This is a genomic window from Maribacter spongiicola, assembly GCF_004364165.1.
In the GTDB taxonomy this organism is placed as follows: Bacteria; Bacteroidota; Bacteroidia; order Flavobacteriales; family Flavobacteriaceae; genus Maribacter; species Maribacter spongiicola.
Map to the genome: position 1 here is coordinate 346,029 of NZ_SOAY01000011.1, position 57,671 is coordinate 403,699.

At 34.4% G+C, this 57,671-nt stretch carries 47 protein-coding genes and 1 pseudogene (2 of these 48 cut by a window edge); 20 read left to right on the plus strand and 28 right to left on the minus strand.

All coding sequences use genetic code 11. The features are described from left to right. A protein-coding gene (locus CLV90_RS09680) for a cryptochrome/deoxyribodipyrimidine photo-lyase family protein (protein WP_133687284.1) crosses the window boundary here: on the plus strand, positions 1-1,208 show its 3' portion. The gene continues 265 nt to the left of window position 1, outside the view; the window shows 1,208 of its 1,473 coding nt (coding positions 266-1,473); its start codon lies beyond the left edge, outside the window; its stop codon occupies positions 1,206-1,208. Positions 1,209-1,691: 483 nt separating this feature from the next. Here CLV90_RS09680 and CLV90_RS09690 read toward each other — a convergent pair whose 3' ends face one another. The 13 genes from CLV90_RS09690 to CLV90_RS09750 form a co-directional block, all read right to left on the minus strand. Then, positions 1,692-2,213, minus strand: coding sequence for a glutathione peroxidase (locus CLV90_RS09690; protein ID WP_133687286.1), 522 nt, complete (start codon positions 2,211-2,213; stop codon positions 1,692-1,694). Between the two features lie 364 nt (positions 2,214-2,577). Next, a complete protein-coding gene (folE, locus tag CLV90_RS09695; RefSeq protein WP_133687287.1) occupies positions 2,578-3,276 on the minus strand; it encodes a GTP cyclohydrolase I FolE in 699 nt (232 codons plus the stop codon). Beyond that, positions 3,239-3,649 (minus strand): 6-pyruvoyl trahydropterin synthase family protein, encoded by a 411-nt coding sequence (locus CLV90_RS09700; RefSeq protein WP_133687288.1) that lies wholly within the window; start codon positions 3,647-3,649, stop codon positions 3,239-3,241. The genes folE and CLV90_RS09700 overlap by 38 nt, the downstream gene beginning before the upstream one ends. Positions 3,650-4,303: 654 nt before the next feature. Then, complete coding sequence (locus tag CLV90_RS09705) at positions 4,304-5,323, minus strand: adenosine deaminase (RefSeq protein WP_133687289.1); 1,020 nt, start codon at positions 5,321-5,323, stop codon at positions 4,304-4,306. A gap of 97 nt (positions 5,324-5,420) precedes the next feature. Then, positions 5,421-5,804 (minus strand): DUF3037 domain-containing protein, encoded by a 384-nt coding sequence (locus CLV90_RS09710; RefSeq protein WP_133687290.1) that lies wholly within the window; start codon positions 5,802-5,804, stop codon positions 5,421-5,423. Continuing rightward, positions 5,794-6,573: a HipA family kinase gene (locus tag CLV90_RS09715; RefSeq protein ID WP_133687291.1), complete on the minus strand. Its 780-nt coding sequence runs from the start codon at positions 6,571-6,573 to the stop codon at positions 5,794-5,796. The genes CLV90_RS09710 and CLV90_RS09715 overlap by 11 nt, the downstream gene beginning before the upstream one ends. 44 nt (positions 6,574-6,617) lie before the next feature. Then, positions 6,618-6,953: a hypothetical protein gene (locus CLV90_RS09720; protein ID WP_133687292.1), complete on the minus strand. Its 336-nt coding sequence runs from the start codon at positions 6,951-6,953 to the stop codon at positions 6,618-6,620. A gap of 21 nt (positions 6,954-6,974) precedes the next feature. Continuing rightward, on the minus strand, positions 6,975-7,655 hold the full coding sequence (locus CLV90_RS09725) for a hypothetical protein (RefSeq protein WP_133687293.1): 681 nt from the start codon (positions 7,653-7,655) through the stop codon (positions 6,975-6,977). 156 nt (positions 7,656-7,811) lie between these two features. Continuing rightward, on the minus strand, positions 7,812-8,678 hold the full coding sequence (locus CLV90_RS09730; RefSeq protein ID WP_133687294.1) for a DUF5694 domain-containing protein: 867 nt from the start codon (positions 8,676-8,678) through the stop codon (positions 7,812-7,814). 498 nt (positions 8,679-9,176) lie between these two features. Beyond that, positions 9,177-9,650, minus strand: coding sequence for a hypothetical protein (locus tag CLV90_RS09735; protein ID WP_133687295.1), 474 nt, complete (start codon positions 9,648-9,650; stop codon positions 9,177-9,179). Positions 9,651-9,656: 6 nt separating this feature from the next. Then, positions 9,657-11,945: an aminotransferase class III-fold pyridoxal phosphate-dependent enzyme gene (locus CLV90_RS09740; RefSeq protein WP_133687296.1), complete on the minus strand. Its 2,289-nt coding sequence runs from the start codon at positions 11,943-11,945 to the stop codon at positions 9,657-9,659. Positions 11,946-12,404: 459 nt separating this feature from the next. Beyond that, the gene (locus CLV90_RS09745) at positions 12,405-12,794 is read right to left on the minus strand and encodes a hypothetical protein (protein WP_133687297.1); all 390 of its coding nucleotides are present in this window, start codon (positions 12,792-12,794) and stop codon (positions 12,405-12,407) included. Positions 12,795-13,057: 263 nt separating this feature from the next. After that, complete coding sequence (locus tag CLV90_RS09750; RefSeq protein WP_133687298.1) at positions 13,058-13,846, minus strand: hypothetical protein; 789 nt, start codon at positions 13,844-13,846, stop codon at positions 13,058-13,060. Positions 13,847-14,213: 367 nt separating this feature from the next. On the opposite strand from CLV90_RS09750, the gene CLV90_RS09755 reads away from it, so the two are divergent. The 3 genes from CLV90_RS09755 to CLV90_RS09765 all read left to right on the plus strand — a co-directional run bounded on the left by CLV90_RS09755 (position 14,214) and on the right by CLV90_RS09765 (position 18,822). Beyond that, entirely contained in the window at positions 14,214-15,716 is a 1,503-nt protein-coding gene (locus tag CLV90_RS09755; protein WP_133687299.1) for an ankyrin repeat domain-containing protein, read from the plus strand. Between the two features lie 44 nt (positions 15,717-15,760). Then, a complete protein-coding gene (locus CLV90_RS09760) occupies positions 15,761-16,246 on the plus strand; it encodes a DUF2271 domain-containing protein (RefSeq protein WP_133687300.1) in 486 nt (161 codons plus the stop codon). Between the two features lie 380 nt (positions 16,247-16,626). Continuing rightward, a complete protein-coding gene (locus CLV90_RS09765) occupies positions 16,627-18,822 on the plus strand; it encodes a PepSY domain-containing protein (protein ID WP_133687301.1) in 2,196 nt (731 codons plus the stop codon). A 351-nt stretch (positions 18,823-19,173) separates the two neighbouring features. Here the strand turns inward: CLV90_RS09765 and CLV90_RS09770 are convergent, their stop codons facing one another. The 3 genes from CLV90_RS09770 to CLV90_RS09780 form a co-directional block, all read right to left on the minus strand. After that, positions 19,174-21,141, minus strand: a complete 1,968-nt coding sequence (locus CLV90_RS09770) for a heavy metal translocating P-type ATPase (RefSeq protein WP_133687302.1) — start codon at positions 21,139-21,141, stop codon at positions 19,174-19,176. Between the two features lie 44 nt (positions 21,142-21,185). Beyond that, complete coding sequence (locus CLV90_RS09775) at positions 21,186-21,602, minus strand: Fur family transcriptional regulator (protein ID WP_133687303.1); 417 nt, start codon at positions 21,600-21,602, stop codon at positions 21,186-21,188. A 394-nt stretch (positions 21,603-21,996) separates the two neighbouring features. After that, complete coding sequence (locus tag CLV90_RS09780) at positions 21,997-22,968, minus strand: succinylglutamate desuccinylase/aspartoacylase family protein (RefSeq protein ID WP_133687304.1); 972 nt, start codon at positions 22,966-22,968, stop codon at positions 21,997-21,999. Between the two features lie 240 nt (positions 22,969-23,208). On the opposite strand from CLV90_RS09780, the gene CLV90_RS09785 reads away from it, so the two are divergent. The 3 genes from CLV90_RS09785 to CLV90_RS09795 all read left to right on the plus strand — a co-directional run bounded on the left by CLV90_RS09785 (position 23,209) and on the right by CLV90_RS09795 (position 27,388). Beyond that, positions 23,209-25,335 carry a thioredoxin domain-containing protein gene (locus tag CLV90_RS09785; protein ID WP_133687305.1) on the plus strand — a complete coding sequence of 709 codons (2,127 nt, stop codon included), beginning with the start codon at positions 23,209-23,211 and terminating at the stop codon, positions 25,333-25,335. Between the two features lie 65 nt (positions 25,336-25,400). Further along, the gene (locus CLV90_RS09790) at positions 25,401-26,156 is read left to right on the plus strand and encodes a sulfite exporter TauE/SafE family protein (protein ID WP_133687306.1); all 756 of its coding nucleotides are present in this window, start codon (positions 25,401-25,403) and stop codon (positions 26,154-26,156) included. 38 nt (positions 26,157-26,194) lie between these two features. Continuing rightward, entirely contained in the window at positions 26,195-27,388 is a 1,194-nt protein-coding gene (locus tag CLV90_RS09795; RefSeq protein ID WP_133687307.1) for a DegT/DnrJ/EryC1/StrS family aminotransferase, read from the plus strand. A 4-nt stretch (positions 27,389-27,392) separates the two neighbouring features. Here CLV90_RS09795 and ribB read toward each other — a convergent pair whose 3' ends face one another. The 11 genes from ribB to CLV90_RS09850 all read right to left on the minus strand — a co-directional run bounded on the left by ribB (position 27,393) and on the right by CLV90_RS09850 (position 38,420). Next, positions 27,393-28,529: a 3,4-dihydroxy-2-butanone-4-phosphate synthase gene (ribB, locus tag CLV90_RS09800; protein ID WP_133687308.1), complete on the minus strand. Its 1,137-nt coding sequence runs from the start codon at positions 28,527-28,529 to the stop codon at positions 27,393-27,395. Between the two features lie 2 nt (positions 28,530-28,531). After that, on the minus strand, positions 28,532-30,040 hold the full coding sequence (locus CLV90_RS09805; protein WP_133687309.1) for an LptF/LptG family permease: 1,509 nt from the start codon (positions 30,038-30,040) through the stop codon (positions 28,532-28,534). Between the two features lie 5 nt (positions 30,041-30,045). Then, positions 30,046-30,690 (minus strand): LolA family protein, encoded by a 645-nt coding sequence (locus tag CLV90_RS09810; RefSeq protein WP_133687310.1) that lies wholly within the window; start codon positions 30,688-30,690, stop codon positions 30,046-30,048. 10 nt (positions 30,691-30,700) lie between these two features. Continuing rightward, on the minus strand, positions 30,701-33,082 hold the full coding sequence (locus CLV90_RS09815; protein WP_133687311.1) for an FtsK/SpoIIIE family DNA translocase: 2,382 nt from the start codon (positions 33,080-33,082) through the stop codon (positions 30,701-30,703). Between the two features lie 63 nt (positions 33,083-33,145). Continuing rightward, positions 33,146-33,511 (minus strand): diacylglycerol kinase family protein, encoded by a 366-nt coding sequence (locus CLV90_RS09820; RefSeq protein WP_133687312.1) that lies wholly within the window; start codon positions 33,509-33,511, stop codon positions 33,146-33,148. Positions 33,512-33,526: 15 nt separating this feature from the next. Next, positions 33,527-34,030, minus strand: a complete 504-nt coding sequence (tpx, locus tag CLV90_RS09825) for a thiol peroxidase (protein WP_133687313.1) — start codon at positions 34,028-34,030, stop codon at positions 33,527-33,529. A 122-nt stretch (positions 34,031-34,152) separates the two neighbouring features. Then, entirely contained in the window at positions 34,153-34,410 is a 258-nt protein-coding gene (locus CLV90_RS09830; RefSeq protein ID WP_133687314.1) for a DUF6952 family protein, read from the minus strand. Continuing rightward, on the minus strand, positions 34,391-34,705 hold the full coding sequence (locus CLV90_RS09835; RefSeq protein ID WP_073246691.1) for a thioredoxin family protein: 315 nt from the start codon (positions 34,703-34,705) through the stop codon (positions 34,391-34,393). Before CLV90_RS09835 ends, CLV90_RS09830 begins: the two co-directional genes overlap by 20 nt. A gap of 71 nt (positions 34,706-34,776) precedes the next feature. Continuing rightward, on the minus strand, positions 34,777-35,421 hold the full coding sequence (locus tag CLV90_RS09840; RefSeq protein WP_133687315.1) for a peroxiredoxin: 645 nt from the start codon (positions 35,419-35,421) through the stop codon (positions 34,777-34,779). A 224-nt stretch (positions 35,422-35,645) separates the two neighbouring features. Beyond that, positions 35,646-37,124 carry a Na+/H+ antiporter NhaC gene (nhaC, locus tag CLV90_RS09845; protein ID WP_133687316.1) on the minus strand — a complete coding sequence of 493 codons (1,479 nt, stop codon included), beginning with the start codon at positions 37,122-37,124 and terminating at the stop codon, positions 35,646-35,648. A 75-nt stretch (positions 37,125-37,199) separates the two neighbouring features. After that, on the minus strand, positions 37,200-38,420 hold the full coding sequence (locus tag CLV90_RS09850) for an aminotransferase class I/II-fold pyridoxal phosphate-dependent enzyme (RefSeq protein ID WP_133687317.1): 1,221 nt from the start codon (positions 38,418-38,420) through the stop codon (positions 37,200-37,202). Positions 38,421-38,570: 150 nt separating this feature from the next. On the opposite strand from CLV90_RS09850, the gene CLV90_RS09855 reads away from it, so the two are divergent. Further along, positions 38,571-39,029 (plus strand): Lrp/AsnC family transcriptional regulator, encoded by a 459-nt coding sequence (locus tag CLV90_RS09855; RefSeq protein WP_133687318.1) that lies wholly within the window; start codon positions 38,571-38,573, stop codon positions 39,027-39,029. A 48-nt stretch (positions 39,030-39,077) separates the two neighbouring features. Then, a complete protein-coding gene (lpdA, locus tag CLV90_RS09860) occupies positions 39,078-40,484 on the plus strand; it encodes a dihydrolipoyl dehydrogenase (RefSeq protein WP_133687319.1) in 1,407 nt (468 codons plus the stop codon). A gap of 72 nt (positions 40,485-40,556) precedes the next feature. Here the strand turns inward: lpdA and CLV90_RS09865 are convergent, their stop codons facing one another. Then, a complete protein-coding gene (locus tag CLV90_RS09865) occupies positions 40,557-41,741 on the minus strand; it encodes a heparan-alpha-glucosaminide N-acetyltransferase domain-containing protein (RefSeq protein WP_133687320.1) in 1,185 nt (394 codons plus the stop codon). Positions 41,742-41,869: 128 nt separating this feature from the next. Between CLV90_RS09865 and CLV90_RS09870 the strand changes: the two genes are divergently transcribed. The 11 genes and pseudogenes from CLV90_RS09870 to CLV90_RS09920 all read left to right on the plus strand — a co-directional run. After that, positions 41,870-42,406, plus strand: coding sequence for an NADPH-dependent FMN reductase (locus CLV90_RS09870; protein WP_133687321.1), 537 nt, complete (start codon positions 41,870-41,872; stop codon positions 42,404-42,406). A 76-nt stretch (positions 42,407-42,482) separates the two neighbouring features. Continuing rightward, entirely contained in the window at positions 42,483-43,796 is a 1,314-nt protein-coding gene (gene tilS / locus CLV90_RS09875; RefSeq protein ID WP_133687322.1) for a tRNA lysidine(34) synthetase TilS, read from the plus strand. After that, positions 43,789-45,753 carry a protein-disulfide reductase DsbD family protein gene (locus tag CLV90_RS09880; RefSeq protein ID WP_133687323.1) on the plus strand — a complete coding sequence of 655 codons (1,965 nt, stop codon included), beginning with the start codon at positions 43,789-43,791 and terminating at the stop codon, positions 45,751-45,753. Before tilS ends, CLV90_RS09880 begins: the two co-directional genes overlap by 8 nt. A gap of 108 nt (positions 45,754-45,861) precedes the next feature. Further along, positions 45,862-48,252 (plus strand): penicillin acylase family protein, encoded by a 2,391-nt coding sequence (locus tag CLV90_RS09885; protein WP_133687324.1) that lies wholly within the window; start codon positions 45,862-45,864, stop codon positions 48,250-48,252. Between the two features lie 152 nt (positions 48,253-48,404). Further along, positions 48,405-49,136 carry a hypothetical protein gene (locus CLV90_RS09890; protein ID WP_133687325.1) on the plus strand — a complete coding sequence of 244 codons (732 nt, stop codon included), beginning with the start codon at positions 48,405-48,407 and terminating at the stop codon, positions 49,134-49,136. A 4-nt stretch (positions 49,137-49,140) separates the two neighbouring features. Further along, complete coding sequence (locus CLV90_RS09895; protein WP_133687326.1) at positions 49,141-51,909, plus strand: TonB-dependent receptor; 2,769 nt, start codon at positions 49,141-49,143, stop codon at positions 51,907-51,909. 18 nt (positions 51,910-51,927) lie between these two features. Further along, a complete protein-coding gene (locus CLV90_RS09900) occupies positions 51,928-53,139 on the plus strand; it encodes a DUF4249 domain-containing protein (RefSeq protein WP_133687327.1) in 1,212 nt (403 codons plus the stop codon). Positions 53,140-53,181: 42 nt separating this feature from the next. Further along, complete coding sequence (locus CLV90_RS09905; protein ID WP_133687328.1) at positions 53,182-54,405, plus strand: DUF4249 domain-containing protein; 1,224 nt, start codon at positions 53,182-53,184, stop codon at positions 54,403-54,405. 11 nt (positions 54,406-54,416) lie between these two features. Further along, positions 54,417-56,171: a hypothetical protein gene (locus CLV90_RS09910; protein ID WP_133687329.1), complete on the plus strand. Its 1,755-nt coding sequence runs from the start codon at positions 54,417-54,419 to the stop codon at positions 56,169-56,171. A 57-nt stretch (positions 56,172-56,228) separates the two neighbouring features. Beyond that, a pseudogene (locus CLV90_RS09915) lies at positions 56,229-57,077 on the plus strand (YifB family Mg chelatase-like AAA ATPase); the annotation flags it as partial. Positions 57,078-57,114: 37 nt separating this feature from the next. Beyond that, positions 57,115-57,671: the beginning of a recombinase family protein gene (locus tag CLV90_RS09920; RefSeq protein ID WP_133687331.1), read on the plus strand. The gene runs 1,237 nt beyond the window's last position; 557 of the gene's 1,794 nt are visible here — the first part of the coding sequence; its start codon is at positions 57,115-57,117; its stop codon lies off the right edge, out of view.

A 57,671-nucleotide genomic window follows, 5' to 3' on the forward strand; every position in this document is an offset into this window, starting at 1 on the left:
TTAACGATCATTTTCAAGTTAATTCACTTTTTAGCTATTGTGAAAGTGGTATAAAATTGTCCTGGAAGCGAGATAAAAAAGTAAAGAAATTTTGTAAGACGCATGGTATTGATTGGCAAGAATTTCAGCGTGACGGTATTATAAGAGGTATTAAGAATAGAGAGGATTGGAGTAAGCAATGGCACTCGAAAATGCATCAGCCTATCATTAGAAATAAGTATTCGGTATCTGATTTAGAGCTATTAGAACATCCCTTTTTATTGCCACAAGAGTTTCAGAATAATTTAGAAAAAACCAACAGTAATTTTCAACCTGGCGGCGAACAGAATGCCTTACGATATTTAAAATCTTTTGCCGCCAAAAGGGGTAGTAATTATCAAAAACATATTTCAAAACCAACAGAAAGCAGAAAAGGGTGTAGTAGATTATCGCCATATTTAGCTTGGGGAAATATAAGTGTAAAACAGGTATTTCAATTTGTAGGTACCCACCCGAACGGAACAAAGAATAATCGAGCATTTTCAGCCATGTTAACTAGATTGTTTTGGCATTGCCACTTTATTCAAAAATTTGAGGTGGAATGTAGGTATGAAACAGCGTGTATCAATAGAGGGTATGAATTATTAGTACATGAAAAAAATGATGTATTTATTAAAGCCTGGAAGCTAGGTTTAACGGGTTATCCATTAGTTGATGCTTGTATGAGAGCTGTAGCGCAAACAGGATGGATAAATTTTAGAATGAGGGCAATGGTAGTTTCATTTTTAACACTCAATCTAGATCAAGATTGGAGAGATGGCACCTATCATTTGGCTAGGCAATTTTTAGACTATGAGCCTGGTATACATTATCCTCAATTTCAAATGCAGGCTGGTACAACTGGTATTAATACTGTGCGCTTATATAACCCAGTAAAGAACTCTCAAGAACATGATCCTAACGGTGTATTTATAAAAAAGTGGGTTCCAGAACTTGTGAACGTTCCAATTGTTCACATTCATGAACCTTGGAAAATGACAGTTTTAGAACAGTCTTTCTGTGAAGTTAGTATTGGTGAAGATTATCCATTACCAATTGTAGATTTACAAGAAAGTGCACGGGTTGCAAGAGAAAAAATTTGGGAGCATAAAAATCATCCTGCTGTTCAAAAAGAAAAATACCGTCTGCTGAAAACTCATGTAAATAATTCAAAGACCGATTTAAGGTGAAATGCTTAGTATTGAAAGACTTTTGCCGTACCTAAGTTTTAAAATTTTGATTATTATTTTTTACACTTTTTACCTTCTAAATAAATAGGCATTCTATAAAAAGTATAACTGTCCAAAGTGTAGTTCTTAACCAATTTTTTCGAACTAATGATAAGAGTACCTTATGGTCAAATTCATTATTGATAATACGGTTGTGTAGTGGTACAAATTGTAACATTGTAATCACCCAAACAAAGATTATTAAAATTAGTTTTAGCAACTGATAGGGTTCTATTTCTGTAATACAATGGTATATCGATAGTGCTAATTGACTAACCATCAACGGACCAACGATATAGGCAATTAACCGAGTATATTTTTTATGCCATAAGACTAGGTTCTTGTGATTGTAAAACGTAAAACTCGGATAAATGATTAATTGCACTATCCAAATGAGTACTACTAATCCAAAATCAATAAGTATCCCTAGTATATTAATTGACATTATAAATGCTTGATGATTTTTGAACTAAAAGGTTTTGTTATGGAATAAAAATAATCAATTAAGTTTCCTTCTTTGTTTATCAAGTATTTTTGAAAATTCCACCTTACAGTAGAACTGGTTTTGCCATTCATTTCTTTATTGGTCAACCATTGATATAAAGGATGCTGTTTGCTACCTTTTACATCTATTTTTTCTGTCAGTAAAAAATTCACGCCATAATTACGTTCACAAAAAGCTTTAATTTGAGAACTATCACCAGACTCCTGTCCTCCAAATTGATTACAGGGAACGCCTATAACCGTTAAGTTTTTATAAGTGTCACTTAGTTTTTGTAAATCTTTATATTGAATGGTGAAGCCACATTCTGAAGCCACATTTACAAATAGAATATAGTTACCAATAAATTTAGAAAGGTCAATGGACTCGCCTTCAAGTGAATTTATTTTTATCTCATAAATAGAAGTTTTTGTGCTTATAGATTTTTTGATGGGAGTCGTTTTTGCTTTTTCTATTTTTTTCATTGACTTAATTTTAAAAGAAATTATCGGATACTAAGTGCCGGATTTGCTGTGCTGAACATAGCTAGTATTCATGAATTTAAAAATAGCAGTGTTCACTATTTTTAAATTTCCAAATTAATATTGATAATCTTCACTTAAACATTAATTAGTTTGTTTAATGACAAAAATCACCAACAAATGACTTACTAAACCTTCTATACTCTTTGACTCTTTTTTTTAAAGTTTATAACTAAATACCATTCTTATAAGAATGGTATTTAGTTATAAAACTATAATAGTTCAACTGTTCAGTTAATGCTAATTATTTAAGTAAACGATTTTTCTCTACACTTGCCACTATTGTTTTAAGTTCGAGTAAGCTTTTTTAATTTAAATAATTTTGTAATTCTGCAATCTTACTTGTTGTATTAAATACACCACCGTAAAAAGAAGTTACTGTCGCAGAGGTATCATCTTTAATTCCACGAGACGAAACACACAAATGCTTCGCATCTATTATAACGGCTACATCTTCAGTTTCTAAAATTTGTCTAAGCTCAGCAGCGATTTGATTTGTTAATCTTTCTTGTACTTGAGGTCTTTTAGCAAAATACTGAACAATTCTATTAAGCTTTGAAAGTCCGATTACCTTACCAGAAGAAATATATGCGATATGAGCTTTACCTATAATTGGTACAAAGTGGTGCTCACAATTCGAATAAAATGTAATATTTTTTTCTACTAGCATTTGATTGTACTGATATTTATTATCAAATAATGCTACTTTAGGTTTATTAGCAGGATTTAAACCAGAAAAGATTTCATCTATATACATTTTTGCAACACGATTAGGTGTTCCTTTCAATGAATCATCTTCAAGATCTAGTCCCATAACATCCATTATCTGTGAGAATAAATCTGCTATTTTATCTTTTTTTACTTCGTCAGATATCTTAAATGCATCTGGTTTCATAGGTGTTTCAAGACCTGTGTAAATATGATCATCACCGATTTCTTCTTCCGAAAATCCATTTAATTTGTTTTCTTTAATAAGGGTATTCAACATAATTTCTTGGTGTTTCATATAGTTTAATCTTTAATTCTAAATTTGGTTCAATCTCAATTTTTAAAATATCGTAGATGACTATTGCTATATTTTCAACAGTCGGGTTAAGGGTTTTAAATTCTTCAGTGTCTAGATTTAGATTTTTATGGTCAAATCGTTTTAATATTTTTTCTTCAATCAAATCAGATAAAATTTTGGTGTCTATTACGTAACCAGTATCCGCATTGCAATAACCAATTACTTTTACTTCTAGTTCGTAGTTGTGCCCGTGAAAATTTGGATTATTACATTTTCCAAAGATTTCTTTGTTTTTCTCATCGCTCCAATTTGCATTGTGCAATCTGTGTGCGGCATTAAAATGTTCACATCTTACTATGGCTAGTTTATTCATGATTTAAAGAAAGTTTTTTTTAAAATTTCATTATTCAAAGGTATTTAATTTTGTTTAAGTAATAGTGTTAAATATTAAACAAAATTTTTAATTATGGAAAATGAAAGGTAATGGAATGCTCGAAGCCAATGATTTTATTAACCTCTTTGATGATTGAATTCTTGGTTTTTACTAATGAATTGAAAACAAAAAACAGTAAAAAAAGCTTTGAATTTTTGATTTAACTATCTGAATTGTAGACTTTAATATGAGCGGTCTGAATCCCCTCTTGGTAGTATTTAAAGGAGTTAAGATTTAGCTTGTGGGTAGTCTATAGATACTAGTTTAAGAACGTTATTTTAAAATGAAGAGAAGCTTATATTTAAAATTTCGGGTAAAATTGTGCAAGGTGCAGACTATACTCTTTTACAATTTAATGACGACAAGTTATTTACATAAATTATTGTAACTGATAATGACATTAGATTTGTTCAGAAGTACGAATGTAAGGTGTTTTAGATATTTGAGCGCTTACATAGCGACTATGAATATCAAAACATCGGAATATGACTCGCCATGTAAAACGTATTATTACTATGGCATAGCGTACATATTATTGTAGAAAGCTAGGCTTGGTAATGGTGCTGTTTTTGAAGTATTTGTTTCCCTCGTATATTAAAGCGATTTAAAGTAATCTTTTACTTCTTTTATATGTTTTTCTTTAGATGCGGCACTCAACCAACTTGCTTCAAAACCATTGATTGCTAGTTGCTCAATTTGCACTAAACTTAAATTTAGCGCTTTCGCAGTTTGGTAGTAGTTCTCGTTCATATACCCACCAAAATAGGCAGGATCGTCTGAGTGTATAGTAGCCACAATTCCTTTATCAAGCATTTTAGCAACGGGATGCTCTTCCATCTTCTGAATTACTTTTAAGGCAACATTACTGGTAGGGCAGAGGGTTAGGGCGATTTTATCATCAACCAATCTTTTTATCAAAGCTTCGTCGGTTAAACAGCGGTTACCGTGATCAATACGTTCTACGTTTAAAATATCTAGAGCTTCCCAGATGTAATCTGCCGGACCTTCTTCACCTGCATGGGCAACTAGTTTATAACCTTGTGCTGCAGATGCTTTAAATACTTTTGCAAACTTACTTGGCGGATTTCCTATTTCTGAGGAATCTAAACCAACGCCATCGATGATGTCTTTAAACGGTAGCGATTCTTCTAAGGTTTTAAAAGCATCTTCTTCACTTAGATGGCGTAAATAGCTCATGATAAGTTTGTAAGATATATTTAATTCTTTTTTTCCTTTTTCTAGAGCGCGATGAATTCCACTTATCACAACATCAAAAGCAACACCTCTTTCGGTATGTGTTTGCGGATCAAAAAACCCTTCTACATGCTTTACATTTTCGCTGTGCACCTTGGTTAGATATGCCCAAGTCAAATCAAAGAAATCTTGCTCATGCAACAGTACTTGTGCACCTGCATAATAGATGTCTAAAAACTCTTGAAGGTTGTTGAATTTGTATGCTTCTTTAACCGATTCGATAGAATCGTAGGGTAATGTAATGTTGTTTCTATTAGCAATCTCGAACATTAATTCTGGTTCAAAGCTGCCTTCTAAATGTAAGTGAAGTTCCGTTTTTGGAATGCCTTGAATTATTCTTTGTAGTTCTGTTGATTGCATATTATTGATTCTTTAAAAAAAGGCAAGCCTTTGACTTAATTAAATATTATTATTTCTAGAATATAATTAAAATAAGAGTAGTAAAAAGTATTTAACCTTACAATACGTACTTATTAAATATGTCTTCGAGCTCTTTTTCCGGATTCGTACTGAGTCCGGATCGGGTAGTGGAGCTTTGTATGACTGTACTTCTGCATGCTGTTAACCACCCAAATCTATCAGGTAAATCTAACTTTCCTATTGGTCCGCCAGCTTTCTTTCCTTCACAAATCAGTTTCCAGGCTTTTAAATATTCGTTTAATATTTCATATTCTATTTCCGGAGAAAAGGCTTTTAATTTATCCTCATTAATATGATATTTAATATCTAAAAATTTTGTCCGTTTACAGAACAAAATCACTCCGACATTAAAGAACTCTTCTCGTTCTACTTTGGGTACAATCCTAACTATCGCAAATTTGAAGGTATGTCTATCTTGCATCTTCCGCTTCTTTTACTAAAACATCGATCATAGAGAGCTTAGTGGTTATAAATTTAATATAGGCAGCTCTTTTTTCATCCGCATTTAAAACATCCGACTCACTCGTCAACCAATCTTCAGGAATGTTATTTATAATTCCTGTTATTTTATCTAGTGTGATGAATTTTTGAATTTCTGCAGCAGCTTCAGGTAGGGCAGTTGCTTGTTGTAAAAGCACATGATCTTTTATAAACGGAAATGTTCTGGTAAGGTGACTCTCCCAAGTCTCCCAATTATGATGAAAATAGAAACTTGCCCCGTTATCAATCACCCATAATTCATTATGCCAGTATAATAGATTTGCATTTTTAGCGGTACGGTCTATATTACTTATTAAACTATCTAACACCACAACCTTTGAAGCTGTCATAACGTCTGCCTTAGAAATTAAAGGGTCGAAAGTAATAGCACCAGATAAAAAGTGTAAACCAAGATTAAGCCCTACGCTAAACTTTAATAAATCTTGAATTTCTTCGTCTGGTTCGGTCTGCCTAAATGAATCTTCTAAATTCATAAATACCAACTCAGGTACTTTTAACCCGATCGCACGCGCCAATTCGCCACCAATAAACTCAGAAATAAGCGATTTTTTACCTTGCCCAGAGCCTCTAAACTTTAATACATAGAGAAAATCGTCGTCGGCTTTTACAATGGCAGGCATAGAGCCACCTTCGCGTAAGGGCTGTAAATATTGAACAACATCTACTGTTCTAATATCAAGTGTATTCATAATGCTAAGATAGTATTTGTGTTACGACCATTAGGCATATTGCATTAAATGACGTCGGCAATATTTTCTAAAAAGTAATGTGTAGAACCAACAATAATAGCAATGATGATTATAATAATAAATCTAAACAGTGTTGCTTTGTTATTGCCTTGAAGCTTGTTTTTCAAGTAAAAAACATCAAACAAAATAAAAATAAAGGCAATGATACAGCCAACTATCGCTCCTACATATAATAGTACAAAGTCATGAATTCCGTTTAAGAACTGAATTCCGCTATTGTCAGATTCTGGCCCTGGACCTAAAACAATGCGCATATGTAAAAACCCTAAAAGAATGGCAACAATAGTCCAACCAAGATAATTTAGTATTCGTTTAATCATACTTACAGTAATTCGTTTTTATTATTGCTCTACTTCATTTTCTAGCGGAGAAATCATAATATGTGCTCTGTGCGTACCAGGATTCATAATCCATGGGTGATTGGGTGCAGACGGAGTTTCCGGTAAGCCAATAGATGCTGATGTAGCGAATGGCGTGTATATCACATAACGAAGCCTTGCACCATCTACTTTTGACGTTTCTACATCATAAGCAGTATTTGGACCGTAGTAAATATGTAATGTGGAACCGGGAATAATTTTAATTTTGCCAGATTTTACTTCAGCCTCTCGAATAGCAAAAATTTCATCGGCAGATTTGCCTTCGGCACGTAATGCTCTACCTCTCGCCATAAATGGGTCTAGGTCCTTATGGTAGCAAGCAGCATTGAAACCCTCTTTCTTTGGGTCATCTGCAAGAACAATATATTCGCTATTACCTTCCTTTAGAGTTACAAACTCACCAGCCATATTATAGCCAATTACCTTACTTGTAGCCCTACTTCCTGCAGGCGCTGCCATTAATGCCGTAGCTATAAGGTCTTCATCTGTTTCAATGGTTTTTAGTTGCTTTTTAATTTTTGCAACTGTTTCAGTAGCTGTATCTGCATCTGTGCTTTCTATAGATGTTGATTTAGATTTATCTGATGAATTACAAGAAGCTAATAGTGCAGCAAAAAGGAATGTGGAGAGTAGTTGTTTCATAATAGGTATATTTTATATAATTCATTAGTAAGATACGAATTATAAAAGCCTTTTATCTAATAGATTATAAGTTGTTAGAAAGAGAATCCGCGAAAAAAATCGTGAATTTATTTCATGCAAATCTTTTAAAAATCACGGCAAGTAGCAATGTTAAAATTATTTCAAATAGTCGAGCGTATTAACCATTTCAAACTTTGGACTCCGGCTTATAAATTCGCGAAGCATCGCGGTATGCGCAGAACCCATTATAATAAGAACCCTGTCATCAACCGTCATTTTTATACGGTTGAGATTAGAAAATATTCTCATATTACGCTGATAGAATAATGCAGCTTGGTCAGCACCGACAAAATTATCATCTATACCAACATAAAAAAGCTTATCTGCATTGGTATTTAAAGAATAGTCCAGCATTACTGGGTTATTTGTTAATTTTATTTTCTCGAGTAGCGACAAATTATCAAAATTCTTATTTTTTGCCTCTAGTTCTGGGTACTCTTTTAATGGATTATTGGTAAGTTCTAAATATGTTTTAGGATCTATGGCATTAATTAGCTCTGGGCTATTTTCAATAAAGTCTCCCACGCTGTAATTATAGCCTATGTAATTATCAATACCATATACTTTTTCTAACGAGTTCATTCTAGCAACGTCATAACCGACCATGCTTAACTCACCATATTCAGTATCTAGCTTATCAGGATTTTCTAAGAATTTTATATACCCTTCATTAATTTTATCATCAATTTCTGGGGTATACTCTAGGCAAATAATGGTGGGCTTAAATGCTGCAAGTAATTCAGATAACTGTCGTATTTCTTTTTGTTCTTTTAAATTGTTCTCGTCGAAATCTACTTTGTTTGCATCACTTGTTGTTCCAAAATGAAAAAAACCAACATTTAAAACTTGAATTTTTCCTGCTTTTTGTGAATCATGCTCGTCAATGGTTTTGATCAATTTATTTGATGTTTCATTTCTACAGCTTATGAAACATATTAAAAGGATAAAAAATAGTTTTTTCATGTGGAATTGATATAATTGTTGTTATATCAAATTTAGACTGTTGACTTAGATTTATCTGATTAATTAGAAGAAATTAATAGTGCGAATAGTAGGAATGTAGATAGTGGATGTTTCATTACTTATGGTATAATTTAGATTTCGTTAGAGGTAAAAGGATTGAAGAACCCTTTTAAAAAGTAATACGATATTGTGGCAAATATTACAAATAGTACTATTGAGATTATAATTCTTAGGTATTTTTTCATATTGATTGATTATGGTTGGTAATACTACTAAAAGTACTGAAATTTAAATCAAGTTTTGATAGATTCTTTTAGATATTGTAATTCAATAACGCTGCGTATAGTTTCTTTTTGTACGTTTAAATTGATAGCTGAGTTCAACCCATAAGTCCAACAATTATATTATAATTAACAGAGATCTTTGTGATTTGTACTATTACGTTATTAAAAAAAAATCCGTTTTTGGTATATGAAGTACAAAATATTAGTTACTAAATCACTCCCAATCTGAAATTTCTAATCCAGTACCTCCATTTTGAAGTGTAACTATTTTGAGCTCCATAGATTTATATTTTTCGGGTAAGTCGAAATCTTTAAAATCTTCAGGACTTTGTTCTTTAAATTCTTTTAACAGCTCAATAGAATGATAAATATTAATTATATCTGAACCTTTGTCAAACGACCAGTTGTATTCTTTGAATGTTTCATTGCCGCAAAAACCTGACGTTCTATCGTAGTTAACTCTGCATTTGCTTGACTCAAGAAAAGTGACTATTATATTTAATTTTTCTTCTTGACTACTTGATGATTTCTCTTTTTCAAAAATGTATAAATCATTTTCTAATTCATATTCATTAAGGTCAAGCGACCAAGTGCCGTAGAAATCAGATTCGGTGTATGATTTATCTTGAGCCTTTGCTGTTAAAGCAATTACAAAACAAATTAAAACCAAATACATCGCTTTCTTCATACTTATTTAAACATCAAAAATTGCTCCATTATTATAATATTCCTCCAGAATTGCACTGACCGTCGTAACTATTTTCTCTGCATTCTCTTTACTAAAACATAAAGGAGGTTTGGTTTTAATTACATTATCGAATGGACCATCTGTACTCACTAAAATATGTCTATTTCTTAATTCGTTTTTAATATGGCTTGCGAGTGCAGTATTTGGTGTTTTGGTGTTATCCTTTACAATGTCAAAACCTATAAATAGTCCAGAGCCCCGTACATCGCCAATGCAATTATATTTTTGCATAAGATCTTTTAAAAGAGACCTATAATAATCGCCGACAACTTTTGCATTTTCTTGTAGTTTTTCTTCAACTATAACTTCTAAAACAGCACTTGCAATTGCACAAGAAACTGGGTTGCCACCAAACGAACTGAAAAACTCTACACCTTTCTCAAACGATGCTGCAATTTCTTGTGTACAAACCACGGCTCCCATTGGGTGGCCATTGGCTATGGGTTTACCCAAAATAACCATATCTGGTATGACACCATGGGCTTCATATCCCCAGAAATGGTCTCCTAATCTACCAAAACCCGTTTGTACTTCATCACTTATACAAACGCCGCCTTGTGCTCGAATAGCAGGGTACACCTCTTTTAAATAGCCATCTGCTAGCGGAACTTGACCTGCACAACCCAATATAGGTTCACTTATAAAAGCGGAAATTTGATGTTCACTTTGTTTTATTTGAGTAACGGCGTCTTTGCCATATAAAGTGCCTGAATTAGGGTCTTTAGCGCTGTACTTACCTCTGTAGGTATCTGGAAGCACGGCTTTGATTATATGATTTTTTTGACCTTGCCCTTTAGTGTTATTAAACTTGTAATCACTAATATCTATGCTTATTTGGGTGTTGCCGTGGTAACCAGATTCCATTACCATCATGGTATTACTTTTGGTGTGATAGTTTGCCATGCGTACGGCTAAATCACTCGCTGCGCTACCTGAATTCACAAAAAAGACTTTATTCAGATTGGACGGAAAATGTTTTAATAATTTCGCTGCGTAATCTGCTAACTCGTCATAAATATAGCGTGTATTGGTATTTAGTTTCGCCATTTGTCGCTGCGCTGCTTCCACGACTTTTGGGTGCGAATGACCAACATGCGGAATGTTATTATAGGCGTCTAAAAACGTATTCCCCTCCGCATCATACATATATTGAAATGCTGACCTTACCATATAAATGGGGTCTTTGTAGCTGGTAGATAAAATAGGGCTGATGTGTTCGTACCTTTTATTTAGAAGACTCGAAATTGATGCAGGTTTCTCTATAGAAAGATTAGCTGCTTTTCTAAATTCATTTTCAGCATGTAAAGGGTTTATGGCTAACCAACGGTGTAACATTTTCCAAGCAGATTGCTCACTTACCGATGCGTAACTATTATCTGGATTCACCTTTTTTGCATGTGCAGAATTACAGACACTGGTACATAACCTGGCTGCTATTAGGTAATATAAAATACTTATTTCTTGAGCTTCAAGAGGCAGCTTTTGATGGTAAGATTTTAGTAATACTACAGCCCACTCTAAAGGATTTTCTTTATCGTAGCACGTATAGGTAATGGCAATAGCCAGTTCATTAATAAGAAAAGAATGCGCTAGATCTCCGAAATCTATAATACCGGTAATTTTGTTATGTTGCACCAGAACATTCCATTCGTTGGCATCATTATGTATGATCTGTTTTCTTAATTCAGGAAAAAGTGGCCTTATATTTTCTTCAAATTGATTAAAAAAATAACGGACAATATTTCTATCCGTCGCATTTGTAATATCATTGATGTACTTTCTATTTAAATGAAAATACTGAAGGTCCCATTCCCATTGTCTACTTTGTATCGTATAGTTTTTTAAATCTTTTAGTTTTAAATCTAATTCCGCTAGAAAAGCACCCAGCGATTCAATTAATTGCACTGTGTTTGAGACATCACCTAAAAAATCACCTTCTAAAAACGATAGCATACGGCATATTGAAGGTTGCTCATTTATGTAAAAAGTACCTAGATAAGAACCATCTTTAAACGGAATCGGTTTTGGGACTTTATGCTCAAAATCTTTTTGTAGAAATAACAGGGTATCATTCTCTGCTTTTACCATATCAAATGATACTTCTGAGTATTGATAGGTTTTATAAATGTATGAGGATTCTGAAGTGGTAATGCGGTAATTCAAATTATCGTACCCATCAAGCTTTTTACAATCATTAACTTGAAGTCCGAATTCCTTTTCTAAAAAACTATTCATATTAGATATCTTATCAAAATATATTCTAGTTATAATTAGATCTTAAATCTAACTATCTCATAAATATACAACCCCTATAGTTACTATTGAAGTCGAAATGTTTTAATTGAATTCATGAATTAATATGATATTCCTGATAGTAGTATAGCATAATTTAAATATTAAAAATGTGATTCAATTATAGGGTAGGAGTTAGCCTATGATGCGGAATTTGATATAAAAAAAGCAGCAAGAGTATAAAGCTCTTGCTGCGCGGTATAACAGCTTAATAAATCAATCTGTTTCCTAAATTATTAAGAAAAGCTAAATGGCATAGTAGGAAACTAGCTCTTGCTTCTCGCCACACCTAAAGCAAAATTTTTGTTATAGCCCGATCAAGCCCTTTGGTTGTTTTTTTCGGGTTAAAGCTAAATATCAAAAAGTTATATTTTCTGTCATTTTATCAGATATCTCGCTATTCTAATCATCAATCTTAGCTTGAGTAATATCGCTGAAAGTCGGGGGATTTTCGGTAAAGCTACCAACACCTTTTTTATTTACTTTGAAAAGCACATCTTTTGTTGTAGTGAATAATACAACTGTCAAGAAAGATGTTTTAAGATGAGATTTCAAGATGATAAATGCTTCATCTAAAGTGAGCTCTTCGGTTTGATCTTCGGTCTCTTTTGATCTGTAACGTAATTTAAGCAAGACTTTAAAGCCATCTTCAGAATAGATTGGTCTTACAAAAATATTTCTCAAATTAGGCTTACCAATGGTTTTTGCCATGGTTAGTTTCGCAAAGTTACCTTCTTCAACACTTTTTGTTACTAATTTCCAGAAAATAAGAAATTCATCTTGATAGGGCATAAATTAAATATTGATGGGTAAAACTTTAAATGACCAAATTAATCAATTTTATATTTCTTTTATTATGTATAGCGAAGCAAATGACAAAAAGAAGTTGGTTGAGAGAACTAAGGTTTAGATGTGAGTAGGGAATTGGTGTCAATGTCAAGTACATAAGGAAAGATGCGAGTTTGCCTTTGAGGATTTTTTAAAATAAAATCAGATGTTACAAATATGTAAAGACCTTTGGTTAAGCCTAAAAAAGCAATTTGTCTTATACTTTGTTAGGCAATGTAATTTTCTTTCCATCCATTAGTTTTAGCTATCAATTCAGGATATAAACAGGATGACTTTCCGTCTTGTGATACCAAAATTTTAATTGAATCTCCAATTGATTTATTATTTGTCAAAGCAAAATTATTGGTTCTAGACTTAGCCACCTTATTTCCATATTCATAATGTACCTCCATTGAAGAACCAAATTTCGTAAATGTGAAACCTTTATTATGGCTTATTGAAACTATTTTTCCCTCCTTGATTTTACCAGTCTTATATAATGAGATTTCCTTATTTATTTGTGAGTATAGAAGATAACTAAGAATTAGTCCAATTAACAGAACAACTCCAGCTATGTAATACATAAAACTCATATTAAAAGTATACTGCTCAAATTCTGTAGGTATTGATTGTCCGTTCCAATGTTTAATTGGGATAATATCGCCAGTTTTTAAAATATCAGTTTTGTCAGGTTCAAATACACTAAACTTTGATTCCGTTTTTGATCCATTAAAATCAAATTCATAAGTCAAGATTTGAGGGTTATTTCCGTTAATTGTAATGTTGTTAATTCCTTTGATGTTTGTCAGAATAGCATTTTTAATTTTTCCATCAGATTTGATTTTTTCAACGTTTTCAACCAATGGATAGCTGTTACCCAATGAATTCATCATCAATCCCATTGGAATAAATAGTAATAATGCAAACACAATTCCTTGAAATGCTAAAAGTAGTAAGAGTGGTCTAATTTTAGCTCTTTGCCAAATGGTTTTGAAGTTTGTTTTTCTAATTATCAATGTCGTTTCTATTTAAGTTGCTTAAGAAATAGATACATAATATTTTTTGTATACTCATGAAATAATAGAAATATAAAGCATCTAATGTGAATATCATATTAATAATATACCAAATTGAATTTGATGAGATCAAGTTAGTTGTGACAAGCTTTATTTGATTTTTATCAAAAACTTAACTCAAGAACTAAAAAAAGATATCAATTCTTATTTAGAATAAATAAAAATAATTATTTTTGACAACTGAAATAATTAAATAATGGTCGAATAAAAGAACCTGCATTTTTAATGACACTACTAATATTTAGGAGCGTATTTTAAAAAAAGTTCTAAATAATAAAGACCGCATCTTTTGTAAAAAAATAAGAACATGAAAATTGTAAAACAAATAGCCCTAACCGCTCTATTATTTGTAAGTCTTACAAGTATAGCGCAGGAGAAGAACGAATTGTTAGATCGTAAATTCTGGAAAACGAACCCTGATCTTGCTGCTTTAAAGCAAAAAATTACAGAAGGTAATGATCCGGCTGAATCAGATAGCAACTCTTTTGATGCTACAACATTGGCAATTACCACTAAGCAAGATACCGAGGTAATTAAGTATTTAGTGTCTCTAGATGGTAATGGGGTAGATAAAAAAACTCATGATAGCCGTATCTATTTACATTGGGCAAGTTATTCTGGCGATGCCGAACTGGTACAGTATTTATTAGATAATGGTGCGTCGGTTACGGCTTTAGATAGTCACCGTTTTACACCACTTGCTTTTGGTGCAAATGCGGGACTTACAAACCCTGCGGTTTATAACGCTTTTGAAAATAAAGGTGTGAATTTGGCTGATGAGAAAAATGAACATGGTGCTAACGTTTTATTGCTAGCTGCTGCTTCTCTGAAGAACGAAAAGGAATTAGATTTCTTTTTAAGTAAAGGTATTGCTCTAGATAGTAAGGATAATGACGGTAACGGAATTTTCAATTATGCTTCTAAAAAAGGAAATATCGATTTTCTTAAACTGCTGGTTAAAAAAGGAGTTGATTATAAAACGTTAAACAGTAATGGTGGTAATGCTTTCATGTTCGCGTCGCAAGGCGGACGCGGATTCAGTAATGGCTTACCGGTCTATACCTATTTAAAAGGTCTAGGTTTGGAACCTAACATTGTTGAGAAAAGTGGTAGTACGCCATTACATCGTTTGGCATTTGGTACAAAAGATGCTGCTATTTTTGAGCTTTTCTTAAACGCTGGTGCAGATGTAAACCAAGCAGATGAAGAGGGTAACACTCCGTTCTTGAACGCTGCAGCTAGAAACGAACTTGCTATGGTTCAATTATTGGCAAAAGATGTAACGAACATCAATGCTGCCAACAATAGTGGTGAAACTGCACTTATGCTTGCGGCTCATGATAATAAAGCAGATGTTGTAGATTTTCTAATAGAAAAAGGTGCAGATATCAATGCAAAAGATGCTACCGGAAATACTGCGGCATTTTACTTGGCAGATTCATACAGCAAAAGAAATGCTACTGCTTTTGATGCAAAGTTGGCATTGTTAAAATCTAAAGGTTTAAAGTTTAATACTGTTCAAGGTGAAGGGAATACCTTATACCACGTTGCTGCTAAGAAAAATGACCTTGAGTTATTGAAAAAGGTATCTGATTTTAATATCGATATCAATGCTAAAAACGATGAGGGTATAACGGCATTGCATTTAGCAGCTATGAAGGCTGAGAATGATAAGTTGCTTAAATTTTTGTTAGCTAAAGGTGCAGACGCAAAGAGTACAACCGATTTTGAAGAAACGGTATACGATTTGGCAAGTGAGAACGAAGTGTTGAAGAAAGGGAATACATCGCTAGATTTCTTAAAGCGATAACCGAATTAACTGATAACGATACATATTTATAAACTTATATATAGATGAAAAGATTTTTAAAATACATTCCGGCATTGCTATTGGTCGGGTCTTTGTTGACAGCATATACACCGGTAGATAAAACGCCTGTAAAGTGTCTTATTCAATTAACAAATTATTCTGGTGAAGGTGCTTATTTGATCGTATCTATCGTTGATGCCGATAATGAATATGTAGAGACTATATACGTGCAAGGTAAAGACAGCGAGTGGTACAGTGAAATTACAGAATGGTGGAATTTCTACGGAAAAAATCGACCGAATATAGATGCTATTTCTGGTGAGACCATCAGTGGAGGAGAACGTGCATTAAATGTTTTGCAAATTCCTACGGATAAAATAGATAAAGGGTATAGCCTTCGTTTTGAAACTTCTGTAGAGGATCAAGGGTATTATGCAGATGATATTCAGTTCCCGCTAACGACTGAAAATTTAACAACTAAAGTAGAGGGTAAAGGATTCATTCGCTACGTACGCATGTTACCTCAATAAAGATTATTAAAACGTCTTTGCGAGAAGCTTTTCGCGACGAAGCAATCTGTCAAATAGGGTCAGCATGTTAGCGTGTCACATTTAGCGCAGTCGAAATGCCAGGTGTGTTAGATGCTAACTTAAGAATTTTTGACTTCGCCTGCCATGCGATTAGGCGGGTCCGTAATAATGTTTTATAGTTAGTGTGTTTATTTTTACAATTACAATCACGCTTCCAGAATGACTTAGTACAGTCATTCTGGAAGTTTTTAAATAATATAAGGTTATAAAATTACTCGATAATCGAGATTTAAATGCTCCGACGCTTGCGTCGAAATATTAATTATGTTTTCAATTCAATGCCTCAAGGGCTTGTCCCAAGGTTATTTATTTTACTTCGTATGACAATTTCTATTTGGCGCTATAGCCATCTTACGCTTGCCCTGGTTTCTTCGCTATTCTTGATAGTGGCTTCTGTTACGGGAATCATTTTGGCGGTTGAACCCATTTCTCATCAAGCAAAGGGCTATGCGGTAGAAAATTTAGAAGAGGTGTCATTGGCTACTACCATCGATGCTTTAAAGAATACCTATGACGAAGTGTTGGATTTAGAAGTAGAATCGTCGGGTTTCGTAAAGGCTTCTGTACTGACGATGGATATGGAAACGTTAGATGTCTATGTAAATCCCATTACTGGTGAACAGTTGGGTGAAGTGGAAGAGCGTCCATACCTGTATACCTTCGCGACCAATGTACACCGATCATTATTTTTAAAAAGTATAGGTCGTTTCTTTGTCGGTCTTATTTCTTTACTCTTAGCTATAATTGCTATTACAGGCTTAGTTTTGCTTGCTAAGCGCCAAGGCGGATTCTTGAAATTATTCTCAAAAGTCCAGAAAGATTATTTTGAACTACGATACCATGTGGTGTTAAGTCGTTGGTTCTTTATTCCTATTGTAATTCTTGCCGTAACGGGAGTGTATTTATCTGCCGAAAAGTTTAATCTGTTGCCTGATGCTAAAGTTGAACAACAAGAGCTTGCCGTAAATGAAAATTCCAAAGCATATAACAATATAAAAGAAGTGCCCTTTTTTAAGGAAACTACTTTAGCGGCAGTTCGACAAGTTGAATTTCCTTTTTCAGATGATCCCGAAGAATATTACGTAATTGCGTTGCAGGATAGGGAAGTAGAAGTGAATCAGCAAACCGGAGCCATAATGCGTAGTGGCGATTTCCCTTTTGTGACTTTGGTTTCGCGCTTAAGTTTGGTATTGCATACGGGTGAAGGCAATGTCATTTGGTCCATAATTTTATTACTTGCCAGTGTATCTATTTTGTTTTTTATGTATTCAGGATTTGTAATGACTTTGAGGCGTAGAAAGAAAGGAAAACGAATTGCCCAGGTATTAGATAAAGATGAATGTGAGTATATAATTTTAGTAGGGTCGGAGAGTGGTACTGCATTCGATTTTGCACAGCGTTTCTATAACGGATTATTGCAAACTGGTAAGAAGGTCTATTTAACAGAGCTTAATACCTATACCACTTATGCGAAGGCAAAAAACATAATCGTTTTCACTTCTACATATGGCGAAGGAGAGCCACCAACGAATGCCCGTAAATTCTCTGCGGTATTTTCTACGATACAGCAACCGAATAATATTGACTTTTCAGTTATTGGTTTTGGTTCTTTAGATTATCCTGATTACTGCAAGTTTGCAATTGAGATAGACAATCAATTATCAGCAGCTGAAAGCTTTCAACAGCAATTGCCACTTTTTAAAATTAATAAATCCGATTTTGATTCTTTTGAACTGTGGATGATTCAATACGCCTCTAAAGTCGGATTCACAATTCCTGTAGAAAGACCACTTGTTAAGAAAAAGAAATATAAGAAAATAGATTTCGAGGTGGTGGAACGAACGGAATTGAATTGTGATGATACTTTTTTGTTGAAATTGAAACCACAATCTAAAATTGATTTTACATCGGGAGATCTGTTAGCTATTTTTCCGAATGCAGATGATACGGTTCGTCAATATTCAATTGCTCGAATTGAAGATGAAATTTTATTAAGTATTAAAAAACACAAATTAGGTAGCGGTTCTAATTTTCTTTTCGGATTAAAAGTTGGAGAAACAATAAAAGCTGCCATAGACCGAAACCAACATTTCCATTTTCCGGAAAATTCAAAAAATTCAATTTTCATCTCAAATGGCACCGGCATAGCTCCGTTCTTAGGGGTGATTTCAGAAAATACAACTCAGAATATCTCGATGTTCTGGGGAGGGCGATCAGAAGCCTCTATGGAGATTTATAATTCCGTTTTACAAAAAGCTGCCTCAAATCGTGAAAATTTAAAAATATTCACCACTTTCTCAAGAGAAGGAAAAAAGCAATATGTTCAAGATGCTGTTTTCGAACAAAAAGATTTAATTTTAAAAACCATCAACTTAAATGGTACCATTATGATTTGCGGATCATTAGCCATGCAACATGATGTTCTAGATGTCATCGAAAAAATACTAGAAGGAAATCAAGCAATCACTTTCGAAGCCTTTGAAAAAAGCGATCAATTAAAAACAGATTGCTACTAACGAATTGCGAGGAGCTTTTCGCGACGAAGCAATCTGCTTAATTTAGGTAGTATGTGAGTTCTGTGTTACAATTGATCAGAATGAAGTCTTTGCGATGAGCTTTTTCGCGACGAAGCAATCTGTTGAATTTGTGCAATATTTGAATTTGGGGTCACGATGTCACATTGAGCGCAGTCGAAATGCAATGCTTGTGCGATTCTAACTTCAAAGTTCTCGACTGCGCTAGAAGTGACATTAAGTTTCGTCTTTGCGAGGAGCTTTTTCGCGACGAAGCAATCTGCCTAATTTCTACACTAAGTGAGTTTTTAGTCTACCAATAAACAGATTACTTCACTACGTTCGTAATTACGCTTATTCCCACTGCATTTTCTGCAAACGCACCGCATTCAAAATTGCTAATAATGCAACACCAACATCGGCAAAAACCGCTTCCCACATCGTTGCGACTCCGCCAGCACCCATGGCTAATACTATAAGCTTAACACCAAACGCCAGAGCAATATTTTGCCACACAATTTTTCGAGTAGAATTCCCGATTTTAATAGCTGTGGCAATTTTAGAAGGCTGATCATTTTGTATGATGACATCGGCAGTTTCAATGGCGACATCACTACCTAATCCGCCCATGGCAATACCGACATCACTAATAGCAAGAACGGGAGCATCATTAATTCCGTCGCCGACAAAGGCAATCTTGGCGTTTGGGTTCTTTTTAAGTTTTGCTACTTCTTCTAGTTTCTCTTCAGGTAGTAATCCGCCTTTTGCCCAATCAATACCTAATTGTTGTGCTATTTGTTGGGTGATGGAATCTTTATCCCCCGAAAGCATAATAATTTTATCAATTCCCGCTTTGCGCATTTCTTTGATTGCTTCTAAAGCATCTTCTTTTAATTCATCGGCAATAGTAACATAGCCAGCAAATTTTCCGTCTATCGCCATCATTACTATAGAGGCTACAATGGCATCAGTTTCATTTGGGACTTCAATTTGGTTCGCGGTCATCAAGGCTTTATTTCCCACTAAAACCAATTTTTTGTTGACGGTTCCTTTCAATCCCTTACCTGCAATTTCGATGACATCTGTTGCTTTGAACTTATCTCCGTCAATCTTATATTCTAAAATTGCCTTCGCAATAGGGTGTGTAGATTGTTCTTCAATAGCAATCAAGTACTTCATGAATTCGTCTTCGGTAAAGATCTGATCTTTAATAAGATCCTTAATCTTAAAAACACCTTTGGTTACGGTGCCTGTTTTGTCCATAACCACTGTATTTACTTTGGTCATGGTGTCTAAGAAAGATGCGCCCTTAAACAGTATTCCGTTTCGTGAAGCTGCTCCCAGTCCGCCAAAATACCCTAAGGGAATAGAAATTACCAAGGCACAAGGGCAAGAGATAACCAAGAATATTAAAGCACGATACAACCAATCTTGAAAGACGTAATTCTCGACAAAAAAGTAAGGTGAAAATGTAAGGGCAATAGCTAGATACGTAACAATAGGTGTATAGACCTTTGCGAATTTTCGAATAAAGAGTTCTGTCTTTGATTTGCGGGCGGTGGCATTTTGTACCATATCTAGAATACGTGCAATAGAACTGTCTTTGAAAACTTTAGTGGTTTCAATTTCAATAACTCCGTCTAAATTGATGCTTCCGCTGTAAATAGCATCTCCTTTTTTATGGGCATCAGGCTTGCTTTCTCCTGTTAATGCTGCGGTATTAAACAATCCCTTTTCTGAGCGTAATATGCCGTCTAGCGGGACTTTCTCCCCAACCCTGACTTGTATTTTTTCTCCCACATTAACCTCTTCTGGAGATGCAGAAATAAATTCATGATTACGAAAAACCAAGGCTTGATCCGGTTGTAGATCAAGTAAAGCTTTAATACTGCCTTTAGCACGTTGAACCGCAGCACTTTGAAAAAGTTCACCCACTGCGTAGAACACCATTACTGCAACACCTTCTGGATATTCGCCAATACCAAATGCCCCGATTGTCGCAACACCCATTAAAAAGAATTCGGTAAAGAAATTTCCTTTTTTGATGCTTTTCCAACCTTCTCTTAAGACTGGTGAACCCACGGGAATGTATGCCGCGATATACCAAGCTAAACGTATGTAGCCTTCAAAGAATGGTAGGGTATTAAAATAGTCTACCATCATGCCAATAACGAGCATGATAAAGCTGATAATTGCTGGTAGGTATATTTTAAAGTTTGTTGTGTGTTGTGGTGCTTCGTGCGTATGTTCGTCACCACAGCAATGGCCACAAGAACTTTGGGGTGCTGTAAATGTTTGTGGATCTATTTTCTTCTTTTTCATAATACCTGCAAGGTCTGAAAAGAGATCATGCAACAGAAGTGCATTTAATGGTCGCTACACGAATCGCATATGCCTTTAATGACCAAATTGGCATCTTCGGCAATATAGACTGCGGGTAAATTTATATGCGGAATTTTATGTTCGGTTAAGCAAACGGTTTTGTCGCAATGGCTACAGTGAAAATGTAAGTGCAGATCTTGATCAATCTCGCAATTGCAACCTGGTTGACATAATGCAAATTTTGATATATTGGTGCCGTCATCTATTTGATGAACAATACCTTTTTCTTCAAATGTTTTTAAAGTTCTGTATAGTGTAGTTCGCTCCGCTTTTTCAAAAGCATTCTCAATATCGGTCAATGCAACGGCTGTATTCTTACTAGCCATAAATTTGTAGATAAGAATACGCATAGCGGTTGGTCGTACACTTTTGTTATCTAATGTTTTTTCTACTTCAGTCATGTAAAAACTAGGTTTTGAAATACGCTTAACACTAATGTAATCAATGTTTTAAAAGATTTCAACTTGAGAGGATCTTTAACTTTAAATTAAGCAATTTCGAGTATTCAATAGCACTCTATTTTTGTTGTAAAGTGCTGAAAAAACGACAAATTAGGTGACGAGAATTCATTTTTTAAGAATAAAGAGTTTTGTCAAGGGAATTGATGAATTATGATAATTACTCAACTTAAAAATGATGAGGTTTTATCTGTAATTACTTCAATTATCGAGTTGGTAGTTGTGGTTTTTAGTGAAAGGTTAATGATCCTTTAGTCAGTAAGATAGCTGATTTTAATTGTAGATGATCTTTAACTTTTTGACCTTTAATTAGTAAAAATTGAAATGGTTATGAAGTCTACTCCACATTGTATGCAATATGGAAAATAGCGTCGCCCTGATTCACAATTGGTGATTCGTTGATGCAAATTACATATCCTGTTTCTTTGGCTTTTATTTTCTTTTCAAAATAGCCGAACGGACCAGAAATGCTTCCTATTTCTTCTCCCTTTTTTACTGCTTGTCCGATTTTGATTGTCGGGTGAAACATACCAGAATGTTTTGCTCGAACCCATTTAGAAGCGTGAACCAATTTCGGTACGGTTTCTTTTAATGCATATTCGCCTAATTCTTCCTCGAAATTTCGCATACCTAAATGTTGCATCATCCGCAGTGCACCAACAATACCAGTATCGGTTATTTCGCTATCGATATGAAGCGATTTTCCACCTTCGTATAGCAATACTTTTTTATCCAACTGATGTAAAGTTTCACGAAACGATTTTTCTCTTCCGGCAGATTTTACAATGAATTCAGCACCGAAAACTTTTGCTAACGCTAATCCGTCAACATCGTCGCTATCAATTCTAATCTGTGGAGCGTTAAAACGGCTGTCACCACCCGTATGGTAATCTATGCAGTAATCTATAACCGGAGCGATATCTTTTATCAAGTGGTACGCAAAGCGGCTCGCTAATGATCCTCTTAAGCTGCCAGGGAAAACTCTGTTTAAATCTCGACCATCTGGAAACTGACGTGTCTGATTTAAGAAGCCGAATATATTTACAACAGGAATACAAATAACCATACCGCATTCTGGACGGTTGAATTTTTTAGAGACGATTTGCCTAACAATTTCTACACCGTTAATTTCATTACCGTGAATTCCACCTGTAATCAATAGGGTAGGACCGTCTTTTTTACCGCGCTGTACAATTACCGGAACTTCAATTTTGGTTCTGGTGTGTAGTTTTGCGATATCTAAATTCAACTGGGCACCTTTGCCTTTCTGAATGGTTTCGCCTAAAAGTGTGTATTTTTTATTAAACATCTCGTATTGCCTACATTAAGATTTCTACTATAACCGAAAAGGTTGCAGTTTGGTATATTGTAATCGGTAAAATTAGTGTTTAATCATGTATATAGGATTCAAAAAGTTATTTTCTAGATTGACTTAAGTATGAAATAATATTGCTTTTTTAAACTTTAAATTTCATCAACTTTTGTTAAATTATGGCTCTACAGTAATTCGTAATAATTAAATATATCTTTGAATCTATATTAGAGACTTATGAAGATTAATAGCTTGTTTTTTATTCTTATTGGTGTGCTGGTTTTAAGTTCTTGTAAAGATCAAAATAAGAATGTAAGTGATGGTGTAGAGATTGGAAATCACGAATTCACTAATGATCTTATACATGAAACTAGTCCGTATTTATTACAGCATGCGCATAACCCTGTAGATTGGAAAGCTTGGTCTGAAGATGTTTTTAAAAAAGCATCCGAAGAAAATAAGCTTGTAGTTTTAAGTGTGGGGTATTCTACCTGCCACTGGTGCCATGTTATGGAAGAGGAATCTTTTGAAGATACCGGAGTAGCTACACTTATGAACGATAAGTTTGTTAGTATTAAGGTAGACCGCGAAGAACGACCAGATATTGATATGGTGTACCAGACTGCACTGCAATTGGTAAACGGAACGGGTGGGTGGCCTATGAATGCCATTATTATGCCTAATGGGAGTCCGGTGTTTTTAGGTACATATTTTGAGAAAGAAGAATGGAAGAATATTCTAGTCAAATTCAGTTCTGAATATGAAAAGAATCCTGAGAAAATGACGGAGTATGCCACCATGTTGGCAGATGGTGTACAAGAGGTTTATGAGCAGCCAGCAAAACAATCGGCGAATGCCATTACACCAGATAAGTTTGTGAACGGTATTACGGAGTGGGCTACTGTTTGGGACAAACAATGGGGTGGTAACCTCGGGCAACAGAAATTTATACTACCTGCTAATTTGACCATGTTATTAGATTATGCCGTGCTGCAACAAAATAGCGAAGCTGAAAATCATGTTATTAATACGTTAGATAAGGTGATTCATGGTGGAATCTATGATCACGTAGATGGCGGATTTTTTAGATATAGCACTGATAATACTTGGAAGGTGCCACATTTTGAAAAGATGCTGTATGATAATGCACAACTCGTGTATTTACTATCAAAATCCTATAAATTGACAGGTAACAAGGAATATAAAGCAAAGGTAGAGGAAACGCTAAAATTTTTAAAGACTGAAATGCGAAATGAAGATGGAGGTTATTTTAGTGCTATGAATGCTGATACCAATGGGGAGGAAGGAGTTTATTATGTTTGGAAGAAGGAAGAACTGCAGTCGTTATTAGGTGATGACTTTGAATTATTCTCCAAATACTTCAATATTGAGGATAGTCAGGTTTGGGAAGATGGAAACTTTGTATTGAACAATACCACTTCTAAAGGTGAAATTTTAAAAGCTTTTGAAATAAGCGAAGAAGCCTTTGATAAGAAAAAGGAGAGTTGGAAATCGACCTTGTATCAAGCGCGACAAGAAAGAGAAAAGCCTACCAAAGATTTTAAGATCATAACCTCATGGAACGCTCTTTTAATTGACGGACTTTTAGAAGCATACAAGGCTTTTGGTGATGAGAAATATTTAACCGAGGCAGTGTCGGTTTTTAACTATTTAAATGAGTACAATTATAAAGACACACAATTGGTGCATTCTTATACAAAAGATAGTAAGCAGAAAGAGGTATTCTTAGAAGATTATGCTTTTCTAGCCAAAAGTGCCTTTGCCTTGTACGAAGTCACTTTAGACATCTCGTATCTACAGACTTCAAAAGAGTTAATGAATATAGGATCGGAAAAATATAAGAGTACTTCTGAGTTGTTCTTTTATAATGTTTCTAGTGATTTGGTGCCGAGTATCATTAATACTTCTGATGGGGTGGTACCTTCTGCAAATGCTATTATGGCACAGAATTTTTTACGAATTGGTCATTTAGAATACAATACCGAATATTTGAAAAAGGCAGCGGTAATGGGGTCTTTAATTACAGATGATTTTGAAAGTCACGCTGTAAGCTATGGCGCTTGGGGGTCTTTGCTTTTGCAACAAGTATATCCTTTTTATGAAATAGTGGTTGTCGGTAAAGATGCGAAAGGTATGTTGTCAGAAATAAACAGCACATACATTGTTAATTCGATTATCGTAGGTTCTACTGTTGAGAGTGATATTTCTCTTTTTAAAGATCGTTTTGATGAAGATGAAACCTTTATTTATGTATGTCAGAACAATACCTGTAAACTACCTGTAAAAACAGTTTCTGGCGCCTATGATCAGATGAAATCTTTTGGTTATCAGGGTTTTAAATAGTTTTATGACTAGTTGATCTTTAATAGCCATTGTTGCTGTTCTGGTTTAAATTTACAGCGTTTTGTATGGAAGAATGGTATGCCTATCCTTTATTGATTCTTGTTGGTTTTGTTGTTGGTTTTATCAATACAATTGCTGGCGGTGGCTCTCTACTTTCGTTACCAATCTTAATCTTTTTGGGGTTACCTTCTACATTAGCAAACGGTACAAATAGGGTAGCGGTAATTTTTCAAACTGCTGTAGCTACTGCAGGATTCAAAAGTAAAGGGGTCTCTACATTTCCATTTAATATGTACTTAGGATGCGCTGCATTTTTCGGTTCTATTATCGGAGCTCGTTTGGCGGTTGATATTAGTGCGGCACTGTTTAACAGAATTCTTGCTATTGTAATGATTTGCGTAGTTCTGATAGTAGCATTCGGACCAAAAATTGGAATGAAAGAAATTCAAGAACGACTTAATGGTAAATACTTGTGGCTCGGGATTATTGCTTTTTTCTTTTTCGGGATTTATGGCGGATTCATTAATGCGGGACTTGGTTTTATTATCATACTATTTCTACATTATGTAAATAGAATGACCTTGGTGCGTTCTAATGCGACGAAAGTTGCTGTTGTATTTATGTATATGGTTTCGGCACTGGTTGTATTTGCTTGGAATGATCAAGTGAATTGGAAAATTGGTTTAATACTGGCAATTGGTAATGGCAGTGGTGCTTGGGTAGCTAGTAGGGTGTCTGTAAATATGGGTGATGGCTTCGTGAAAAAGTTCTTGATATTTATGGTATCGATACTAGCAGTAAAACTTTGGTTTTACCAATAATTTAAACAAGATTTGTAGTATAATATAAAATAGATAGCATGCCAGGTTTTGAGTTGTTTGGAGAGAGTGAGAAAAGTCAAGTTCAAGATGTTCTAGATTCTGGGGTATTAATGCGTTACGGCTTTGACGGAATGCGAAATAACCATTGGAAGGCATTAGAACTTGAGGAGGCTTTATCTAAGCGCATGGAATCTAAGTATTCACAATTGGTAAGTAGTGGTACTGCAGCGTTAACAGTTGCGCTTGCAAGTGCAGGTGTTGGGGCTGGTGACGAAGTCATAATGCCAACTTTTACATTTGTAGCTAGTTTTGAATCTATTTTGGCTATTGGTGCAATTCCTATCTTGGTAGATGTAGATGATACGCTGACTTTAGATCCGGCGGCTGTAGAAAGCGCTATTACCGATAGGACCAAAGTAGTCATGCCGGTTCATATGTGCGGTTCTATGGCAGATTTGGGTGCATTGAAGGCTATTTGTGATAAACATCATTTATTGCTGTTAGAAGATGCCTGTCAGGCAATTGGTGGTAGTTATGACGGTAAGCCTTTGGGTAGTTATGGAGATTTAGGTTGTTTTTCTTTTGATTACGTGAAAACGATAACTTGTGGAGAAGGCGGAGCAATTATAACCAACAACGAACAATATAAAACGAATGCAGATCATTACTCCGATCACGGTCATGATCATGTGGGTAACAATCGCGGAACGGAGACACATCCGTTTTTAGGATATAATTATAGAATTTCAGAATTGCATGCAGCTGTAGGTTGTGCGCAAATTGAGCGACTAGATAATTTCCTGTCTATTCAAAAGAAAAATTACACCGTTTTAAGAGATTCATTATCCCCGCTTTCTAATATCACGTTTAGAAAAGTGCCAGAAGGGGGAGTGGAGAATTATTCGTTTATCTCTTTCTTTCTGCCAACTACAGAAATAGCAAAAAAGGCACATGCAGCTTTAAGTGAAGCTGGTGTAGATGCTTGTTTTTATTGGTTTGATAATAACTGGCATTACTACAAAAAGTGGGAGCATTTAACCCATAAAAGATCTTTAGGTAAGTTGCCGCAAGAGATTGTGAATCAGTTACCTGACTATTCGAAATCGGATTTTTCAAAATCTGATGCGTGGATAGGAAGAACCATCTCGTGTCTGGTTAAGCTAAGCTGGACAGATGAAGAGGTTGTTGAACGTGCAGCAAAAATGAAAGATGTATTAGAAAAGTTTATTTAAAACTTTAATACTTCACGTATTCTAAAATTTCTAAACCATAACCAATAATACCTACGCGCTTTGATTGGGTGCTATTGGTCATCAATTTCATTTTGTGAATCCCTAAATCATGTAGTATCTGAGCTCCGATTCCGAAGTCACGATTATCCATTTCTATTTTAGGTGCTTTGTGAACGCCTTGTTTTTGCAATTCTTTCAATTCTTTTAACCTAGAAAGTAAATTAAGAGATTCTGAATCTTGATTGATGAAAACAATTGCTCCTTTACCTTCTTCATTGATTTTATTGAACATATCCTCTAGCTTTTCGTCTGGGTTATGTGTCAACGTTCCTAAAATATCATTGTTGATAAGGGTAGAGTTGATTCTGGTTAAGATTTTTTCATCCGAAGACCAAGAACCTTTAGTTAATGCAATATGAATATGATTATTTGTAGTTTGCTTATAAGCTCGTAATCTAAATTCGCCAAAACGAGTGGTAATATCAAAATCAACTTCTTTGTCGATTAAGCTGTCATGCTCCATTCTATAGGCAACAAGATCTTCGATAGAAACAATTTTAAGATTGAACTTTTTCGCAACATCTACCAATTGAGGTAGGCGTGCCATGGTACCATCTTCATTCATGATTTCTACAATGATTCCGGCTGGTTGTAATCCTGCTAGTCGTGCAAAATCAATGGCAGCTTCGGTGTGGCCTGTTCTTCTTAGAACGCCACCTTCTTTAGCTACTAACGGAAAAATATGTCCTGGTCTCGCTAAATCATGGGGTTTTGTATCACTTTCGGTTAATGCAATAACAGTTTTAGACCTATCACCGGCAGAAATACCTGTGGTAACTCCTTTTCCTCTTAAATCTACAGATACCGTAAAAGCAGTTTCTAAAGGGTCTGTATTGGTGCTGACCATCATATGTAGACCTAAATCTTTACAACGACCTTCAGTTAAGGGAGCGCATATAAGACCTCTCCCGTGAGTTGCCATAAAATTGACCGTCTCTGGTGTAGCAAGTTCAGCTGCTGCTAAAAAATCTCCTTCATTTTCACGATTTTCATCATCAACGACGATAATTACCTTACCGGCGCGTATATCTTCAATCGCTTCTTCTATCGTATTCAATTGTATGGTACTAAGATCTGTCATGGTTATGAATCAGCTTTATCTTTTTTCTTAAATATTTTTTTGAAGAAATCGGCTATAAATCCGAAATCCATCATTCCTTTATCCTCTGTGGCTCTTTTGGTTAAAATGAACCCTAGAGGCAGCATAATCAACGTAGAAAGCCAAGCACCTAACATTGGGTGTATATTGCCTTCTTTAGCATAGTTTCCTGCAAAAACTCCTATAAAATAATAAATTAAAAAGAGTACTATGGCGATTACCATAGGCAATCCTAATCCTCCTTTTCTGATAATTGCACCTAACGGAGCGCCTACGAAGAATAGAATAATACAAGAGAATGCTAATGCATATTTATTGTGAAGTGAAAGAATATGCATGTTGTAAATTTTATATCTCTTTTGCATTTCTTCTTTTTTGCCACTCACGGTACCCAATATACTTGTGGTGGCATTTTTAGCGCTACTTAAGATTTGTATCTGTTGCCAATCGGGGAAAAGCATTAGTATATTATCTTGAATAGAGTCTTGCAGAACTAAATTTGCCTTTGATTTTTCGGCTTTTATATTAAAGAGACTATCTTTTTTAGTAATTTTCTGGCTTTTTGTGGAATCTATATTTTTAGCGACTAGGGGCACGAACATACCTGTTCTGCTTTCCACATTTTTAGAAAATGCACGTACAACCCGATAATTATCGCCTCGTAGTGAATCTATATCTTTCGATAGACGAGAAATATTTTTCATTTTATCGGTACTAATATCTCGCTCTTCTTCTAACTCGTCATTATTAATTTCAGGTATTTCAATATTCATGGTGTAAGTATCGAAATCTGCTTGAGCAAAGGGGAATTTCATTTTGCTATCATTGCTTTTAGAGGTGATATCCTCATAGTAATGACCGTCTTTTAATACCAGTTGAATAAGGTCAGACTCTTCGCTGCTTATTAATTCTCCCGTTTTAGATTTAATAACGGTAGTGTTTAGGTTGTTTGCAGATTTTCTATGGATGATTACGTTTTTAAGAAAACGGTCATTATCGCCATACTTCTCATCTACCTTAATGTTCATGCCCTCAAAATCACTAAAAACTCCTTCGGATACTACTGCAGCTGGTTTTACCTTGGCAATATTTCTACGAAGGTTATATATTTTTCGTTGTGATAGGGGGATGACGTTATTGGCAAAGAAAAAAGTGACACCACCTAAGAGGGTCACGAATATGATTAAACTCAACATAGAGCGCTGCAGAGAAATACCTGATGCCTTCATGGCAGCGAATTCATAATTTTCTGCGATTGAGCCAAAGGTTAAAATGGAAGATAAAAGTACGGTAAGCGGCAGTACTTTTTCGGTAAGATCTGGCATTAAATAAAACAAGAACTTACCAATAATGACAATGTCTAAACCTTTTCCCGCCAAATCATCAATAAAAAGCCAAATCGTTTGGAATATGAAGATGAACATCAATATTACAAACGAACTGACAAAATTAAAGACGAACCTTGATAGGATATATCGGTCTAGAATTCTCAATAGTTCTAATTTCTTAGAATGAAATAGCCTTCATCCTTATATTTAGCTTCATCAAAAGTAAATAAGGTTTCGGACAATGTTTGATCTGTTTTAAAAGAATTAACAGTGATCGTTGTTTTTGTACCGTTTTTGCCTGTTTCAATTAAGTTGTAAATGTGCTTAGTGCCCATATCAATACCTAATAATCTCGATTTAATTTCGGTGTCAGAATCGATAGGAGTCAATTTTACATATTGTATTTTTCTGCCTTGAATATCCTGTAGAATATCCCAAGCATAATTGTGCCCTTCTTTGTAGAAAGTCAACATTTTTGAAGGGGTCATAGCGTTTTCATCATCAGACTTGTCTTCGATAGTAACTTCTTCGTTTTCTGGTACAATAGTATATACTTTATTCCCGTCAAAAATTTGTTGAGAACCTAAGTAATTGAACATGTATTTATTGCCTGCAAGGGTAACATCACCTCTTGTTTCTTGGTTAATACCTGCATCTGCATTTTTTAAATCGAATTTAAAGTCTACAAAGATGTTGTCATAACTCTGTACTTTGTTATAAACTTCATCTAATAGTGCTTTTGCTTTATCTGAACCTTGTGCATTTACAAAGGTTGCTGTAAGCATAATCGTCAAAACAATAATAATTTTCTTCATCTTTATAATATTATTCATTATCCAAAATTTGTTGAAGGGCAACCATGTCAGCTACATAAACCTGTCTTGCCTTACTACCTTCAAACGGACCTACAATGCCTGCGGCTTCTAATTGATCAATAATTCTACCGGCTCTGTTGTATCCTAATTTCAATTTACGTTGAATTAATGAGGCTGAACCTTGTTGAGCAATTACGATAACTTCAGCAGCTTCGCGAAACTTTGCATCCCTTTCAGAGACGTTATTATCAAGACTCGTGCCAGAATCTTCGCCAACGTATTCAGGTAATTCATGCGCATCGGGGTAAGCACGTTGGCCTCCAATGAAATCAACTATTTTAGCCACCTCAGGGGTGTCTACAAATGCACATTGAATACGGGTGACATCGTTACCTTGCGTAAATAACATATCTCCTCTACCAATTAATTGATCGGCACCTGCGGTATCTAATATAGTTCTTGAATCTATTTTAGAAGTTACTCTAAAAGCTAACCTCGCGGGGAAGTTGGCTTTGATGATACCTGTAATAACGTTTACAGATGGTCTTTGCGTTGCTATAATCAAATGTATACCAATTGCTCTCGCCAATTGTGCAAGTCTTGCTACGGGCGTTTCTACTTCTTTACCAGCGGTCATGATCAAATCGGCAAACTCATCAATAACTAAAACGATGTATGGTAAAAATTTGTGTCCGTCATTCGGATTCAGTTTTCTTGCCTTAAACTTAGTGTTGTATTCTTTAAGGTTACGAACCATCGCTAATTTCAACAGTTCATATCTATTATCCATTTCAATACAAAGTGAATTCAAAGTGTGAATTACTTTTGTATTATCTGTAATTATAGCCTCTTCAGAATCTGGAAGTTTAGCTAAGAAATGACGCTCTATTTTATTGTAAAGTGTTAGTTCAACTTTCTTAGGATCGACCAAAATGAATTTCACTTCTGCCGGATGCTTTTTATATAATAACGATGTAAGTACCGCATTTAAACCAACAGATTTACCTTGTCCGGTAGCACCTGCCATTAGTAAGTGTGGCATTTTAGCTAAATCGACAACAAAGGTTTCATTACTAATGGTCTTACCGAATGCGATTGGTAATTCCATTTCTGCTTTTTGAAATTTGCTAGAGGCAATCACCGAACGCATAGATACTATAGATGCGTTTTTGTTCGGTACTTCAATGCCTATTGTTCCTTTACCAGGAATAGGAGCGATAATACGAATACCCAATGCCGCTAATGATAGTGCAATATCATCTTCAAGATTTTTAATCTTCGATATTCTTACACCCGCTTCTGGTACTATTTCGTATAAGGTAACCGTTGGACCAATGGTTGCCTTTATTTGGGCAATACCAATTTTATAGTTTTTTAAAGTTTCAACAATCTTATTTTTATTTTCCTCTAATTCTTCTTGATTAATAGTAATACCGCCAGTTGCACCGTGTTGGTCTAAAAGGTCTATATGTGGGAATTTGTAATTTCCTAACTCTAAAGTTGGGTCGAACTCTCCAAAATCATCTACAAGTTTATTGGCAAGAATATCAATTTCTTCTGGTTCTTCAATGACATGCTCAACCTCCATAGCCAATGTCTCTTCGGGTTCTGGAGCGGTAATTTCAAAATCTGACACCTCCTTTTCTAAATGCGGAATTTCAGTTTTATGGGTGTAGGTATCTATAATTACAGGAGCTTCTTCTTCTAACGAACGTATTAGTAAATCTTCTTCCTCTTGTTCTTGTTGCTCTTTCTTTCTGCTTGCTTTTCGTTCTTGGTTCGCCTTAAACTCAGTAGAAATAGCTTCTTTTCTTGTTTTAAAGAATGATGAAATTCCCTCAGGGGTAACTTCAAATAATCGCACTAGAATAAATATGAGTCCGAATACCAATAACAATAGCACTCCAATTTTACCAGCATAATCTTGTAAGAAATCATTCATTTCAAAACCAACCAATCCGCCTAAGAGTGGGCTAGTGGTGGCAAAGAAACCTAGGGCGATTGAAATCCAAATAATGAATAATAGACCCCAGATCCATTTTTTTAATAATGCTTTTAAAGGAAGGCCTAAAAAGAGGTAAATACCTGTAATACAGATAAGAAAAGGTAGAATTAACGATGCTAACCCAAAGCCCTTGTACATAAAAAAGTGGCTAATGCTGGCGCCGAATTTGTTTAATAAGTTTTTGGCAAGTTCGTTTCTATCTTTAAATTCAGACAACAAGCTTTGGTCATCTTGCCAGTTAAAGTAAAATGATATAAACGAGAAGAACAATGCGATACTAAAAAGTATTAACAAACTACCCAAAATAATTTTATTCTGTTTGGATAATTTAAACGGTGATCCTTTTTTAGTAGGTTTTGGCTTTGATTTAGTTGCCTTTTTTGCCATTAAAACTTAATTCTGATGCTAAATTACAAATTTACGCTGAGCTATGTAAGACTATATGAAGGCTTACATAATTTTAGGTAAGTAAATGATAAGGCCAATAATAGTTGAAGCAATAGAAACCAACATGACAGCCCCTGCCGAAATATCCTTTATAAATCCGATTTTAACGTCAAATTCCGGCTGAATATAATCTGCAATTTTCTCTACGGCAGTATTCATGCCCTCTATGCCTAAAACCATGGCTATGGCAAAGATTTGAAGTATCCACTCTGTATGGGATATGTCAAAATAAAAGCCTAGAGCGGTCATTACAATGGCAATGAAAACTTGAATTTTTATACTTGCTTCAGTACGTATTAAAAGCATGGCGCCCTTAAAGGCAAAGCCAACACTTTTAATACGGTTGACCAAAAAGGATTCTTTTGGCATGAGTGTCGTTTATTATTAGTTCATCAACGCCTCTAACGCTGCTTTGTAATTTGGCTCTTCGGTAGTTTCTGCTACTTGCTCAGAGTATAATACATTTCCTTTTTCATCAACTACAACAACTGCTCTTGAAAGCAATGGAGCTAATGGTCCGTCAGAAAATGCTACGCTGTAACCTTTACCGAAATTACCATCTTTAAAATCTGATAGCATTTCAACATTTTCGATTCCTTCTGCACCACAAAATCTTGCTTGCGCGAATGGTAGATCTTTGGAAATACATAAAACGATTGTATTATCAAGTTCTGCAGCTTCTTTATTGAACTGACGAACAGATTGTGCACAAGTGCCAGTATCAACACTTGGGAATATATTTAAAACTACTCTTGAACCTTCGTAATCTGAAAGTTTTACCGTAGATAGATCATTTTTAGTCAATTGAAATTCTGGAGCTTTTGCACCTGTTGCAGGTAAAGTTCCTAAAGTGTGTATTTCATTTCCTTTTAGTGTAACCGAAGCCATAATTTTTATCTTTTTAAGATTGAAAGCGTGAAATTATAAAATATATAGTTGAAACGATAGGGAATAGGGTAAAAAAAAAGTCCTTTCGAATTTGAAAGGACTTTATGCTTTTTTGAAAGCTATTATTTATCTATGGAACCTAAAACGCGTTGCATGAATTGATTCATAGCATCTTTTTTAGGTACCCCTTGCTGTATGCTGTTCGCAACTTCTATGGCGCCATACATATTTGAAATAAGTTCACCGATTACGTCTAGCTCTTCATCTTTTAAAGAAGGTAACTCTGTTAACGCTTCTAAAGTTTCGATGGTTTCTAGAATGTAATCGCTATCTTTTTCTTCAATAAATTCTGTCAGTAATTTAATTATGGGTAATCTCACTGATCAAATCTTTTAATAGGTCGTACTTATTTGTCTGAACCTGATTTTTAATTTTTCCTTTTTCGAAAGAAGCGAAAGTAGGTAAGTTACTTACATCTGCCAGTTTTCTAGATTCAGGAAATTTCTCTGCATCTGCCAAAACAAAAGTAATGTTCTCATTTTGCGAAGCTTCTTTTTTAAATTTTGGCTTCATTATTCTACAGTTGCCACACCAAGTTGCTGAGTACTGTACTACAACATTAGGATTGTTATCTATGATTTCCTGTAAATTATCTTGTTCTAATTCTAATAACATAATATGAAGTTATTTACGGATTAATAAAACTAACATGGAGCAAAGAGCTTCATGTTAGTTCAAAATTTTTATTAGTTTGCGTGTGCAGAAAGATAGCTAGCAACACCGTCTCTATTTGCAGACATGGCATCTTTGCCTTCTTCCCAGTTTGCTGGGCAAACTTCACCTTTTTCTTGTACGTGCGTTAAAGCGTCTACCAAACGTAAATACTCACCAACGTTTCTACCTAACGGCATATTGTTGATGCTTTCATGTTGTACAACACCTTCTTCATCAATAATATAAGTAGCTCGGTAAGTAACGTTGTCACCTTCAACTTGAACAGTTTCTGTTTCTTCGTCGTACACTTCGTTTTGAATATCCAAAATACCTAAAACGCTAGATAGGTTACGGTTGCTATCTGCTAAAATTGGGTAAGTAACACCTTCAATACCACCGTTGTCCTTATCTGTGCTTAACCATGCAAAATGTACTTCTGGAGTATCACAAGAAGCACCGATTACTAGTGTGTTTCTTTTTTCGAACTCACCTATAGCAGCTTGAAATGCGTGAAGTTCAGTAGGGCATACAAAAGTGAAATCTTTTGGGTACCAAAATAAAACAACCTTTTTATTATTTTTTTGAGCTTCTTCTAACACATTAAGCTTAAAAGTATCGCCCATGTCGTTCATTGCATTAACACTAATATTCGGGAATTTTTTTCCTACAAATGCCATAATAAATTTTTCGTTTTATAATTAATTATAAAGCAAAATTAAGACTTGATGGCGCGTTAGAAGACTTTCTAAATTAGAAATTTCAATGGTAGAATAATTATTTTGAATAGCTGATTGTAATGCTAGGTTATAGTAAGAATTACATAATTTTTAACTTTGAAAATTACCAGATCGACAGAAATATATTATCTGAAGCGATAATAACTTAGAATGGGATTTTTAAATTATTTAGCGGCTAATTTTTTAATCTGAATATTGAATCCGGCGAAGATGAAAGTCATTATCGGACTCAACCAATTGAAGATTGCGTAAACGAAATATTCAGCTACCCCAACACCTAATACGCCACTATGGTAAGCTCCACAGGTATTGTAAGGTATTAGTACTGATGTTACCGTACCTGTATCTTCTAAGGTTCTACTTAAATTTTCGGGTGCTAGACCTCTATCTTTAAATGCTTTTGAGAACATTTTTCCTGGTACTACAATTGCCAAGTACTGATCAGATGCGGTACCGTTTAAAACGATACAGCTTATACCTGTGCTAAAGAATAGACCGAATGTAGATTTAGCCATTTTGAGTAAGGACTTGGTAATTCTTGACAATGCACCAATACCATCCATAATTCCCCCGAAAAACATGGCACAGATAATTAGCCAAATGGTACCTAGCATACCTGTCATACCTTTTGAAGAAAACAAATCGCTCAATGCTTTATTGTCAGTTGGCACATCCGTACTAACGGTTATAGCTTTTAGTATACCTTGGTATCCAGACTGAAAAGTTAATTCTGAAGCTCCTGTTATACCCGCAACTACGTTAGGTTGAAAAATTAAAGCAAATAAAGCAGCTAATAAGGTACCTACTAATAAGGCTGCTAGCGGTGGAGTCTTTTTAACGATTAAAAATATAACCGCTACAGGTACCAAAAATAACCAGCCGTTAATATCAAAAGAGGAGTCGATAGACGCCAGTATAGCATCTACATCTGCGTCTCCGCTAGTTTCTAAACTAAAACCGATAATTAAAAATACAACTAGCGTTACAGAAATTGTCGGTACGGTGGTCCATAGCATATATTTTATATGAGAAAACAATTCGCCACCTGCCATTGCCGGTGCTAAATTTGTAGTATCACTTAATGGAGAAAGTTTATCGCCAAAATATGCGCCAGATAATACGGCACCAGCGGTCATTCCTAAAGAAATACCTAAAGCTTCTCCGATACCTATTAATGCAATACCTACGGTGGCAGAAGTTGTCCAACTGCTACCCGTTGCAACAGAAATCACAGCGCAAATAATTACACAAGCCGCTAAAAATATTGTGGGATTAAGAATTTGTAGTCCGTAATAGATCATTGCAGGTATAATACCGCTAACAAGCCATGTACCTGCCAGTGCACCGACCATAAGTAATATTAATAATGCACCGGTGGTAGATCGAATGTTCTCTTCTACTTCGGCAATCATTTGTTGGTATGATACTTTATTTGCAAACCCAACAATAGCAGCAACTGCACCGCCCAATAAAAGTATGAACTGATTTGAGCCACTTAAAGCGTCATCACCAAATACATAAACGTTATATGCTAACATAGCAACTAGGGCTATAACTGGAATTAAGGCGGCAAATATGCTTAATTCTTTATTGTCAACGATATGCTCGTTTTCCCTGTGTTCGTTGGTGCTATGGTCTGACATAAAAAGTGAGTTTGGTTTCTACGTAATATTACGATTTCTGTAACGGTTGTGCAAACCCATTTTATTATTGAAAATTTAGACGTTTATGCTTTTGACATCCAGTATATTAAGGTCTGTAAGGCATTTTTTCATTAGCGTATAGGTTCTTTGAATGTCATCATCCAAACCAATTGAAAATCGAATTAATCCATTACCAAGTCCCATTTCCTCTTGTTCCTCTAACGGAATTTCTGATGAAGTAGAGCTTCCGGGTGCGCTGAACAATGTTTTGTAAAATCCGAGGCTAACTGCTAAATATCCTAATTTTCTTTCTTGCATTAATTCCATTAAAGCATTTGCATTTTCAAGAGTACCTACATCCATAGTAATCAATCCTCCATATCCGTATTCAGGATTCATTTGATCTTCCATAATCAAATGTCCTGGGTGAGAAGGGAGTCCTGGGTAGACAACTCTTAATCCGTCTTTCTCGAAATTCTCGGCTAAATACTGCGCATTTTCACTGTGTTTTTTCATACGAATATGAAGTGTGCGCATGTTTTTTAGAATTGAAGCTGCACGCATGCTATCTAGCGTGCTTCCTAAAAGCATACCAGCTCCGTTATTTACATCTTTAAGGCTAAGACAGAATTCTGTAGTACCACAAACAACACCGGCAACACAGTCGCTGGTTCCATTAATGAATTTTGTAAGACTATGAATAACGATATCTGCTCCTAGTTTTGCAGGTGAAACAGTTAAAGGAGAAAATGTATTATCAACGATCAAGGGTAATTCATTCTTCTTTGCAATACGTGATAGTGCAGAGATATCTGCAACCTCTAAAAGCGGATTACTAACACTTTCGCAATAGATCATTTTGGTGTTTGGTGTAATAGCTGAGGCTACTGCATCAAGATCTGTAATGTCTAAAAAGGTAGTTTTAATTCCGAATTTGATTAAGAAGTTTTTCATGAAGGCATAGGTACCTCCATAAATAGTTCTACTACTAATAATATGATCACCGGCATTACATAATTGTAAAATTACAGCTGTAATAGCACCCATACCACTAGCAGTTACATTGGCACTTTCAGTACCTTCTAATGCTGCTAATGCCTCGCCTAAATATAAATTTGAAGGGGAGGAGTGTCTGCTGTACAAATAACAACCTTCGGTATTACCTTCAAAAGTATCAAACATTGTTTTTGCCGATATAAAGGTATAAGTAGATGAATCGGATATAGAAGGATTTACTCCACCATATTCTCCGAAATATTGTAAATCTTGTAAGTCGTTGCTGTTCTTTTGGCTCATTAGATATTATTTTAAGTAAAAATAGGGTTTGGTAGTAAGTTTGTCAAGATGAACTTTTTTTATTAGATTTTAAAACTAATATTTAGAATTATTTAGAATTTTAATCTGTATTTTCTTAAATTAGTTGGATTAATAAGAATTACAATCATTATGAAGCTAGATCAAACCGACAATAGTCTTTTAGAACTTTTGCAAGCAGATAGCAAAAAAACCACCAAAGAATATGCTTTGAAATTAGGACTTTCAACAACCGCGATTTACGAGCGTATAAAAAGGTTAGAAAGAATTGGGGCTATAAGAAGTTATGTGGCTTTGGTAGATAAGGCAGTAGTTGATAGAAACTTCACGGTTTTTTGCCATGTTAAATTGGTACAGCATGTGAAGGACAATATTGCGCAATTTGAAGCTCAGGTTATGCGTTTACAAGAGGTGGTAGAATGTCATCATTTAAGTGGTGATTATGATTACCTTTTAAAAATACACGTTCAAGATATGGAGGCGTATCGAAATTTTATGGTCAATAAATTAACGGCTATGAATCATATAGGTAGTACCCAAAGCTCTTTTACCATAAAAGAGGTAAAGCATTCTACGGCTATACCCCTTTAAAACTAAAAATAGTATTAATTTTGTAAGACATTAGAAAACAAATATTTTATGGATCAATATGATGTAGCCATTATAGGCTCAGGACCTGGAGGATACGTAGCAGCGATACGTTGTGCACAACTAGGTATGAAAACCGCAATAATTGAAAAATATTCCACTTTGGGTGGTACGTGTTTAAATGTTGGTTGTATTCCTTCTAAGGCGATGTTAGATTCTTCTCATCATTATGAAGATGCTACCAAGCATTTTGAAGAGCATGGTATTGAAATTCCTGGTGAGATTAAAGTGAATTTAGAGAAAATGATTGCACGCAAACAAAGCGTTGTAGATCAAACCACCAAGGGAATTGAATTCTTGATGGATAAAAATAAAATTACCGTTTATGAAGGTATTGGTAGCTTTAAAGATGCTACTCATATCAATATCAAAAAGAACGACGGTAAGACAGAAGAAATTGAAGCAAAAAATATCATTATCGCTACAGGTTCTAAGCCATCTACTTTACCTTTTATAACATTAGATAAAGAAAGAGTAATTACTTCTACAGAAGCTTTAAAGCTTAAAGAAATACCAAAACACATGATCGTTATTGGTGGTGGTGTAATTGGTCTTGAATTAGGTCAGGTATATAAGAGACTTGGTGCAGAAGTTACTGTAGTTGAATACATGGATCGTATTATTCCTGGTATGGACGCTGCGCTTTCTAAAGAGCTGACGAAGGTGATGAAAAAGCAAAAAGTAAAATTTGCCTTATCGCACAAAGTGAAGTCGGTTGAAAGAAAAGGTGATCAGGTAATTATTAAAGCTGATGATAAAAAAGGTCAAGAAGTAGTTTTTGAAGGTGATTATTGTTTGGTTGCCGTGGGTAGAAAACCATATACTGACGGATTAAATGCTGATGCTGCAGGTGTAAAATTTGACGAAAGGGGTAAAGTAATTGTTGACGAGCATTTGAAAACAAGTGCCGATAACATTTACGCTATTGGCGATGTTATCAAAGGAGCTATGTTAGCTCACAAAGCTGAAGAAGAAGGTACTTTGGTTGCTGAGATATTAGCGGGTCAAAAACCACATATCGATTATAACTTAATACCTGGTGTAGTTTACACATGGCCAGAGGTTGCTGCTGTTGGTAAAACAGAAGAAGAACTGAAGGAAGCAGGAGTGGAGTATAAAGCAGGTCAATTTCCGATGCGTGCTTTAGGTCGTGCTAGAGCTAGTATGGATATCGATGGGTTTGTAAAGATTCTTGCAGATAAAAAGACCGATGAAGTATTAGGTGTGCATATGATCGGTGCACGTTGTGCAGATTTAATTGCTGAAGCAGTAACTGCGATGGAGTTTAGAGCGTCTGCCGAAGATATTTCTAGAATGAGCCATGCTCACCCAACATATGCAGAAGCGGTTAAAGAAGCGGCGTTAGCGGCTACAGATAATCGTGCTTTACATGTTTAAATAGAATAGAATTTTTGATATAGAAAAAGGCAGCCAATTGGCTGCCTTTTTGTTTTTTATTACTTTGTGAATCTAGTTTTTAATTAAACCTAAAACACGTAATACTTTCTCTGTAACCGTTCTTAAAACTTCAAAAGCGATAATTGCAAATTGCTCTAAGTATATTCTTGTAGACGATAAAATTGCACGTATGTTTGCTTTTAATCCCGCTTTATGGTCTTCATATTTTAAAGCTAAATAGGTGCTCGCTATCATAAATAGAATCGCGCCAGGTACAACTAAATACGGATTCAATGAATGATGAAAAAAACGATACAGACCTATGCCGGTAAAACTGCCGTATAAAATTATAAAATGAATTATATAGATAGATAAAGTGCTTTGACCTATTCTTAACCATGTTGCATTCATTAAAACTTTTCTTAAAATAATGAATATGGAGAAAACGATTAGTACATCACCCAAACGAATAAACAGATAGTTATTGTCATTTATAGCCTTAAATAATTGTATACCCGTAACATCGTAAACCGAAAGGAAGAAATCTGAAGATAGAAACATAAGAATCAATCCTGTTGCAATGTACGTCGGTACTATGAAATTGTATAAGTTTTTACTTTCTTGATATTTTGAAAATAAAACGGACATAAAACTACCAATAGTAGCGTAGCCCAACCATGGTATAATGGTAAAAACTGAGCCATTTGCCTTTGTTAAATAGTTTGCGAACACTTGCGGTAAAAAATCAAAACTTGAAGCTTTATAGATAGGTTCGAAAATGAACAGCAACAATGTAGTAGATACGAGTATTGTAGGGAAAATCCATTTTTGCCTTGCAAAAGTCAGAATGTAAAATCCGATAATGAATAATAATGAAAGACCAATACAGTGCAGTACATCTACGAGGTAGAACGAATCATAAATTTCACCTTTGAATAAGCCAAAAAGGTTCATTCTTAATAGGTAGGCGATGACCAATAACTCAAACCCGCGTTTAATTCCCTTTTTAACTCTTGGGTTTGCCCAACCGGTTTGCTTCGATCTAATTAACAAGAATGTGAAAATGAATCCTGATACGGTAAAGAATACCGGAGCGGTAATTCCTCTAAAATATTTCCAGATATTGAACACCATATTAGAGTTGTCTCTGAAAGCATTATCAAGCAAACCATCAATGAAATGACCTTGTAGCATCATTAAAATAGCCCATGCCCTAATGGCGTCTAAAAAAAACAATCTTGAATTAGAGTTGCTCATTATCACAATTATATCCTATATACTTATAAAACAGTATGTTTGGATGTTTAAAGGCGTAAAATTAGATAAAATATTCTAAGGTTCATCGTAATTGAATTAAATTCGCAATTACACATTAAAATAGGTCTATGAGTTATATTTTAGCATTTGCAGGTAGTAATTCTTCAGTATCCATTAATTATAAATTGGTAAAGTTTACAGCTAGTTTAATTAAAGGACAAGAAGTGAAGTTGAGAGATATGTCAAAATATCCGTTTCCAATGTATAGTCAAGACGCAGAAAATGAAAACGGATTCTCTAATTCTTTGGTAGAATTCAAGAATGAAATCACTAATGCACAAGGGTTGATTATCTCAGTAAATGAACATAACAGTTATCCGTCTGCATATTTTAAAAACACGATGGATTGGTTGTCTAGGTTAGACGTTAAGTTTCTTGCAGATAAGAAAATATTGTTAATGGCTACATCTAATGGTGGTCGTGGCGCAATTGGTGCCTTAGAAGTAACTGAAAAGTTACTTGCAAGATTTCAAGGTACGGTCGTAGAATCTTTCTCTTTGCCTAAATATGGTGAAAATTTTGACGAAGAAAAAGGTATTATTAACAATGAGTTGGCTAAGATTCATGCGGCGAAGGTAACCTCTTTTTTAAAGGCTATTTCATAATCTGGTTTAACTAATTACAAGTTAAATAAATCTTAGGCTTCCCTTTTAAATTAGGGGACTTTCTTACCTTTATTGCGTGTTAAAAGCATTCAAAAAACATATTGAAGATTCTTTTCCAGAATTGTTAGATACTCACTTTATCATTGCATGTAGTGGTGGTCTAGATAGTTCTGTGCTTGTGGAGCTTTGCCATCAAGCAAATTTTAAATTTTCTATAGCACATTGTAATTTTAGATTGCGGGGTAAAGCAAGTGATGGCGATGAAGCCTTTGTACGTGATTATGCCAAAAAGATAGAGAAAGAGGTTTTTATAACTCATTTTGATACGCTTGGCTATGTAAATCAGCATAAAGTTTCTGTACAAATGGCGGCACGTGAACTTCGTTATGCTTGGTTCGAGCAATTACTAAAAGAAAATAAGGGTATTTATCTATTAACTGCTCATCATGCAAACGATAATCTAGAAACTTTTATAATCAATTTATCTCGAGGTACTGGTATTGATGGCCTAACGGGTATACCTGCCAAAATAAATGATATTCGAAGACCTTTGTTGCCTTTTACTAGGCAAGAACTGGAATCTTTTGCACAGCTTGAAAAAATGGAGTGGCGTGAAGATGCCAGTAATGCCGATGCGAAATATTTACGTAATAAAATTCGACTAGAGATTATTCCGAAATTGAATGAATTACATCCTACTTTTTCAGATAACTTTAAAAATACGTTAGACTATCTACAGCAGACCGAAACTATTGCTTCAGCTTACCTTAAGAAATTAAAAGAAAAACTTTTTGTTGATAAAGATGGTAGGTTTGAAATTGAAATCGCAAAATTGAAAGAATTACATCCGCTTTCTACTTATTTACATGGATTGTTTGGTGCTTACGGATTTAAAGAAATGGATAATCTTGAAGTATTGCTAGACGGACTTTCTGGTAAGCAATTGGCTTCAAGTTCACATGTTTTGGTTAAGAATCGAGATGTATTGATTTTAACTTCGAGCAAGGAAAGTAAATTGGATGCTCAAGAGTATCTGATTACGGAAGAAGAAGTACCTTTGAATCTTCCGTTAAATTTAAAATTTTCGGTGGTAGCCGAACGTTATGAAAATACAGATAATGTAATATTCGTTCAAAAGAATGCATTAAAGTATCCGCTGACAGTAAGAAAATGGAAAACCGGCGACTATTTTTATCCGATAGGTTTAAACCGGAAAAAGAAATTGTCAAAGTATTTTAAAGACGAAAAAGTTGATGTTTTGTCTAAAGAAGATACTTGGTTATTATGCTCAGAAGGGCAAATTGTTTGGGTTATTGGTATGCGTGCAGACCATCGTTTTAGAGTTGACGATACTACTCAAGAGATTTTAAAAATAGAATTACATGATTAGATTTTTTGCTTTACTACTTTTTATTGTTGTGTTACCATTGGGTGTTTTTGCACAAACAGAAGATGAGCCCGTAGTATGGGAACAACAAGTTAATAAAATATCTGAATCGGAATATGAGCTGGTAATGCATGCCAAAATATTAGATGGTTGGCACATGTATTCTCAATTTACATCTGAATTCGGTTCTTTACCGAGCGAGTTTACCTATAACGGTAATGGTACTATATACGAACTTATTGATGGTACAGAAGAGAGTGAGACTATAAAAGAATATAGTGAGATTTTTGAAGTTGAAGAAACTTATTTTAAAGAAGATGCAACCTTTACACAGCGTATTAAATTAGTAGATCCTGCAATAAATCAAATTGATGTTGACTTGTTTTTTCAAGTATGTGAAGAAGTTTGTATCCCTATGGATAAGAAGTTCATCTTTACCTTAGATGGTTCTGCAGCTGAAGCAGTTGTAGCGACTATTGATGATAGAAGTCTAGCGCTAGGGCAAAAGTTACGATTAAATTTAAAGAACAGAGAACTGCTGACTCAGGGTCAAGATAATATTGCCGAGACTACTAATATTTGGGTAATTTTCGGATTAGGTTTTCTTGGAGGATTAATAGCGTTATTGACTCCCTGTGTGTTTCCAATGATTCCGTTAACGGTATCATTCTTCACTAAACATTCTCAGAATAAATCGAAAGGGGTTGTAAATGCATTGCTTTATGGCTTCTTTATTATTTTAATCTATTTTTTATTGAGCTTACCGTTTCATTTGTTCGATTCTGTAGATTCTCAAATTCTAAATTCCATCGCTACAAATGTATGGTTGAATTTATTATTCTTCGTGATATTCATATTCTTCGCTTTTTCGTTTTTCGGATATTATGAACTGACCTTACCAAGCTCATGGGCAAATAAAATGGATGATGCATCGTCTAAGGTTGGTGGTGTGTTAGGCATCTTTTTTATGGCCGTTACATTGGCTATTGTATCTTTCTCATGTACAGGTCCTATTTTAGGAGGATTACTTGGAGGAACTACTTTGGCAGAGGGAGAAGTTGCTACGAATCTTACAGCGGGTATGACAGGTTTTGGTGTTGCATTGGCACTACCTTTTGCATTGTTTGCTTTATTCCCAGCATGGTTAAATTCACTTCCTAAATCTGGTGGATGGATGACTACTGTTAAAGTAGTGTTGGGTTTCTTAGAAATAGGTTTAGCGCTAAAATTCTTGTCGAACGCAGATTTAGTGGGTCACTGGGGTATTCTAAAAAGAGAAGTATTCTTAGGAATTTGGATTCTTCTAGGAATAGCTATGACATTTTACTTGTTCGGGTTATATAAGTTTCCACATGATGGTCCGGTGAAAAAGTTATCACTTAGTAGAAAAGTAGCCGCCTTTATAAGCGCTGCCTTTACAATATATATGATATTGGGAGTGACTAATATCACAAATTTGAAACTGTTAAGCGGCTTTCAGCCACCAGAGTTTTATAGCATTTTTGAGCAAGAAAGCGATTGTCCTTTAGGTATTGATTGCTTTAAAGATTTTGATGAAGGTCTTGCGTATGCCAAAGAGGTCAACAAGCCTATTCTATTAGATTTTACGGGTTGGGCTTGTGTCAACTGTAGAAAGATGGAAGAGAATGTTTGGAGCGATGCTGAGGTATTCCCAATTATAAAGGAGAATTACGTGCTTATTTCACTGTATACCGATGATAGAGAAGAACTGCCCGAAGCTGAACAATTTAATTTTCAGTATGATAGCGGTCGCGTTAAAGAAATTAACAACATTGCCCAAAAATGGGGAACCTTTCAAGATGTAAACTTTAGCTCTATCTCTCAGCCATTTTATGTGTTGCTTTCTCCTGATTTAAAAGTACTAAATACATCTATTCAAAATTCAGATGTACCAACCTATAAGAACTGGTTGTTAGACGGTTTGAAAAATAATAATTGATGGGTGGGTTTTGTAGGATGTTGACTACTTGTCAATAAAAAGCAGAGCTGCGAGGTGTTTAATGTAAAAAATAGTTTTAACTTGGGACCGATTCCCCCAAACTGAACTATGAAAGCATTAAAAAAAATAGGAGCGTTCCTGTTGGTTATTGTTACCCTTCTGATTATTGTTATCGGAGTATTTGTATACACTTTAAAACCAGATTATTCTGGTAATAAAGAACTAGTAGACCTCAAAAAAGAGGTTGCCGTATATTACGATGAATACGGTATTCCACATATTTACGGTGAAAATGAAAAAGACGCCTTTAGAACTTTAGGCTATGTGCATGCGCAAGATCGTTTGTGGCAAATGGAGCTATTGCGAAGAATTGCAAGTGGTGGTTTATCTGAAGTTTTTGGTGCCGATTTAATTGGAACAGATAAATTCTTTTTATCTCTTGGTATTGCAGATGCATCTAAAGTGTCCGCCACCAATGCCGATCAGAATGATGAAGGTGTAATTTTGGCCAAAGCTTATTTAGACGGAATTAATCAATTTATAAAAGAAGGACCAACACCTGTTGAATTTTATCTGACAGGTATTGAAAAGAAAGAATTTGTTTTAGAGGATGTCTATAATACTATTGGGTATATGGCTTTTAGTTTTGCAATGGCACACAAAACAGATCCTCTTTTAACGACCATAAATACCAAACTAGGCACTGAATATTTGAACGATTTACATGTTGGCTCAAGTACAGAAACGGAGTGGATAAAGAATTACAATCCGTCGCAGTCAGATACTATTCAGAATAACCTAACTGCGGCTGTCAATAAAGCATTGGGTGCCTTAGATATTCCCTTATTCGAAGGCAGTAATAGTTGGGTAATCGCACCAGAAAAAACAAAGAATGGCAAGGTTATTTTAGCTAATGACCCTCATATTGGTTTTGCTCAGCCGTCTGTTTGGTATGAAGCTCATATAGAAACACCGACATATTCAAAATATGGCTATCATATTGCAGGTATACCATTTCCGCTTTTAGGTCATAATAGAAAAGTGGCCTACGGTATAACGATGTTCGAGAATGATGATGTTGATTTCTATTATGAGCAAAACAATCCTGAAAATGAGAATCAATATTTATCTGAAAATGGATATGTAGATTATGAAATTATCACAAAGAGTTTCAAAGTAAAAGATGCGTCTGAAGTTGAGTTTTCGTATAAAAAATCGAACCACGGACCAATTTTAAACGGAATTGCTGATCAGGTGCAAGGTGAAAGACCAATTGCCATATCGTGGTTGTATACTCAAATGGATAACAAAGTTATAGATGCTTTATTTGGTTTGAGTCATTCTAATAACCTTACGGAGTTTAAGTCTGCTTTACCAAAAATTCATGCGCCAGGTTTAAATATTATGTACGGTGATGATGAAGGTAATGTTGCATGGTTTGCCACTGCCCAGCTTTATAAAATTCCTGATTCAATAAATACAAAGTTGGTATTTGAAGTAGGTGAGGGACTTCCGGTAGAAAAAGAATTTATTGATTTTAATGAGAATCCGCAGGCAATAAATCCTCCGAATAATTATGTGTACTCAGCCAACAATCAACCAGATTCTATTGCAGGTATGTTGTACCCAGGTTACTATTTACCTGAAAATAGAGGAAAACGAATAGTACAGTTGTTAGAACCTAAGAATGATTGGGATTTAGATGCTGCAAGTGAAATGATTACTGATGTTATTTCAGCCGTAGATCCAGAAATAGTTACCAATTTATCTAAATATCTAGATGTTTCATTATTAAGTGAAAACGGATTAAAAGCTATAGACAGTTTAAAAATGTGGACAGGTAATTATGAGCTATCATCTATAGAGGCTACGATTTATAACAGATGGGTGTATTACTTTTTAGAGAATACTTTTAAAGATGAACTGGAAAAAGAGCTTTTTGATCAGCTATTAGAGACTCATTTTTCAAAAAGATTAATAGCACCAATGTCTAAGGATGAGGAGTCTGTTTGGTTAGATAATGTAAATACTGCCGATGTTCAAGAAACTATGGCAGATATCGTAAATAGCTCTTTTATGGAAGCAGTAAAGTCTTTAGAAAAAGACTTTGGCAATAATATGGATTATTGGCGATGGGAGAGAGTTCATAGTATTGAACATCCACATCCTATTGGTCAAATAGCAGCCTTGCGTTCTTTCTTTAATGTAGGTCCATTTCCGGTGAATGGTACTAGAGAAGTAATTAATAATCTAGGATTTTCTTATGATGCTACTGGTTTTTATAAAACAACCTCGGGTCCTTCAACTAGAAGACTTATTGATTTTTCTGATGTAGAAAATAGTATCAGTATTCTACCTACTGGGCAATCTGGTAATCCGTTTAGTAAACACTACAGAGATCAGGCAGAAATGTACATCAATGGGGAGTTTCGTAAAATGATGATGAATGAGGTTGAGATTAAAGATACTGCTAAATCAATTCTTGTCTTTAGACCATAAAATAACTTATTCAGTATCATTTATGTTAAATTTCTAAACTTAATTTATTAAAATCATTAAACGCTATAATATTCTTAATTCTTAATTTTAAAAACGTGATTTGGTTTAGGTATTTCTAATTTATTGTTATTTTTAAAACAATAACCAAACCTATGAAAACCAACCAACTAATATTTTTGCTGGTTTTGGCTTTAATGACATCAATTAATGTGATTAGTCAAGATTTGCAAAAAGAACCGAAATTTTATAATTGGTTCGATAATAATGTTAATAGATATAATACTTCTCTTTACAACGGAATCGAATATATAGAGTTATTTAGAACCATAAACGAAAGACACAAGTTTTTTGAAAGTAGTGAATTTCAACCTGGATCAATTGTTTATGATAATCAATTTTATAATCAAGTTCCTTTAAAGTATGACTTAAATACCGATGACATACTTTTTAATGTAGGGTACAATTATGATTACCCGACCTTAATTCTTCATAAATCTAAAATTGAAAGCTTTCAGATCAATAAGAGTAATTTTATCCAGATTAATACAATTGGAGATAATGTTGAAATGAATGGTTTTTACCAAGTTTTATTAAAAAAACTGCCATTAAAACTGCTTAAAAAAACCAAGAAGAAAAATTTTAAGCGAATAAAGGGTAACACAGTGTATTATGAGTTTGATTATGATAATAGCTACTATGTAGAGTATCACGAAAAATTTTATCCCATTGGCTCAAAAAACGATGTAATTAGAATGTTGCCTGAAAAGAAAGAATATATAAATGAATATTTTAATTCGGCATTAAAAAAGTCTAATGAAGATAATTTTTGGATTAGTTTTTTTGAAAAATTAGCAGATACATTTAATACCCAAAACAAAGAATAAAGATATGAGAAAGTATATAAAATTACTCATGCTTTTATTAAGTGTCGGGGTTTTTGCACAAGAAAATGAGACAAAGTATAGTTTTCAAATAGAGAATAAGAATATTTTAAATGTTCTTAACGAAATTGAAAATAAAGCAGGTGTTACCTTCTATTTTGATGAAAAGTGGTTAGAAAATAAAAACTATTCTGGAAGTTTCACCAATGAAACTATCGAAAACATCTTAGATACGATTTTTAAAGAAACCAATTTAAATTTTTTTAAACTGAGTGACACTAAAATAATTCTAACCCAAAATAATATCATTTATAAAGAGTTACCCGAAGGTTTTTTTGGAAGAGAATTAGATACATTAAACGAGATTAAAAACTACACTAGAATAACAAGTAATCCGGTGTTTTCGAATATCGAAGCTTCTAATAAAAATTCAATTACTAGAACTGTTCGTATTGGTAAAGAAAATTTGACAAATGCAAAAAGTGCGTATTTTATTAAAGGGTATGCAAGAACGGCAGAACAAGGTCAACCAATTTCTAATTTATCAATTATATTAAATGGAAGAAATTCTGGAGCTGTAACTGACGATAATGGTTATTATGAGTTAGAAGTTCCTGTAGGAACAAATATTATTAAAACAAGTTCTCTAGGTATTGAGCCTACTACAACACGAGTAGTTGTATTTAACGATGGTGATTTAAATTTTAATTTAAACGAAAGTGTTGAATTTTTAGATGAAGTTGTAGTCGAAGCAAATGCAGCCAAAAATGTTGAAGAAGCATTGTCTGGTAGTACAGAGCTGAATGTTGAAGAAACTAAAAATATTCCTTTGGTGCTCGGAGAAAGAGATGTTCTTAAGGTAGCAACAACCTTGCCAGGTATTTCAACCGCAGGTGAAGGAGCTGCAGGTTTTAATGTTCGTGGTGGTAGTACAGATCAAAACCTTATTTTGTTAGATAATGCTGTAATGTACAACCCATCTCACTTTTTTGGAATCTTTCAAGCACTAAACCCATTTACTACCAAAGATCTTAAAGTGTTAAAAGGTGGTATACCTGCCCAATATGGTGGTCGTCTTTCTTCTGTTTTTGATATTACTTCTAAAGATGCTAATAATGAGAAATTTGCAGGTGAAGCAGCTGTGGGGCCGGTAACATCTAATGTAGCTTTAGAAATACCTGTAGTAAAAGGTAAATCTGGCTTATTGGTCGGTGGTAGAGGAACGTATTCTGGTTGGATTTTAAGATCACTAAAAGACGAATCTTTAAGTAATAGTCAAGCTTCTTTTTATGATGCTATTGCTAAATATACGCATGTAATAAATGATAAGAATACCGTAAAAGCCATGGGGTATTATAGTGATGATGCTTTTAGTATAACATCAGATTCTGTTTATGGGTATAACAATAGACTTCTTTCTTTTCAATGGGATCATCAATTTAATGAAAAGAATACAGGTAGTTTAATTGTTGCCAATAGTAACTACAAATTTAATATTGGCTACGAAGGCAATTCTGATAGTAATTTTGACTTGGGTTTTGTAGTTGATGAAACTGAGGCGAAATTTAAGTTTACATATCTACATAGTAAGGCACACAAGTTTGATTATGGTCTTTCTGCTAAATTATATAATGTACAACCTGGTAATTTAGAACCTAACGGAAGTAACTCAATTGTAAACGCTAAAATAATACCAACTGAAAAAGCAATTGAGACTGCATTTTATCTATCAGATAATTGGGAAATTAATGATAAGCTACTTATTGACATAGGTCTACGTTATTCGATCTTTGCTACTTTAGGTGTTGCAGATGTACGTGTTTATGAAGAAAACATGCCTAAAAACGAGGAAACTTTAATAGAAACAGTTTCTTATAAAAATAATGAAATTGTTGACACCTACGGTGGACCAGAAGTTAGATTGTCTGCACGGTATTTTTTAGGACAAGATTTATCTGTAAAAGCTAGCTATAATACTACATACCAATATATACATAGGTTATCGAATACTACAACAATTAGCCCTATAGATACATGGAAGTTATCTGATAATAATTTAAAGCCACAAAAAGGAAGACAATTAGGTCTTGGGTTTTATAAGAATCTAGAAGGTAATCAATACGAGATAAGTTTAGAGGGGTATTATAAAGAGTCAGATAATTTTTTAGACTTTAAAGTTGGTTCTGAACTGCTATTGAATGAAACTATAGAAACAGAAACGCTACAAGGCGATGGTCAAGCATATGGTTTAGAATTTCTAATTCGAAAAAATTCAGGTAAACTTAATGGATGGTTGGGGTATACCTACTCGCGATCTTTCTTAAAATTAGATAGTGATTTTGCTGAAGAGCGTGTAAACAACGGCGAGTACTTTCCAACCAACTATGATAAGCCTCATGACTTTAGCGCAGTAATGAACTATAAACTAACAAAGAGATATAGTTTTTCTGCAAATCTTTCTTACCAAACCGGTAGACCTGTTACATACCCAGTAGCACGCTATAATTTTAATAACTCAGAGTATGTAGTGTATAGTAACCGTAATGAGTTTAGAATACCAGATTATTACAGATTAGACCTTGGCGTGAATATAGAAGGCAACCACAAGAAAAACAAATTAGCACATAGTTTTTGGAATATTTCGGTGTATAATGTGCTTGGTAGAAACAACCCATATTCGGTATTTTTTGTAACAGAGAATGGCGAATTAAACGCATATCAAAGTTCTATATTTTCAATTCCTGTACCTACAATTACTTATAATTTTAAATTCTAGAATTAAAATTCAAAATTGATGAAAATTTTAAAATATATTCTTTTATTAATTAGTGTTTTAACTATTGTAAACTGTATTGATCCTTTTGAAATAGAAGAAACAGAATTTAAAAGCGCAATGGTTATTGAAGGTACTATTACAGATGAAGATAAAATACAACAAATTTTAGTATCTCAAACATTTGCTCTTGATACAGTGTTAATGACTGGTATAGGTTCTGCAAAAGTATCGGTAACTAGTAGTAATGGAGAGGTTTTTAATTTTGATGAGGTTTCAGCTGGTGTATATCAGTCTAATACATCTTTTGCGGCAGTTTCGGGTCTTTCTTACACTTTAAAAGTAGAAACTTCAGATGGAAAAAGTTTTACCTCTGAGGAAGCTGTGGCGCCTGCTAAAACTAATATTGATAATTTATATGCAGAAAGAAATTTTTTAAATGATGGCGAAAAAGAGGGTATGTTTATAAATGTTGATAGTTATGACCCAACTGGTCAGTCTAAATATTATCGATATGAATATGAAGAAACCTATAAAATAATCGCTCCAAATTGGAGTGCTTCTGAAGCATATATAGTATCACCATTACCAAACCCAGAGGTAGACTCAAGAACAAAAGATATAGACGATAGAGTAGCCTATAATACTGTGACTTCAAATACAATTATTCAAGAGAACACTACTGAGTTAGGAGAAGATAGGGTGAGTAAATTTCCGGTACGTTTTATTGATAAAGAAAATTTTATTTTGTCTCATCGGTACAGTATTCTAGTTAAGCAATTTGTGCAAAGTAGAGCTGCATTTTCTTATTATGAAACACTTGAGTTGCTTTCAGGCACCGAAAGTTTATTTTCACAAAGGCAATCTGGATTTTTAGAAGGAAATATAAAGTCTGATTCAAATACAAATGAAGATGTAGTTGGTTTTTTTCAAGTAAGTTCTGTAGCAGAAAAGAGGTTGTTTTTTGATTATGTCGATTTCTTTCCAGGGGAGAATTTACCAGATTATCCAGTAGATTGTTTTTTAGTTTCTCCTCCTATAATTACAGAAGGTGGACAGTCACCTTTATTGGTGTCCATAGAATTAGGGCTTCTAAGCTATATTGAAGATTATGATCAAGTCACTAATCCATTAAATTTTAGTGAATACGGCCCTTTCTTAATGGTCGCTACGCCGTGTGGCGATGCAACGTTCTATGGAAGTATTCAAGTACCTGATTTTTGGGTAGAATAAGTAAGTGTTTTATTTAGTATAGGATTAATTAAATTATATAAAGTGCGCTATTTTAAAACATCGATGCAAGTACTTTTGGCTCTTAGCCTAGGCATTTTTATGCACAGTTGTATTGACCCGTTTGAAATTGAAGCTACGGAATTTAACAGTGCTTTGGTGGTAGAAGGTACCATTACTAACCAATATAAAACTCAACGTATTTTGGTTTCAAGGACATTTCCGTTAGATACGGTTTTAATGTCTGGGGTGAGCAGGGCAAAAGTTGAAGTAAAGGATAGTAATGGTAATTTATATGAATTTAAAGAATCTTCTGCAGGTGTTTATACTTCTAAAGAGCCCTTTACGGTTGTTTTTGGACATACATATGTGTTAACAATACAGTCAAATGATGGGAAAACATATGTGTCTGAAGATACTGCAGTGCCTGCAACTAGTTCTATCGATAATTTATATGCTGAAAGAAATTTCAAGGACGATGGCGCCGAAGAAGGTATGTTTATTTATTTAGATAGTTATGATGCTACTGGTGAATCTAAATATTATAGATACGAATATGATGAAACTTATAAAATTATTGCACCATTTTATAGTTTCGCAGATGCCTATGTAGTTTCCCGAACGCCTAATCCTGCAGTAGACATAAGAGTAAGAACAAAAGAAGAGCGGGTTTGTTATAAAACAGTTTCTTCAAATACCATAATACAAGAAAATACTACAAACCTAAGTGAAGACAAAGTCAATAAATTTCCAATAAGGTTTATTAATAGAGATAATTTCATTCTGTCGCATAGGTACAGTGTATTAGTTAGACAATATGTGCAAAACAGAGCTGCATTTGCCTATTATAAGACTTTAGAAACATTATCTGGTACTGAGAGCCTTTTTTCGCAAATACAGACAGGTTTATTAGAAGGCAATATAAAAGCTCTGACAGATGAAGAAAATGTAATTGGTTTTTTTCAAGTAAGTACGGTTTCAGAAAAACGGCTGTTTTTTAATTATACAGATTTTTTTCCTAATGAAGAATTACCAAATTTTGTAAGCGATTGCCCAATAGTATCACCGCCAATAGTGGTAGAGGGGGGCGCCACTCCATTACTTGATGCTATTGAAAATAATTTGTTAAAGTATTATGGTGAATATACACCACCACAAGATGGCTTAATACAGACACAGCCCCATGGGCCATATGACATGGTGTATACCGTTTGTGGAGATTGTACAGTTTTAGGTAGTAATGTAGTGCCCGATTTTTGGATAGAATAAAAAAGTTAGATATGAAAAAGAATTTTAATTATATTTTATTGTTAGTAGCTCAATTTGCACTGTTACAAATTAGCGCACAAGGTACTACTGCTAGCTTTGTAGAATCGGATAAGTTAGTTCCAAACCAAGAACAAGTATTTGTACATGCTAATTCTACATTGGCCTTTGTGGGGGAGTATATTTATTACTCCATTTATTGCTTAAAAGATAATACTGGGGTACTTAGCGATGTTAGTAAAATCGCCTATTTAAAACTTGTCAACGAAAACCAAGAGATTGTTTTAAACCAAAAAATAAAGTTGATTAATGGTAAGGGGAATAGCAACTTTTTTATACCCTCAACCGTACCTTCAGGAAATTATAAGTTAATAGCCTATACTCAGTGGATGCTTAATAATGGGCATAATTATTTTTATAATATTGATATCACAGTGCTGAATCCATATACAAGTGACCAAGCTGTATTTAGAGACAAGAGCACTAATTTATCAGAAAACTCCGGTAATTTGCCGAAACAAAATACACGTAATGCAATTGGTAATGCACCTTTGAAACTAGAGTTAGATAAAACTATTTTTCCAACGCGTCAACCTATAGATTTGACTATTGAATCGACATCTTCAACTGGTCTAGGAAGTTACTCTATTTCAGTTCGCAAATTAGATGAGTTGGATACGAAGAAGAGTGTGACTACTGTCGATTATAAGAAAGTATATCCGAAAAAAAATAAAATTGAAACTATTATTTTACCAGAATTAAGGGGAGAGTTATTTGTTGGTGAATTATCGAGTACTAGTGATTCAATATCAGTACAGAATAAAATTGTGGGTCTTTCATTTCCAGGAGAGGATTATCTTTTTAAAATAGCAACAACAAATAAGGATGGGCGTTTTTATACCAGTGTTGATGAAGATTATTCTACCGAAGATGTTTATGTTCAGGTAATTGACGAAACACCTGAGAATTACGAAATCGGACTGCAATCAGAAACTGATCTTAATTTATCGAATTTAAAATTTGATAAATTTAATATCAATAGAGATATGGAAACTATAATTCAAGAACGGAGTATCTTCAACCAAATAGAGAATGCATATTATAGTAGTAAGCCAGATACTATACTAATTGGTAAACCTAATAAAAGGTTTTATGGTGAGGGTACAATGAATTACATGCTTGATGAGTATACAAGGTTCTCTTCAATTAAGGAAACTTTCGTAGAGGTGGTCGAACATGTTTGGATTCAACAAAATAAAAAAGGCAAAAGTGAATTTCATGTACGTCCAATTTTACCATATATGGAGTCAGGTAAATTGCCTTTGGTTTTTATAGATGGCATTTTAGTTCAAGATCATGATAGACTAATTAATCTTTCTTCTGCTCAGGTACAATCTATAAATATTTCAAGAAATCAACATTTTTATGGAACCAAGGCCTTTCAGGGTGTGGTAGACGTAATGACATTTAAAACAAATTATTTTGAGAATTATTATAACTCAGATATGTTGACTCAAAAATTATTTAAGCCTAGAGAGAATAAAAATTACTATCAACAAACTTATGATGGCAGTTTTTCTGAAAAATATGCACGTTTACCAGATTTTAGATATCAGTTAATTTGGTTGCCATCTTTTAATATGACCGAAAATGAGGAGCATATCGAATTTTACACTTCTGATATCACTGGTGAATTTGAGGTTTCTTTAGAAGGTTTTACAGACCAAGGTATTCCTGTTTCTTTAAAAAAGAAATTCATGGTTAAATAGTATGGTTTAAACCTTTGCAATAAAAGCGTTACATTTAAAAACCTAAAAGGTTTTAGAATGCTTACAAAAGTTTATGGGAGTGCAGTATTTGGTGTTGAAGCCACAACAATAATTGTAGAAGTAAATATCGACAAGGGAATTGGTTATCATTTAGTAGGGTTGCCCGATAATGCCATTAAAGAAAGTAATTATAGAATAGCTGCCGCATTACAGAATAATGGCTATAAAATTCCAGGTAAAAAAATCACTATAAATATGGCGCCTGCAGATCTTCGAAAAGAGGGTTCTGCGTATGATCTTACCTTGGCTATCGGAATTTTGGCTGCATCTAGTCAAATTAAATCTGAAGATATTGAGAAGTATATCATCATGGGCGAATTGTCTTTAGATGGTAGTTTGCAGCCAATAACAGGAGCATTGCCTATTGCTATAAAAGCACAACAAGAAGGGTTTGCCGGATTCATTTTGCCTACTGCAAATGCAAAAGAAGCTGCTATTGTTGGAGATTTGAAAGTATACGGCATAGATAATATTAAACAGGTTTTAGATTTCTTTGATCAAGGTATTCCGCTTGAGCAGACTATAATTGATACAAGAGAAGAATTTTATAAGAATTTAGATTTTCCAGAATTTGATTTCTCTGATGTTAAAGGACAAGAAAGTATTAAACGCTGTATGGAGATTGCCGCAGCAGGCGGACATAATATCATTTTAATTGGTCCGCCAGGCGCAGGTAAAACCATGTTGGCGAAGCGATTACCTTCTATTTTACCACCAATGACTTTGCATGAAGCTTTAGAAACTACTAAAATACATAGCGTAGTTGGCAAAATTAAGAATATGGGTTTAATGAGTCAACGACCATTTAGAAGTCCCCACCACACAATTTCCGATGTTATATTATTGTAATGTGATATAATCCAATTTATATTATATTTGGAGTATGATAGGTATATATACAAGGCTTTCCGTAGAGGATGATATTAGTACATCGATTGAAAACCAAATCAATGAGGGCAAGGTTTTTGCAAAGAATCGTAAATATGAAATTTATAATGAGGGTGAGGGCATAAGTGGTCGAGCAGATATAAAAGATAGACCCGTACTTGATAAACTTATGCGAGATATTGCCACCGATAAAATTAATATAGTTTGGTTCAGGAATCAAAATAGGTTAGAGCGAAATAGTGAAACTTTCATTGCATTTTCTTCTTTAGCTAAACGAAAAAAGATTGAAGTTTATTTCAATGATAAACAAATGGATTGGAACGACCCGACCAATTATTTACAGTCCTCAATTCTTACTGCCATTAATAGTTATCAAGCTGAATTACAAAGTTACCAAACAAAGAAAGTTTTACTTAATAGAGTTTTGGAGGGCAAAGCACATGGTAAGAGTACCCCGTTAGGTTATACCAAAGATGATGAGGGCTATTTAATAATTAATAATGAAGAAAAGCCCATTGTCGAAAAGATATATGAAATGTGCTTAGAGGGTAA

What these genes read in the sequence shown, in the direction of transcription:
- CLV90_RS09690 (WP_133687286.1), bottom strand. Translation starts at nt 2,213, where the DNA reads ATGAAAAAAATAGAAAAAGCAAAAACGACTCCCATCAAAAAATCTATA.
- folE (WP_133687287.1), bottom strand. Translation starts at nt 3,276, where the DNA reads ATGAAACACCAAGAAATTATGTTGAATACCCTTATTAAAGAAAACAAA.
- CLV90_RS09700 (WP_133687288.1), bottom strand. Translation starts at nt 3,649, where the DNA reads ATGAATAAACTAGCCATAGTAAGATGTGAACATTTTAATGCCGCACAC.
- CLV90_RS09705 (WP_133687289.1), bottom strand. Translation starts at nt 5,323, where the DNA reads ATGCAATCAACAGAACTACAAAGAATAATTCAAGGCATTCCAAAAACG.
- CLV90_RS09710 (WP_133687290.1), bottom strand. Translation starts at nt 5,804, where the DNA reads ATGCAAGATAGACATACCTTCAAATTTGCGATAGTTAGGATTGTACCC.
- CLV90_RS09715 (WP_133687291.1), bottom strand. Translation starts at nt 6,573, where the DNA reads ATGAATACACTTGATATTAGAACAGTAGATGTTGTTCAATATTTACAG.
- CLV90_RS09720 (WP_133687292.1), bottom strand. Translation starts at nt 6,953, where the DNA reads ATGATTAAACGAATACTAAATTATCTTGGTTGGACTATTGTTGCCATT.
- CLV90_RS09725 (WP_133687293.1), bottom strand. Translation starts at nt 7,655, where the DNA reads ATGAAACAACTACTCTCCACATTCCTTTTTGCTGCACTATTAGCTTCT.
- CLV90_RS09730 (WP_133687294.1), bottom strand. Translation starts at nt 8,678, where the DNA reads ATGAAAAAACTATTTTTTATCCTTTTAATATGTTTCATAAGCTGTAGA.
- CLV90_RS09735 (WP_133687295.1), bottom strand. Translation starts at nt 9,650, where the DNA reads ATGAAGAAAGCGATGTATTTGGTTTTAATTTGTTTTGTAATTGCTTTA.
- CLV90_RS09740 (WP_133687296.1), bottom strand. Translation starts at nt 11,945, where the DNA reads ATGAATAGTTTTTTAGAAAAGGAATTCGGACTTCAAGTTAATGATTGT.
- CLV90_RS09745 (WP_133687297.1), bottom strand. Translation starts at nt 12,794, where the DNA reads ATGCCCTATCAAGATGAATTTCTTATTTTCTGGAAATTAGTAACAAAA.
- CLV90_RS09755 (WP_133687299.1), top strand. Translation starts at nt 14,214, where the DNA reads ATGAAAATTGTAAAACAAATAGCCCTAACCGCTCTATTATTTGTAAGT.
- CLV90_RS09760 (WP_133687300.1), top strand. Translation starts at nt 15,761, where the DNA reads ATGAAAAGATTTTTAAAATACATTCCGGCATTGCTATTGGTCGGGTCT.
- CLV90_RS09765 (WP_133687301.1), top strand. Translation starts at nt 16,627, where the DNA reads ATGACAATTTCTATTTGGCGCTATAGCCATCTTACGCTTGCCCTGGTT.
- CLV90_RS09770 (WP_133687302.1), bottom strand. Translation starts at nt 21,141, where the DNA reads ATGAAAAAGAAGAAAATAGATCCACAAACATTTACAGCACCCCAAAGT.
- CLV90_RS09775 (WP_133687303.1), bottom strand. Translation starts at nt 21,602, where the DNA reads ATGACTGAAGTAGAAAAAACATTAGATAACAAAAGTGTACGACCAACC.
- CLV90_RS09780 (WP_133687304.1), bottom strand. Translation starts at nt 22,968, where the DNA reads ATGTTTAATAAAAAATACACACTTTTAGGCGAAACCATTCAGAAAGGC.
- CLV90_RS09785 (WP_133687305.1), top strand. Translation starts at nt 23,209, where the DNA reads ATGAAGATTAATAGCTTGTTTTTTATTCTTATTGGTGTGCTGGTTTTA.
- CLV90_RS09790 (WP_133687306.1), top strand. Translation starts at nt 25,401, where the DNA reads ATGGAAGAATGGTATGCCTATCCTTTATTGATTCTTGTTGGTTTTGTT.
- CLV90_RS09795 (WP_133687307.1), top strand. Translation starts at nt 26,195, where the DNA reads ATGCCAGGTTTTGAGTTGTTTGGAGAGAGTGAGAAAAGTCAAGTTCAA.
- ribB (WP_133687308.1), bottom strand. Translation starts at nt 28,529, where the DNA reads ATGACAGATCTTAGTACCATACAATTGAATACGATAGAAGAAGCGATT.
- CLV90_RS09810 (WP_133687310.1), bottom strand. Translation starts at nt 30,690, where the DNA reads ATGAAGAAAATTATTATTGTTTTGACGATTATGCTTACAGCAACCTTT.
- CLV90_RS09815 (WP_133687311.1), bottom strand. Translation starts at nt 33,082, where the DNA reads ATGGCAAAAAAGGCAACTAAATCAAAGCCAAAACCTACTAAAAAAGGA.
- CLV90_RS09820 (WP_133687312.1), bottom strand. Translation starts at nt 33,511, where the DNA reads ATGCCAAAAGAATCCTTTTTGGTCAACCGTATTAAAAGTGTTGGCTTT.
- tpx (WP_133687313.1), bottom strand. Translation starts at nt 34,030, where the DNA reads ATGGCTTCGGTTACACTAAAAGGAAATGAAATACACACTTTAGGAACT.
- CLV90_RS09835 (WP_073246691.1), bottom strand. Translation starts at nt 34,705, where the DNA reads ATGTTATTAGAATTAGAACAAGATAATTTACAGGAAATCATAGATAAC.
- CLV90_RS09840 (WP_133687315.1), bottom strand. Translation starts at nt 35,421, where the DNA reads ATGGCATTTGTAGGAAAAAAATTCCCGAATATTAGTGTTAATGCAATG.
- nhaC (WP_133687316.1), bottom strand. Translation starts at nt 37,124, where the DNA reads ATGTCAGACCATAGCACCAACGAACACAGGGAAAACGAGCATATCGTT.
- CLV90_RS09850 (WP_133687317.1), bottom strand. Translation starts at nt 38,420, where the DNA reads ATGAGCCAAAAGAACAGCAACGACTTACAAGATTTACAATATTTCGGA.
- CLV90_RS09855 (WP_133687318.1), top strand. Translation starts at nt 38,571, where the DNA reads ATGAAGCTAGATCAAACCGACAATAGTCTTTTAGAACTTTTGCAAGCA.
- lpdA (WP_133687319.1), top strand. Translation starts at nt 39,078, where the DNA reads ATGGATCAATATGATGTAGCCATTATAGGCTCAGGACCTGGAGGATAC.
- CLV90_RS09865 (WP_133687320.1), bottom strand. Translation starts at nt 41,741, where the DNA reads ATGAGCAACTCTAATTCAAGATTGTTTTTTTTAGACGCCATTAGGGCA.
- CLV90_RS09870 (WP_133687321.1), top strand. Translation starts at nt 41,870, where the DNA reads ATGAGTTATATTTTAGCATTTGCAGGTAGTAATTCTTCAGTATCCATT.
- CLV90_RS09880 (WP_133687323.1), top strand. Translation starts at nt 43,789, where the DNA reads ATGATTAGATTTTTTGCTTTACTACTTTTTATTGTTGTGTTACCATTG.
- CLV90_RS09885 (WP_133687324.1), top strand. Translation starts at nt 45,862, where the DNA reads ATGAAAGCATTAAAAAAAATAGGAGCGTTCCTGTTGGTTATTGTTACC.
- CLV90_RS09890 (WP_133687325.1), top strand. Translation starts at nt 48,405, where the DNA reads ATGAAAACCAACCAACTAATATTTTTGCTGGTTTTGGCTTTAATGACA.
- CLV90_RS09895 (WP_133687326.1), top strand. Translation starts at nt 49,141, where the DNA reads ATGAGAAAGTATATAAAATTACTCATGCTTTTATTAAGTGTCGGGGTT.
- CLV90_RS09900 (WP_133687327.1), top strand. Translation starts at nt 51,928, where the DNA reads ATGAAAATTTTAAAATATATTCTTTTATTAATTAGTGTTTTAACTATT.
- CLV90_RS09910 (WP_133687329.1), top strand. Translation starts at nt 54,417, where the DNA reads ATGAAAAAGAATTTTAATTATATTTTATTGTTAGTAGCTCAATTTGCA.